Genomic DNA, 57,671 nt, shown 5'->3' on the forward strand with positions numbered 1-57,671 from the left:
GGTGAAATCCATAAAGCAAATGATGGTATTCCTACAGCAGTAATAGGAGTATGTGCACGTTATATTCATAGTACAGATGCTGTTTTTGATATCCGTGATTATTATGCCGCTCGTCAATTATTAAAAGCATCAATTACGAATTTAAATGAAGAACAAATACAACGATTACAATATCAGTAATATAGGAGTGAAAAACATGATACAACTTGAAACAGAACAACAATTTGAAGAATTAAAGCAAGGAAATACAGTTTTTGAATTTACAGCAGGATGGTGTCCTGATTGTAAGATAATAGAACCAGAATTGCCACAATTAGAAGAGAAATATCAATCTTTTAAATTTGTATCAGTAGATAGAGATCAATTTTTAGATATTTGTATAGAAAATGGTATTATGGGTATCCCAAGTTTCTTAGTTTATAGAGACGGAGAATTACTAGGAAGTTATATTGGTAAAGAAAGAAAATCCATTGAACAAATAGATCAATTTTTAGCACAATATATTTAATTGAATAGTTGAAAAATATATTTAAAAACTTGTTTTTTTCTGTTACTATCCTTTGATTTATTGTAAACTATTAAAAGGTGCGAAATAGGAGTGATATGAATGAATGTCTTTCAAATGAGAGATAAAATTAAACAGCGTTTGAATCATTTAGATGTAAATTATAAATTCGATCGTGAAGACGAAACATTAAGAATTTATAGAAAAGACAATCATAAAGGTGTCACAATTAAATTAAACGCTATTGTCGCAAAATATGAAGAAAAAGAAGAAAAAATTGTAGATGAAATTATATATTATATAGATGAAGCAATTGCTCAAATGGCTGATCAAGGTATAGAACAACTTGATGAAATTAAAATTATGCCGGTGATTCGTGCTACAAGTTTTGATAAAAAGACTAAAGAAGGCCATGCATTCATTTATGAAAATCATACTGCTGAAACTAATATCTATTACGCATTAGATTTAGGAAAGTCATATAGACTTATTGATGCAAGTATGTTAGAAACATTGAAAATGACAGAACAACAGATTAAAGAAATGTCACTTTTTAATGTAAGAAAGCTTGACAATAAATATAGTACCGATGAAGTGAAAGGTAATATATTCTATTTTATTAATTCTAATGATGGTTATGATGCAAGTCGCATACTTAATACATCATTTTTAAATGATATACAAGATCATTGTGAAGGCGAAATGTTAGTAGCAGTGCCTCATCAAGATGTTTTAGTCATTGCTGATATACGCAACAAAACAGGCTATGATGTGATGGCTCATTTAACTATGGAGTTTTTCACAAAAGGACTTGTCCCTATTACTTCTTTATCTTTTGGATACGACAAAGGTCATCTTGAACCAATATTCATATTAGGGAAAAACAATAAACGAAAAAGAGACCCTAACGTCATACAAAGATTAGAAGCTAATCGTAAAAAATTTAATGATAAAAATAAATAATAATAAAAATAAATAATGATAAAGGAGATATATACAATGAATTTATTCTTTAATCCAAATGGTGTAGGAGATGTTGCATTCTTACAAATCGACCCTACAGAAGGCGAATTCAATTATAAAAAGAATAACGACGTAGTAGAAATAACTAACGAAGATAACGAAGTAGTTGGGTATAATTTCTTTAATATATCTACTCATATACAATTAGAAGGTAATGGACACATTAAATTAACTGAAGAAATCGTTAATCAATTACAACAAATGATTAAAAATAATGGTTTCACATATGAATTGAATGCTGATTTATCTCCAAAATTTGTTGTAGGTTATGTAGAAACAAAAGAAAAACATCCTGACGCTGATAAATTAAGTGTACTCAATGTCAATGTAGGTAATGATACATTACAAATAGTTTGTGGCGCACCAAATGTCGAACAAGGACAAAAAGTAGTTGTAGCAAAAGTGGGCGCAGTAATGCCAAGTGGTATGGTAATCAAAGATGCAGAACTTAGAGGCGTTGCATCTAGCGGTATGATTTGTTCAATGAAAGAATTAGATTTACCAAATGCTCCTAAAGAAAAAGGTATTATGGTGCTAGATGATAGCTATGATATTGGACAAGCATTTTTTGAATAACAAAGGAAGGTCGTGAAAGTATGAGCTGGTTTGATAAATTATTTGGCGAAGATAATGATTCAAATGAAGATATATTAAGAAATAAAAATAAAAGACGCCAGGCAACTCAATCGAATGATTCTAATCATGACTCATTACTGCCACAAAATAATGATATCTATCATCGACCAAAAGGTAAATTCCGATTTCCTATTAATGGTTTTGAATCAGAAAATGTGGGGTCTGAATATACATCTGTGAATGATGGGGAACAATCTTATGTGAAAAATGATGATAATGAAACTTTAACTTCTCAAGAAAGTAAGAGACATCGTCGTAGAAGGAATCATGCCAATGACGATGAGTATGTGAACTCGTCTCGACAATCTAATTCAAATAAAACTAGAAGAAAACAAGTAACAAATCCTTATGTCACTAAATCAACTCACCGCCAAATTTCTCCTACTTCATTAGGAGATAACAAATCTAATAATGGTGCTACATCTTCAAAATCACAACCAAGAATGAAATTACAATCCGAACGTTTTAAATCAAATTATAAAACGCAACCGGAGTATACATATCACAAAAGTGATTTTAAAGCTTCAGAAGTACCATCAGCCATTTTTGGTACGATGAAAAGACGACCAATTGAAAACGGCATGATACCTCCTAAAGACAATGAAGAAGAAACTAATAATAAAATGAGTTCAAATGTTAATCATTCTAGTGACAACGATGGATACACTGCCGAAAGATCCCAAAGCAACTTTAGAAGTAATCAACAATCGAATGATGTAAAAGAAACTAGTACAAATAGTAATTCAAAACATGATGAGAATATAAATCAACAAACATCGTCAGTGGGAGATGAAAAAGCAATTAACTCAACTCCTAACCATTCAACTAAAGATAATACTATTAATATTAACAATATCTATGCATCTCAAATTGTTGAAGAAATTCGAAGAGAACGTGAACGAAAAGTGCTTCAAAAGCGTCGATTTAAAAAAGCATTGCAAGAAAAAAGACAACAAAATAAAGAGACCAATGAAGATAGTATACAAAAAGCAATTGATGAAATGTATGCCAAACAAGCACAACAATATGTTGGTGAAAGTTCATTAGATATGGAATCTCAAGACGATAGCAATGCTATGATTGACGAGCATGACAACAATGAAACAATAAATCAAACAGATGCAATTGAAAATTCAGACCTAGATCAACAAGAAACATCTCATTACAATTATGAAGAAATCGATTTATCTGATATTAAACCAAGACATCAAGTAAATGATGACGATGTTACTGTGACTGATGTAACAGAACAAGATGAAGGCTCAGAAACAACTGATACTAACTATGTTTCATCTCAATCCATATATGATGATCGAACAACTACCGTCCAGAAAGACTCTGAATCTAGTCAAAGTGACTCTACAATTAGTTCAGAAAATGCAAAACATCATTACAGTGATAAAACATCAATATCAGAAAATGAAGATAATAATATAGATGATGCAGATTATCGAGAATTAGATGATAGTGAGCAACCAACAACATATTCTACTTCAGAACATACATCTTCATCTCTATATGATAGTGAGACATCACAACTTAATGATCATAAGCACTTGAATAGAAGAAGTGGTCATAATGCAGTTACTCAAAGCGTCGATCATGAAACGGAATATGCTAAAAAGCGAAATCCACATATTCAAGATAGCAATTTAGGTAATAGTGATAAAACAATGTCAACATCAGAATCAGTATTAGAAAGTGATGAATCATTAAGTGATAGTTTCATCTCTAATAATAGTAATGAAACATCTGAATTTGTCGCTTCATCTTATGATAATACTCAAAACTTAAGTAGTTCAGAAAATAGCTATTCTGAATCTATAAATGATAATCAATCAGAAAGTTCTGATCAGAAGTTTGATAAAGTTAATAGTGAAAATAAAGGCGTAGAAACTAATCAGCATCTACATTCTGAACAAACTAGCAAGCCATTAAAAGGTAGTAAGCCATTTAATGTTGTTATGACGCCTTCAGATAAAAAACGTATGATAGATAAGAAAAAATCTCGCACAGTTCATGTTCCAAATCTAACGCCTGAACGTCAATCAAATTCGACACAATCAAATAATATTAAGCAAGCATCGTCAGAGCAATACAATACATCAGAACACTCTGAATCAAATCAACAATCAAACAATATAAGTGAAAGTGAAGCGCCTTCAGCTGATCGTACAAATGAACTAAATCAAACAACATATGAAAGTGACTCAAATTCAACTGCAAGTGAACATAGCCTAAGTGCAAATGACGTTGTCAATAATGAGAATGTGCAAATGGCTCAGAGCGATTATAATGTTGGAATTAATCAAAATATGGAAGATGATAGTTCGTCTATGCAACATGCTTCCAATGATGTTAATGAAAATGATTCAGATAATCGCAATGAAGACAAACGAGAGAATACTCATGCATCTACATCTAAGGTTACATCTGGAGAAGTGGATAATAATAATGAAAATATTAAAGTTCAAAAGCCCACTATAAGAAAAGGTCCAAATATTAATTTACCTAGTATGGAATTGCTTGAATCACCAGAACCACATGAAGTAAATGAAGAGTGGATTGATGATAAAAAGCAAGAATTAAATGATGCATTATATTATTTCAATGTTCCTGCAGAAGTTCAAAATGTTACTGAAGGTCCAAGTGTGACCCGTTTTGAATTATCAGTTGAAAAAGGTGTTAAAGTATCAAGAATTACTGCTTTACAAGACGATATTAAAATGGCGTTAGCAGCCAAAGATATACGTATCGAAGCGCCGATACCAGGTACAAGTTTAGTAGGTATCGAGGTACCTAATCAAAACCCTGCCAAAGTCAATTTGAGATCAATTGTAGATTCAGATCAATTTAAAAATGCTGAATCTAAATTGACAGTTGCAATGGGTTATCGCATCAACAATGAACCATTACTTATGGACATTGCTAAAACACCTCATGCTTTAATTGCAGGTGCAACAGGTTCAGGTAAATCAGTGTGTATTAATAGTATTTTAATGTCGCTATTGTATAAAAATCATCCGGAAGAATTAAGATTATTATTAATTGATCCAAAAATGGTTGAATTAGCACCATATAATGATTTGCCACATCTTGTGTCACCAGTAATTACAGATGTTAAAGCAGCCACACAAAGTTTAAAATGGGCTGTTGAAGAAATGGAACGTCGATATAAATTATTTGCTCAATATCACGTTAGAAATATTACAGCATTCAATAAGAAAGCTTCTTATGAACAAAGAATGCCAAAAATTGTTATAGTAATAGATGAATTAGCCGATTTAATGATGATGGCGCCACAAGAAGTAGAACAATCCATCGCGAGAATAGCTCAAAAAGCGCGTGCATGTGGTATTCATATGCTTGTTGCCACACAAAGACCATCAGTTAATGTTATTACCGGTTTAATTAAAGCTAATATCCCAACTAGAATTGCATTTATGGTATCATCAAGTGTAGATTCTAGAACTATTCTTGATAGCGGAGGAGCAGAACGACTATTAGGATATGGCGACATGTTATATCTTGGTGGCGGTATGAATAAACCTATCCGTGTTCAAGGTACATTTGTTTCAGATGAAGAAATTGACGACGTTGTAGATTTCATTAAACAGCAACGTGAATCTGATTATTTATTTGAAGAAAAAGAATTATTAAAGAAAACACAAACTCAAGCACAAGATGATTTATTTGATGATGTGTGTGAGTTCATGATTAATGAAGGACATATTTCTACTTCGTTAGTACAAAGACATTTCCAAATTGGGTATAATAGAGCAGCGAGAATCATAGATCAATTAGAACAACTAGGTTATATATCTGGAGCGAACGGTTCTAAACCTAGAGATGTTTATATTACTGAGGCGGATTTGAATCAAGATTAAAAATTAGTAAGGAGTTTTATAATGACACACTATCATTTTGTCGGAATTAAGGGTTCTGGCATGAGTTCATTGGCACAAATCATGCATGATCTTGGGCATGAAGTGCAAGGCTCAGATATTGAAACTTATGTTTTTACAGAAGTTGCTCTAAGAAATAAAGGTATAACTATCTTACCGTTTGATAGTAACAATATTAAAGAAGATATGGTAATTATACAGGGTAATGCTTTCCCTGATACACATGAAGAGATAGTCAAAGCACATCAACTTAAATTAGATGTGATTAGATATCATGATTTTCTTGGCCATGTAATTAACCAATATACTTCGGTAGCAGTTACTGGTGCACATGGTAAAACATCAACAACTGGATTGTTATCTCATGTGATGAATGGAGATAAAAAGACTTCATTCCTTATAGGTGACGGTACAGGAATGGGTTTACCTGGCAGTGACTATTTTGCATTCGAAGCTTGCGAATATCGACGTCACTTTTTAAGTTATGATCCTGACTATGCAATTATGACAAATATTGACTTTGACCATCCTGATTATTTCAGAGATGTTGATGACGTTTTTGATGCATTCCAAGAAATGGCTCAAAATGTTAAAAAAGCTATCATTGCATGGGGCGACGATGAATATCTTAGAAAATTAGAAGCGGATGTACCCATTTATTACTATGGTTTAAAAGAAACTGATGACGTATATGCTAAAAATATACAAATCACTGAACAAGGTACACAATTTGATGTTTATATTAATGGAGAATTTTATGATCAATTCCTATCACCACAATATGGTGACCATAATATTCTAAATACATTAGCTGTTGTAACTATTAGTTATTTAGAAAAAATGAACGTTGATAATATAAAAGAAGCATTAGAAACATTTGGTGGTGTAAAACGTCGATTTAATGAAACAAAAGTATCAAATCAAGTATTAGTAGACGATTATGCTCACCATCCAAGAGAAATTAATGCTACAATTGAAACAGCTAGAAAAAAATATCCACAAAAAGAAGTTATTGCTGTATTCCAACCACATACATTCTCAAGAACTCAAGCATTCTTAGAAGAATTTGCAACAAGTTTAAGCGCAGCTGACCATGTTTTCTTATGTGAAATTTTTGGTTCAATTAGAGAAAACACTGGTGAATTGACGATTCAAGACTTGATTGATCGTATTGATGGATCAGCATTAATTGATGAAAATAGTATAGATGTATTAGAGAAATTTGATAATGCTGTAATATTATTTATGGGCGCTGGAGATATACAAAAAATCCAAAAAGCGTACTTAAATAAATTAGGTATAAAAAAAGATTTCTAATATGTTTATAATGATTTCTCAAGGGTATTAAATATTAATGAATTTTATAATTAGGTATTTAGGAGGCGTTTTTAATGGATTGGATTTTACCAATTGCTGGAATTATCGCTGCGATAGCGTTCTTAATTTTATGTATCGGTATCGTTGTAGTGTTAATTTCTGTTAAGAAAAATTTAGATCACGTGGCTAAAACACTTGATGGTGTTGAAGGTCAAGTACAAGGTATTACAAGAGAATCTACTGATTTACTTCATAAAGTTAACCGTTTAACTGAAGATATTCAAGGTAAAGTTGATCGTTTGAATTCTGTAGTTGATGCTGTTAAAGGTATTGGTGACTCAGTTCAAACATTAAATGGTTCAGTTGACCGTGTAACTAATTCTATTACACACAACGTATCTCAAAATGAAGATAAAATTTCTCAAGTAGTACAATGGTCAAATGTGGCAATGGAAATTGCTGACAAATGGCAAAATAGACACTACCGTCGAGGAAGTGCAAATTACAAAGCAAACACAGTAGCAAATGATACAGATCATAGCTATACTACACGTGTTGACAAATAATTAATAAGAATGAACTAAATGCACTTAAATGAGGTTGTTACTTGTTTAAGTGCATTTGTTATAGGGAGGAATAAATCATGGAACACTATAATCGTGATGATTTTGAAAGAAATAATACTGGAAATGATTTATACAGCCGTCATACTCGTATAAATAATCAAACACCACAACGTAAAGATTTTGTTGTAAGCTTTATTACCGGTGCTTTAGTAGGTTCAGCTTTAGGGTTATATTACAAATTGAAAGTTTTCGAAAAAGCTGATCAAGCAATTGCTAAAGAAAAAGAACTACGTGAAAAAGCATTAAATTACAAATCTCAAGCAGAACAACGTTTTGAATCTGTTAAAAACCAAGTTGAAAACTTCAGAAATAAATCAAAAGATGGTATCTCATCTGATGAATTATCAGCACAAAAAGTCGCAATCCAAAGAGAAGTAAGCGACAATAATTTAGCAGATCAATCACCAGAAGCTAGAGATATTCAAGAAGCAAAATTAGAAGCAGAAGGAAATTCTGGATCAGATGCTTCAGCTACAGAATTAGCAGCACAACAAAACGCAATTCAAGCTGAAACAAATAAAGATAGTTTAGCAGATCAGTCACCACAAGCACGTGAAATACAACAAGCCAAACAAGAAGCGCAAAATGAAGAGCAACAATCTAATACAACGCCATCAGCTACAGAATTAGCAGCACAACAAAATGCAATTCAAGCTGAAACAAATAAAGATAGATTAGCAGATCAGTCACCACAAGCACGTGAAATACAACAAGCCAAACAAGAAGCGCAAAATAAAGAACAACAATCTAATACAACGCCATCAGCTACAGAATTAGCAGCACAACAAAATGCAATTCAAGCTGAAACAAATAAAGATAGCTTAGCAGACCAATCACCACAAGCACGTAAAATTCAAGAAGCTAAGGAAGAAAGTCAGAATGAGGAACAACAATCTCATATAAATAGTAATCAACACGTATCATCTGAAGAAGTTGTAATGGCAAAATCTGCTATTAAAGAAGAATCTTCACTATCTGATCCATCAAAAGAAAAAGCTAGCAAATCAACACAATCTAATGCAGATAAATTAGCAAGTGCAGCTAAAACGAAGAAAACAAAATTAGATAATGATGCTAATGTATCAGCTAATACTAAAGCTTTAACAAAAGAACAGGGTGTAGCCAAAAATAATAAACAATCTACACCAAATTTAGTAACTAAAACTGAAGAACAATCAACAAAAAATAATGATGGTTCATTTGCTAATAGACTAGCAAGTGCAGCTAAAACTAAAAAAAGTAAATTAACTAAAGGTTCTAAAGAATCTCAATTAACTAAAGCATTACTTGAAGAAGCACCAATTGCAAAATCAACGATGACTAAAGTACCTAATTTAGTTACTAAAACAACAACAAAATCTAACCAAAAAAATAAATCAGCACAATCATCATCTAAACAATCTAGTACTAAGCAACCAACAAAAAAACAAAGTAAAGCACAGTTTGATAAAGGTGTCGTAACAAGACAAAATAATAATCAATCAACTAAAAAATCTAATAGTCAAGCTAAAGCAACAACAAAATCAACTAAAAAAAATTGTAATCAAACAACAGCACAAACAAAATCAACTAAGAAAACAACAAAATCATCTAATCAAAATAAAGCACAACAAGATAAAACAAAATCTACTCAACAAAAAGTAGAAAAAACAACTAGTAAAATCGAAAAACGTACTTTTAATGACTAATTAGTTTGTATTTAATATAAGTTAATATTATGATATTAATATAAGCACTCATTGGTTAGTATTTGATTTTAGTGGTTAAAATTAAATGTATAACATATTAGAGTGGAACCCATCATTCATTTACAGTAGGATGTATGACGTTCTGCTCTTTTTCTTTTTTAAAATATGTGTTCATAAATGGAAATATGGTAATACTATCATATTTTTAGAAAATTTAATCAATTCCGACAATTATAACTTGAACAATAAAATGTTAATTGTTAGAATGATTCGTAAATACATTTATTTTATCGCTTTAAAGTGATACATATAATGTGCAACTAATAGTATAGAGGTGGAATGACTATGGGTAATAAATTAGATAGCTACAGACAAGAAATTGTCTCATTAAACGATCAGATTTTAGAGTTATTATCTCGACGTGGTGAACTAGCTCAAAAAATTGGAGAAGAAAAAATTAAACAGGGTACACGTGTATATGACCCTCAACGTGAAAAGGAAATGATTAACGATCTTTTAGATAAGAATAATGGTCCGTTTAATGATAATGTGATTAAACAATTATTTAAAGAAATTTTTAAAGCCTCTACAGATTTACAAAAATCAGAGAATGAAAAACATTTATACGTATCTAGAAAATTAAAACCTGAAGATACAATTGTTCATTTTGATAATGGAGGTAAATTTGGAGAAGGTTATAAATCATTTGTTTTTGGTCCATGTTCAGTAGAATCGCAAGAACAAGTAGATACAGTTGCTGCTGATTTACAAGCAAAAGGTGAGAAATTTATACGTGGTGGAGCGTTTAAACCACGTACGTCCCCATATGATTTCCAAGGTTTAGGTGTTGAAGGTCTTAAAATCTTAAAAAATGTTAAAGATAAATATAATTTAAATGTCATTAGTGAAATCGTAAATCCAAATGATTTTGAAGTTGCAGATGAATATCTTGATGTTTTCCAAATTGGTGCACGTAATATGCAAAACTTTGAACTTTTAAAAGAGGCTGGTCGTACAAATAAACCAATTCTGTTAAAACGTGGATTATCAGCAACAATTGAAGAATTCACATATGCTGCAGAATATATCGCATCTCAAGGTAATAGAAATATTATCTTATGTGAGCGTGGAATTAGAACATATGAAAAAGCAACTAGAAACACATTAGATATTTCTGCTGTACCAATATTAAAACAAGGTACACACTTACCTGTGATGGTCGATGTAACACACAGTACTGGTAGAAAAGACATTATGTTACCGACTGCAAAAGCTGCACTTGCTGTAGGAGCAGATGGCGTTATGGCAGAAGTACATCCAGATCCTTCAGTAGCATTAAGTGATGCAGGACAACAAATGGATTTAAAAGAATTTAATGAATTTTATAATGAATTAAAATCACTAGCAGACTTATATAACCAAAAGAAATTAAAATAATCGATAATGAAATTAAAGCTACTTCATTGAACAAAAGGTATTTTGTAATGAAGTAGCTATTTTTGGTTTGAATTTAATTTATTTGTACAAAATATATCTTTTAATATGCATCATTAGAAATTTTGTTTTAAAGTGAATATAATTTAAATCTACAATTTTTCTGACAGAAATGTGAACAACAAAACAAATTTATTTCACTGCATCTTTAAATATGGTAAACTTTGAAAATAATATGAAAACACGGTATAATAGCGTATAAAACGCTTGCAAGGAGGAAATTATGACAGTAACAATTTATGATGTGGCAAGAGAAGCCAGAGTGTCGATGGCAACTGTTTCTCGTGTTGTTAATGGTAACCAAAACGTAAAGCCTGAAACTCGAAATAAAGTGAATGAAGTAATTAAAAAATTAAACTATCGTCCAAATGCAGTTGCACGTGGGCTTGCTAGTAAACGTACTACGACAGTAGGTGTGATTATTCCTGATATTTCAAATGTTTATTATTCACAACTTGCACGTGGTTTAGAAGATATTGCTACAATGTATAAATATCATTCAATCATTTCAAATTCAGATAATGATCCTGAAAAAGAAAAAGAAATTTTTAACAATCTTTTAAGTAAACAAGTAGATGGTATTATATTCTTAGGAGGTACAATTTCAGAAGAAATCAAAGAATTAATCAACCAATCATCAGTACCAGTCGTTGTATCAGGTACGAATGGTAAAGATGATCATGTTGCTTCTGTTAACATTGATTTTGAAAAAGCTGCTCAAGAAGTAACACAACATTTAATTGACCAAGGTGCTAAGAAATTTGCATTAGTTGGTGGTGATTATTCTAAGAAAGCCCAAGAAGATGTTTTAGATGGTTTAAATACAGTGCTATCTGATAATAATCTAATATTAGAAGATGCGCTTCATTTAACAGGGGCTGAAAGTTACAAAGAAGGCATGAAAGTTTTTGATGAAATGAAAGATAACTTACCTGATGCTGTATTATCAATCAGTGATGAACAAGCGATCGGTGTGTTACACGGCGCATTAGATTCAGGTATAAAAGTTCCTGAAGATTTACAAATCGTTAGTTTTAATAATACGCGTTTAGTAGAAATGGTTAGACCACAACTTTCAAGTGTAATACAACCATTATATGATATTGGTGCTGTTGGAATGAGATTATTAACTAAGTATATGAATGAAGAGGAAATTGAAGAACCTAATGTGATTTTACCTCATAGAATTGAATATCGTGGTACTACAAAATAATTAAATAATATACGTACTATGTAATAAACACCCCATAAATTAGACTGATAACTAATTTATGGGGTGAAATTATTTGGATGTAAAATCATACCAACTTGCTATTAAATCTGCTACACGTGCATTTTTTTCTGAAATTTCATCAGTTCTAGGTATATACGTATAATCATTCAAACGGTCTTCCCATCTTTTTGGAAGTGTCACTGAGCTATAATGTTTCCATTTATTAATCCAAGTTAATGGTAAATAACCTTTTTGAATAGGCTCATTAATTAAACTTAAATATAAATGACTCCAGGCACGAGGCACAACTCTCCATAAATTATAACCTCCGCCACCAAACATAATTATTTTATTATGAGTATATTTTTCAGCAAGTGCTTTAATTATATAAGGTAGTTGATATAAAGAATTTAAAGTACAACTTATATGTGTTAGCGGATCTCTGTAATGAATATCCACTCCATTGACGCTTAAAATGATATCAGGTTTAAATGCTGCAATGACAGGTTCAACTGTAGATTTAAATGAGCGCAAGAATGATTCATCTTCTGTATAAGGTTCTAATGGTACATTGACTGAATAACCATAACCGATATCTTCACCACGTTCAGTATAATGTCCAGAACCAGGAAATAAAAACTTACCAGTTTCATGGATAGAATAGGTTAATACATCATTGCTCGTATAAAAACTCCACTGAGTACCATCTCCATGATGTCCGTCTGTATCAATAATCATTACTCTTTGATTATAATGATTAACTAAATATTGAGCAGTTATAGCTACATCATTATAAATACAAAAGCCATTTGCACGACCTGGTAAAGCATGATGCAAGCCACCACCTAAATGACAACCATTTGTATAAGTACCGTCCATAATCTTATCTGCTAAGTTTAAAGCACCACCTACAATACGAGAACAATGACGATGCATATGTCTAAATGGAACTGTATCATCATTAAAACCATATTTTTTAGCTTCTTCAGAACTTAAGATGCCATGTGATGCATGTTTAATCGCTTGTATATAATCATAACGATGTATCAAAGCGAGTTCATCTTCTGTAGCAATTCGAGGTGTTAAAATATTTTCATTAGATAAAAACTGTGCATCTATTAAAAGTTCAGTTGTTAATTTTAAACGCATTTGATTAAAAGGATGCTCATTATTAAATCTATATTTTAAAATTTCATCTGAGTATACATAACCTGTTTTATTTTTATTACTCATAAGCTCATTCCTTTCAATCTGCTAATAAAAGAAGCGGTTTTGAAATCTAATATCGTCGAAAGCATGTTGTTGATCTAAACTAATTCTTTTACCAATTCTAGCCATTAAACAATTTGCTGGATGACTTGTAATTTCTGGATCATCTGTAGCAAAGACTTCTAAACCGCCTTTTTGCATTAATTTTTGCATTAACCGTTTATATTCAAATACATCTAGTTGGGCATGTTTTAAGTCCCAATGCCAATAATATTCAGTTGTTAAGACAATATAATCTTCAAATTCATCAGCTGATAAACTGATTTGAATTAATCTCCCACCTAAATGTAAATGACGGTAACCTTTGCTTAACTCGATTGCACCAAGCTCAATTAAATAGGGGAGTTGGCCAGTAGACCATCTTTCTAATTCATCTGGATAATGATACGTAACATAACCTATAATATGTTTGTCTCTCCGAATAATATAAACTCTACCTTCAGGTAACGTAGTAATTTCTAATAAAGCTTCAAATTGTTCATTGTAGGATCTAAATGCATTTAATCCATCGTCGAAAGTAAGCGTTTTCAAAAAAGAATATGAAACAGGGCCTTCTATTATAAAATGCTGATCTTCTAAGTATATATTCTCTTTAATATAAGATTTTATATGTTGCATATCTTCACCTCCTAATTAAAACCTCCTTGTTCTTTATACTTATTATACTTTTCTTGATGTAAAATGACAAAAATGATGTCAATTATAATTAAATGTTTTGAATAATGTGACAATTATATGTATAATTCACTATAAAGAAAGCGATTTCATAAATCGAAGGGGGATTTTCTTATGAAAGTTGAAGTATATAAAAGTGAACCTGGAAATTATAATTTGCAAGATTATGAACAAACGTATAATAACTTTGATTGGAAAGATGTTGAAAAGGCATTCTCTTGGAATAAGACAGGAAAAATCAACATGGCGTATGAATGTATAGATAGACATGTTGATGAGGGTAAGGGAGAAAAGATAGCATTAAACTATAAAGACGAACGTCGTCATGAATCATACACATTTGAAGAGATGAAAAAATACTCAAATAAAGCAGCCAATGTTTTAAAAAATAAAGCTAATGTTCAAAAAGGGGATAGAGTATTTATTTTCATGTCAAGAACACCAGAATTGTATTTCGCTTTCTTAGGTATTTTAAAAATTGGTGCAATTGTTGGACCACTATTTGAAGCATTTATGGAAAAAGCTGTGGCAGACAGACTTGAAAATAGTGATGCTAAAGTCATTGTTACAAATAAAGCATTAATACCACGAATTCCAAAAGATAAATTACCTAACTTGGAAACAATTGTTGTAGTAGATGACGATGTGGATGAGGCATATGTTGACTTTAATACTGAATTTAAAAAAGCTAGTGATGAGTTTGATATTGAATGGTTAAATGAAGATGATGGCTTAATTTTACATTATACATCTGGCTCTACCGGTCAACCTAAAGGTGTGCTACATGTTCAAAAAGCAATGTTAGTTCACTATATTTCTGGAAAATATGTATTAGATTTACAAGAAGATGATGTTTATTGGTGTACAGCAGATCCAGGTTGGGTAACTGGAACGTCATATGGTGTCTTTGCTCCATGGTTAAATGGTGTTACAAACTGTATTGTTGGTGGTCGATTCTCTCCAGAACAATGGTACAAAATGATTCAAGACTTTAAAGTAACAGTTTGGTACACTGCACCAACGGCTTTACGTATGTTAATGAGTGCTGGTGACGATATTGTAGAAAAATATGATTTGTCATCATTACGTTCAATCTTGTCTGTTGGTGAACCACTCAATCCAGAAGTTATTAAATGGTCTAAAGACGTTTTCCATAAACGTGTCTTAGATACTTGGTGGATGACTGAAACTGGTGGACATATGATTGTTAACTATCCTGCCATGGACATTAATTTAGGTTCAATGGGTAAACCATTACCTGGCATCGAAGCAGCTATAGTAGATGATGAAGGTAAAGAATTGCCACCTAATAGAATGGGTAACTTAGCAATCAAAAAAGGATGGCCATCTATGATGCATTCTATCTGGAAAAATCCAGAAAAATATGATTCTTACTTTATCGGAGATTGGTACGTTTCAGGGGATTCTGCATATAAAGATGAAGACGGGTATTATTGGTTCCAAGGACGTGTAGATGATGTGATTATGACTGCTGGTGAACGTGTAGGCCCATTTGAAGTTGAATCTAAGTTAGTAGAACATGAAGCAGTGGCTGAAGCAGGTGTCATCGGTAAACCAGATCCTATACGTGGTGAAATTATTAAAGCATTCGTAGCACTGAGACAAGGTTATGAACCAACTGATGAATTAAAAAATGATATTCGCCAATTTGTAAAAGAAGGACTGTCTGCACACTCTGCACCTCGAGAAATTGAGTTTAAAGATAAACTACCTAAAACTCGTTCAGGTAAAATTATGAGACGTGTATTAAAAGCTTGGGAATTAGATTTAGATGCTGGTGACTTAAGTACAATGGAAGATTAAAAATTGACATTTGAAAAATGAATTTACAAAACTCTATTTTCATACATTAACGTCAATAAGTAGCGAAAAGGACCTAATTATTTTTAGGTCCTTTTTATGTGTAGAATTTAATGGTATTTTTGAAAACGCTATCAAATATTCGACATCAATAAATAAGTCGGTTATTATTAAAGATGTAAGAGCAACTGAATCATGTACATAACTGATTCTTACACTTATTTTTATAATTTTATAAATATTTATAAGGGGTTGAAATAAGTTGGCACATTTATCAGATTTAGAAATTGCAAACCAATCAAAATTAAGACCTATTAGTGAAATTGCTAATGAGGCAGGAATTTCAGATGAAGCTTTAGAACAATATGGACATTATAAAGCTAAAATTGATATAAACCAAATTAAACCTAAAGACAATAAAGGTAAAGTAGTATTAGTAACTGCTATGAGTCCAACTCCAGCTGGAGAGGGTAAATCAACAGTAACAGTAGGATTATCAGATGCTTTCCATGAACTAAAGAAAAGTGTCATGGTAGCTTTACGTGAACCTGCTTTAGGACCTACTTTTGGTATTAAAGGTGGCGCAACAGGCGGCGGTTATGCACAAGTATTACCAATGGAAGATATTAACTTACATTTTAATGGTGATTTCCATGCTATTACTACTGCAAATAATGCTTTATCTGCTTTCATAGATAACCATATACACCAAGGTAATGACTTAGGCATAGATCAACGTAGAATTGAATGGAAACGTGTTCTAGACATGAATGATCGTGCACTACGTCATGTAAACGTTGGTTTAGGTGGTCCAACTAACGGTGTGCCACGTGAAGATGGATTTAATATTACTGTTGCCTCAGAAATTATGGCTATTTTATGTTTAAGTCGTAATATTAAAGATTTAAGAGAAAAAATAAGTAAAATAACAATTGGATATACACGCGATCGTAAACCAGTTACCGTTGCAGATTTAAAAGTTGAAGGCGCATTAGCTATGATTTTAAAAGATGCAATTAAACCTAACTTAGTACAGACAATTGAAGGTACACCTGCATTAGTTCATGGTGGCCCATTCGCTAACATTGCACATGGTTGTAATTCTATTTTAGCTACAGAAACAGCGAGAGACTTAGCTGATATTGTTGTCACAGAAGCAGGCTTTGGTTCAGATTTAGGTGCTGAGAAATTTATGGATATCAAAGCCCGTGAAGCTGGTTTCGAACCTTCAGCTGTCGTCTTAGTGGCAACAGTTCGTGCTTTAAAAATGCATGGCGGAGTCACTAAGGATAACTTGAAAGAAGAAAATGTAGATGCAGTTAAAGCTGGTATTGTTAACTTAGAACGACACGTTAATAATATTAAAAAATTTGGTGTAGAACCAATTATTGCAATTAATGCATTCATTCATGATACAGATGCTGAAGTAGAATTTGTTAAATCATGGGCAAAAGAAAATGGCGTAAGAATTGCTCTAACTGAAGTTTGGGAAAAAGGTGGCAAAGGCGGAGTTGACCTCGCTAATGAAGTTCTAGAAGTTCTAGATCAACCACAAAATTTCAAACCACTTTATGAATTAGAACAACCACTAGAAGATAAAATTGAAACAATTGTTAAAGAAATTTATGGCGGTTCAAAAGTAACATTCACTAGTAAAGCTCAAAAACAATTAAAACAATTTAAAGATAATGGTTGGGATCATTACCCAATTTGTATGGCTAAAACACAATACTCATTTAGTGATGATCAAACAGCATTAGGAGCACCAAGTGATTTCGAAATCACAATCCGTGAATTAGAAGCTAAAACTGGTGCAGGATTTATCGTTGCATTGACAGGTGCAATTATGACAATGCCAGGTTTACCTAAAAAACCTGCTGCATTAAACATGGACGTAACTGATGATGGACATGCAATAGGATTATTCTAAAATATATAGTTAACCCCTTGATAATTTATTGAATATTATCAAGGGGTTATTTTTAATTTGATGATTTTTTAGGTTTAGTTAATAAATGAGTTTTAATATTATATTGTTTTGCTTTTTGATATTCTGCCTTTGTAATTTTTTCTTCTACTAGCATACGTTTTAGAACATAATGTTGTCTTTGTATGCTATATTCAATTTCATTTGCAGGTTTTAAGTTACCATTTTCGTCATAGGGTGTATAACCATATGGACTTTGTAATAACCCAATAAGATAAGCGGATTGAGCGATATTTAAATGTTCCGCTGAAACACCGAATAAACTATAAGATGCAGATGAAATACCAGTGATATTAGCACCGTTATAATCTCGTCCAAATGGAACAATATTTAAATAGGTGTAGATAATTTCCTTTTTGCTTAATATATCTTCAAGTCGTTGAGCTAGTATAATTTCATTAGCCTTACGACTATATGTTTTTTCATTAGTTAACACTTGATTTTTAACTAATTGTTGTGTAATGGTGCTGCCACCAGAACTATGTTCTTTCTGAGATAAATCTTGAAACATTGCTCTTAAAATGGCTTTTGGAAGAATGCCGTTATGCTGGAAAAATAAAGTATCTTCTGAAGACGTTAGCGCTTTAATAACATCTGGATTCACATGTTTAGGACCTACTATTAATGGATTAAGTGAATGATCATATTCATATAAGATGTCCTTGTTTTTATAATTAATTAAATCATCTCCAGCAAAGTGAATGACTTTATGTTTTAATGCATTATCACTTATTGATGATGCTTCTTTAGTTAGTTGGTGAAAATAAACTAGGGCAGCTAATAAGATAATAAGTGTAAACACTACACCGATTATAAAAACTGAAACAATGATGTGTTTAATTCGTTTATATAATTTTTCAAATCGAAACAAATTATCATGTTGCCGATGTTGTTTCATATTATCCATAGCAAACCTCCTTATTTTAGCTTATTATATCATACTCGGTAAGTTGACTTTTAAAATAATGTTAACTATAATTAGATTCAAATACATAGGTTTCAGATGAAGGACAAGTAGCTTTGTAGAGAATTTCAGAGAGTTAGTGGTTGCTGTGAACTAATATTTTCTATTTTGTGAATACACCTTTTTATTACAAGTCTGACGTTTGATTAATGAACGTATCATTAAGAGAGATATTAGGTTAAAGAATATCCAACAATTTTGGACACTTAGATAACTAAACGTTTGAGTATTATACCAAATGAATTAGTTTTAGAATTGTGGATGATTCACTTATGAAGCCTAAATTTAAGTATGGTGGTACCGTGCAAATGCGCCCTTACATTGATGAGATGTAGGGGCATTTTTTTGTTTAATTGTATATCTAATACACTTTTGATTATAGTAACTTTGAAAGTTATTGATATTTAGATATTCAGTAAAATATGATATGAACCATTTAAACTTAAAAGGCTTATCTTTCAATCACACTTACATCTAAACTTATGATAATAAAAGAATATTTTTAGGAGGAATTGAATAATGTCAAATGCATTAATTGAAGATTTAAAATGGCGTGGACTTATATATCAACAAACTGATGAAGCGGGAATTGAAGAATTATTAAATAAAGAACAAGTAGCTTTATATTGTGGTGCAGACCCAACAGCAGATAGTTTACACATTGGTCATTTGCTTCCATTTCTAACTTTAAGACGTTTCCAAGAACATGGTCATCGTCCGATTGTATTAATCGGTGGCGGTACAGGTATGATTGGTGATCCATCTGGTAAATCAGAAGAACGTGTATTACAAACCGAAGAACAAGTAGAAGCTAATGTACAAGGTATTAGTCAACAAATGCATAAACTATTTGAGTTCGGTACAGATAAAGGTGCAACTTTAGTTAACAATAAAGATTGGTTGGGGCAAATCTCGTTAATTAGCTTTTTACGTGACTATGGTAAACATGTTGGTGTTAACTATATGCTAGGAAAAGATTCTATTCAAACAAGATTAGAACATGGTATTTCTTATACAGAGTTCACATATACTATTTTACAAGCAATTGACTTTGGTCATTTGAACCGTGAATTAAATTGTAAAATCCAAGTAGGTGGTTCAGATCAATGGGGTAATATTACAAGTGGTATCGAATTAATGAGACGTATGTATGGACAAACTGAAGCATATGGTTTAACTATTCCTCTAGTAACTAAATCTGATGGTAAGAAATTTGGTAAATCAGAATCTGGTGCTGTTTGGTTAGATGCAGAAAAGACAAGCCCTTACGAGTTTTATCAATTTTGGATAAACCAATCAGATGAAGATGTAATAAAATTCTTAAAATACTTTACTTTCTTAAGCAAAGAAGAGATTGATCAATTAGAACAATCTAAAGAGGAAGCACCACATAAACGTGAAGCACAAAAAGCATTAGCTGAAAATGTAACTCGTTTTATCCATGGTGAGGCTGCTTTAAACGATGCCATTAGAATTTCACAAGCATTATTTAGTGGAGATTTAAAATCATTATCAGCTAAAGAATTAAAAGAAGGTTTCAAAGATGTACCTCAAGTTGAATTATCTAAAGAAACTACAAATATTATTGAAGCATTAATTGAAACAGGAATTGCTACTTCAAAACGTCAAGCGCGTGAAGATGTTAATAATGGCGCAATTTATATTAATGGTGAACGTCAACAAGATGTAAATTATGAACTTTCAGATCAAGACAAAATCGAAGACGAATTTACTATTATTCGTAGAGGTAAAAAGAAATACTTTATGGTTAATTACAAATAACTTATTTAAGATCATGAATCAATTACCTAAAGATCTAAATTGGTGTGTGGGAGGTTAAAACTTGAATAAAGAAGAAGTCATCATGATAGGGTTGAGAAACATGTTTAATAAAATTGCTTGGCTAAATAAAGATGAAATGCAAGAAGCTCTAAAAGAATACAAATCAAGTGAAGTTCATTGTATTGAAGCCATACATGACTTAAAAAACCCTAATGTTAAAAGTTTAACTGAACAATTATTTATGACAAGAGGTGCCATAAGTAAATTGACAAAACGTCTTCAAACAAAATCGTTGATTGAAAGTTATCGAAGCGATAGTAATAAAAAAGAAATATATTTTCGACTTACACCAAAAGGTCAACAAGTTTATAACACACATCAGCAACTACATGCTAAGTTTGAAGCAAGAGATCGAGTGGTATTCGACAATTTATCACAAGAAGAATTTGATAGTATATATCAATTTATTGAAAGATATAATAACCATTTAGATGATGAAATTAAGAAAAATGAATTACAACTTTAAATAAATTTAGAAAGTTATAGTTTCGAGAATGAGGCATTATTGATGCCTCATTTTTATTTTTCAAATTTTTATTGTTGACAAGGAAACAAAATAGGTGTAAATTTGTTGACGTAGAAACAAAAAGGAGTCAACTTATGTCAGAATATAAAGCACAAAGTCAACAAATTCCAAAAGAAACGATGTATGCAGCATGGGCTATTGCTATAGGTGCTATCGCTCCAATGTTAGATTCAACGATGATCAACATTGGTATCAAACAATTAAACCAAACATTTCATACTAGTATTGATATTGTTCAATGGGGAATTACAGGATATATTCTAGCTTTAGCTATTGCTATTCCATTCTCTGGTTGGTTAATGAATCAATTCAATAGTAAAAATGTATTTATAATAGCAATGTCATTATTCGGTTTAACTTCATTAATGGTTGGACTTAGTAATTCAGTTAACGTATTTATTCTATTTAGAATTGTTCAAGGTTTTAGCGCAGGTGTTATCACTTCTCTTATGTTTACTTTATTAGTTAAGACTGCAGGTCAAGAACATATAGGTAAGGTAATGGCTATTGTAAGCACCCCAATGATCTTTGGACCTATATTAGGACCTACGTTAGGTGGTTTTATTATTCACTTTGCATCTTGGAGATGGATGTTTTTTATTAATATATTAGTAACTGTTATTTCGGTACCACTTATGATGAAATACGTACCATCTTTTAAACCATTTAACAAAGATAAATCGTTAGACGCTATTGGAATTGCTATGTTAGGAATTATTAGTACAAGTTTAATATATGGTATCACCGAAGCAGGAGATAAAGGTACATTTTTGGATCCTTTAGCAGTTTTTTTATAACTGTAGGTGTGATATTTATTGTTGGTTATGTCATTTATAATTTAAGAAATCAATTTAATACGATATTACCTATTAACTTATTTAAAAGTAAAACTTACTCAGCTTCAATGTTAGGATTACTTTTGGCTAATATAGGTATTATGGGACCAATGGTTATACTGCCGTTATTCTTTCAATCTTTTAAACATTATTCTGCAATCGAAGCAGCTTTAGCATTAATACCTCAAGGGGTAGGGATGTTGATCACACGTCCATATATAGGTAAATATATTGATAGAATAGGTGCAAAATACGTTATTATGATAAGTATTGTGATTGCTATTATCGGCACTTTACCATTAGCTTTTGTAGATCAACATACATCTATCTGGTGGATATCTCTAATATTATTTATTCGAGGATGTAGCGTGGGTGGTATAAATCTTGGATTGATGGCAGATGCATATAAAGGTGTGTCAGAATCACAATTATCAGAGGCTGGTGTTGGCATCAATATGATAGAGAATGTTGGTGCTAGTTTTGGAACAGCCATTATCGCTACTGTAGTCGCTTCTAACATTTCAAAATCTGCTATGCATGATGTTATCAGTAAGCAATTAACAGGATTTCATGAAGGATTTGTGGTTTCTGTGATAGCTATTTTATTTATATTAATTCCAGCGTTATTTTTAACTAAAAATAAACAAGGTATTGATGAATCTTAATTTCATCAATACCTTGTTTTACTATTATTGTGCAAATTGACTTTGTCTTTCTGAAGATGACTGTGTAGATGTTTGTGTTTGTTTTTTTAATTTAACATCAATACTTTTAGTTTTACCATCTCGGATAACTGTTAATTTAATATGCTCTCCGGGTTTCTTATGTTCATATAAATAAGTTCTTAGATCAGTATCTTCTTTAACAGTTTTATTATCAACTTTTGTTATAATATCACCTTTTTTAAGGTTACTATCATGACTCACTTTAGCAACATAAACACCAGATTGACTATCGGTATTCATTTCTTTTCTGTATGATTCAGGGATATCTTGTAAATTGATTAATCCTATACCAATAGATGGACGTTCGATTTTCCCATGCTTAACTAATTGCTCAATTGTAACTTTTACTTCATTACTAGGAATAGCAAATCCAATTCCTTCGACTTGTTCAGATGCAATTTTCATTGAGTTGATACCAACTAAATTACCATTAATATCTACAAGTGCACCACCAGAATTACCTGGGTTGATCGCTGCATCAGTTTGAAGTACATTTACTTTTGTATTGCCACCAGTCGTATTAGCATCAATTGTGCGTTCATTTGCAGAAATAATACCAGATGTGACTGAATTTGCAAATTCTAAACCGAGTGGGTTACCCATTGCAAACACGCTATCTCCTGTTTGAACTTTTGATGAATTTGCAAAATCGATTGATTTGATACCTTTAGTATTATCTATTTTTAATACAGCAATGTCTGTAACAGCATCTTTGCCGACCAGTTTAGCTTTAACTTGTTTTGAATTGTGTAATTGTACTTTTATCTCAGATGCACCATCAATAACATGGTTATTTGTTACGATATAAGCAGAACCGTCACTAATTTGATAAATAACACCTGAACCTATACCAGCTTCTTCTGGTTTAGAAGTTTTTCCTTTTAATAAATCATCAAGGTTATTTGATTTTTGCATATTAATAACTCCAACAATAGCTGGAGAAACATCTTTAATCATCTCATGGACAGAATCATATTTATCACTTTTTCCATCTAATTGATTACCGCCTTTACTATTTGACGCTTCATTAACCGTTGCACCATCATGATTTAATACAGTTTGATTAAGTATCTTACCAATTCCAAGAACGAGTAAGGCACCAATAATACCTGCAATTAATGCAACTAAAATGGTTTTAAACCACGGAAACTTAGGTTTATTATATCGAGATGGTTGTTGTTGAGAATCATAAGATTGATTCGATTGTGTATAATCTGACATATTTGACCTCCAATTTTAATAATCTCTACTCTTAATTATGTAATTTTTTTCACAAAAACGCTAGTCTTCTGCTATCAGACTTTAGACTTATTTAGAAGTTATCTTGTTCATATTGCAGGTAAATGATAAAATCTATATGTTAAATAGAAAACTATATAAGTAGGTGTAACGATGTATAAAGTGATAAGTAGTATTTTATATTTTATTTTAGTTAAATTAGGCAAATCACTATTTGTTATTGGTAAAGAAAACATTCCCAAAGACAATAATTATGTTGTGACTTGTACACATGAAAGTTATAACGAGGTTATAATGTTAGGTATGGCAATTTATCCAAATCAAATTAACTATATGGCTAAGAAAGAATTATTTAGTAATAAATGGGGCGGGAAATTCCTGAGCTCATTAAATGCGTTTCCTGTTGATAGAGAAAACCCAGGTCCAAGTACATTGAAACGACCAATTAAATTACTAAAAGAAAATAAAACTGTAGGCATATTCCCAACAGGTCATAGAACATCAATGGAAGGTGCACCATTAAAAAGAGGTGCAGCTACAATAGCTATGTTAGGTAAAGCACCTATTTTACCAGCTGCATATGTAGGACCTAAAGCATTACATGGATTAGTGACTGGGCAAGCTTTACTTAAATTTGGAGAGCCAATTGATACAAGTGATATTCCTAAAGAGTTAAAGAGAAATGAAAAAGTAGAATATTTAACTAAAGAAATTGAACGTAGAACAACTGCGCTTCAAAAAGAATTAAATGAAATAGCTAAAAATTTATAGTAAAACAATAAAGGTTGGATAATGATTCAAGTACGAATAAATCATTATCCAACCTTTTAATTTTCAGTGATATTAATAAAATAAATAAGTACTAACAATTGTAAAACTAAACTTATTGTTTAATTTTCTCGAATTTATCTTCACTGTCTGGTTTATCATCAGGCGAGTCAATCGTATATATTGCCTTTTTACCCACTTTTAAATATCCTGTTTCTCCGCCTAAATTTGCTTTAGCTAAATTTTTATGGTCTTTATCATCTTTAATAGACCCTTCAAGTGACATACCGTCAATAGTGACTTTGAGTGATTCACCTTTAATCGTAATGATATCTCCATCACTATTTTGCCATTTTCCTTCAGCTTGTTTAGTAGGGCTACTAGAACATGCTACTAATAATATACTTAAAATTGAAATTAAAACTAAAAACTTTTTCACGTTGCACCATCCTCCTTAAATATTGACTTTATTTTATCAAACAAACAAAATGTTGTGTATAATACATTTTGTATAATTTATTTTAAATGAATTAATATAAAGTTAAATATTAAGCTATTTATAGATGTATTTAATATCTTTTTTTCGAATTAAAAAGAAAGATTTCAAAAAATCACTAATTAAATATCTTGAAAAGTTCATAATTAGAGCGTATTAGCAATTTTAATTATCTTCTTATTCTGATACAATATTTAAGGATAATAATTGATGTGACGGCATTTAAGAACGCTTTCATTAAATATTAACTATAAATAACGTTGAATTATATAGTTTTGGATATCAAATACATAATTGTTGTAATTCAATCGAAAAGGGGAGAATTGAATGTATAAATTTTTTCAGAACTTAGGTCGTTCATTAATGCTTCCTGTTGCTGTCTTACCTGCTGCAGCGATTATAGTAGGGATTGGTAACGCACTTAATGCATTACATGTTTTACCTCAAGTAGCTCTATTTTTTGTAGCAGTGGGTACAACTATTTTAGGGCAATTGGGAATACTATTTGCCATTGGTGTAGCAATTGGTATGGCTAAGAAAAATGATGTTGCCGTTGCACTTGCCGCAGCATTAGGTTTCTTTGTTGTTACACAAGTACTATCACCTAAAAATTTAGCACCTATTTTACATATGAAACAAAGTTCCATAGATTTATCATTTGAAAAAATGGATAATGCTAATGTTTTTGTAGGTATTATTATTGGTTTAATTGCAGCATATACCTATAATAAATTTAGTGACACTGAATTACCAGTTGCATTATCGTTCTTTAGTGGGAAACGTTTAGTTCCAATACTAACAGCCTTTTTCTGTACTTTCTTAGCAATTATATTATTATTTGTTTGGCCAGTTGTATATGGTGCAATCATGACATTTGGAACATGGATTGTAGGTATGGGGCCATTTGGAGCCTTTATATATGGTGTAGCGAATCGACTATTAATTCCAACTGGTCTACATCATGCATTAAACACTGTATTTTGGTTTGATACAATTGGCATTAATGATATCGGTAAATTCCAAACTGGTAAAGATGCTGTTCATGGTATAACAGGTCGATATCAAGCTGGTTTCTTCCCAATTATGATGTTTGGTATGCCAGCAGCGGCATTAGCGATGTATCATACTGCTAAAACTTCACAACAAAAGCAAGTTTATGGCTGGTTTTTAGGAAGTGCTATTGCTGCATTCTTCGTTGGTGTCACTGAACCTATTGAATTTGCGTTTATGTTTGTAGCACCTGTATTATATGTTATTCATGCTTTCTTAACAGGTCTATCACTATTTATTGCAGCACTTTTCCATTGGACAGCAGGATTCTCATTTAGCGCTGGTCTTATAGATTATCTATTATCATTAATTAATCCAGTATCTAATCATCCACTCATGTTACTAGTACAAGGTGTTGTATTCTTTATCTTATACTACGTCATCTTTAGATTTGTTATTCAAGTATTTAACTTAAATACTATTGGTCGTGGAGATAATGAATTAGCTGATCCAACAGACGAAGATGCTATTGAAAAAGAAAATGATAATGGTAAACCAACTAAAACAAGTAAATATACTAAGTCAGCTTCACAAATACTGGAAGGTTTAGGTGGTAGCCAAAATATTACTACCTTAACTAATTGCGCAACAAGACTAAGACTCGAACTTAAAGACAATTCAAACATTGATGAACAAAAAATCAAGAACGCTGGAGCTGTTGGTGTAACTAAAAGTGGTCAACATTCTACGCAAGTGATTATAGGTACACATGTTCAACAAGTAGCAGATGAAATTGAAAAACAAATGGAACAATAATATTAAAGTAGAGCAAATTCATTTTTGAATTTGCTCTATTTATTTTCACCATGTATATTATATAGTATCAGAATTTTCTGAAAGGGAGTAAGATAGATGAAGTCAGTTTTATTTGATGTTGATGGTGTATTTTTAAGTGAAGAAAGATGTTTTGATGTTTCGGCATTAACAGTATATGAATTGCTAATGGATAATAATTATTTAGGTTTGGATAATAACAATAATTTAAACCATCTTGATGATGACATAATTTCAAATGTAAGGTCTAACATCTTTGTGAATGATAAAGTATTGCATCAATTAAAATCATTAGGTCTTAATTCTAATTGGGATATGCTCTATATTGTATTTTGTCTACATTTTATTAAAATCTTAAAGCTACTGCCATTAGACAAGATTGAAAATGTATTACAAACAAAGTCTATAAAACCATCGCAATTACAATTAATAGGTCAGTCTATAACCAAAGATTATCAAATTGATTATAATTTACCACTTACTTTTTTAAATTCGGTTGATAGTGGGAAAGAGAATATTTTTGCATCTTTAAAGGAATTTGCTAAAAGTGAGCTTAGTGTGAGTAATGTATCACTATTTGAATTTAAAAGTTCATTATGGTATTTAACGCAATCTATATATCAAGAATGGTATTTAGGATCAACCCTATTCGAGACTGTTGAAGGTCAATTAGCATATAAAAGTGATAAGAATGGCTTTATACATCAAGAAATTGTCATTCGTCCAGTTGAAGAATTGCAAAGTTTGTTTAATGATTTGAAAAATGAAGGCTATCTTATTGCAATAGCAACAGGTCGACCTAGAACTGAAACGCTTGTGCCTTTTGAATCATTAGAATTGTTACCGTACTTCGACAATAATAATATTGTGACAGCAAGTGAAGTGATGAAGGCAGAGAATTTATATCCTAATTATAAGCCATTAGGTAAACCTAATCCTTTTAGTTATATTGCTACATTAAATGGTAATAAAGAAGAAGAATATTATAAATATGCTTCGGTACAGAATGATATTGTAAATAAAGAAGATGTTTTTATAGTAGGGGATTCTTTAGCAGATTTATTAAGTGCTAAGAAAATTGGTGCTACTTTTATAGGAACATTAACAGGATTAAAAGGTAAGCAAGCTAAATCAGAATTAGAGTCATATGAAGCGGATTATATTATTAATCATGTTGGTGAATTAAGACAAATTTTATTATAAAAATAAGCTACAGAATACATGAGTGATGTACTGGATACAACATTCATATATTTCTGTAGCTTTAATTATTTTAAGGTTTAAATCGTTAGCTTAGTACTTATAATTTTATTAAATGGTACGACTTGATTTAACTCTTCAATAATTTGTTGAGGTGCTTGTTGATCAATAGAGAGAATCATTAATGCCTGTCCACCTTCATCAGTTCTTCCTAAAGTCATTGACGCAATATTTATACCTTTAGAACCTAATAAGTTTCCAGTTTTACCTACAATACCAGGCTGGTCATTATGACATGTAACAATTTGATATTGATTAGGTTTAAAATCTAATGAGAAGTTATTAATTCTAACAATTCTAGGACCGAAACCGGCTAATACTGTACCACCGATTTTAATTGAATCTTTATCATTAGATAATGATAATTCAATATAATTACTGAAACCAGAATCATTTTTATTCTTTTCAATATTGTATGATACATCTTGTTTATTTAATAAAGCAAGGGCATTTATAATATTAACTTCATCTGCAAAATCTTCTTTTAATATATGAGTAACTATAGTTCTTGTAATTAGACTAGTATCTGCTTTTGCAACATCACCGTCATAAGTCATTGTAATTTTACTTGGTGCACCACTTAATAATTGTATTCCAAATTCTCCAAGTGTTGTAGCTAAAGATAAATAATCTTTAACGTTTTGATCTACGTTATTCAAATCCATCTTAGGTGCATTAACGGCATTTTTGACAGTACCATTTGTAAGAATATCTTTCATTTCATTAGAAACTGATATAGCTACTTTTTCTTGAGCTTCTACCGTTGAAGCTCCTAAATGAGGTGTCACTATAATATTATCGTGTTCAATTAGTGGTGAATCTGTAGGCGGTTCATGTTCAAAAACATCAATTGCTGCCCAAGAAATAAGTGACTGATCTAATGCATTTACAAGTGCTTGTTCATCAATAATACCGCCTCTTGCAACATTTATAATTTGTAAGTTTGGCTTAGCTTTTTTGAAAAATGCCTCTCCTACAATACCTTTCGTTTTAGGTGTAAGTGGCGTATGGACTGTGACAAAGTCGGCATTTTCAGCAATTTCGTCAACTGTTGCTAATTTAATGTCTAATGTTTTTGCTTTATCTTCGGTTAAATAAGGGTCAAAAGCTAAGATATTCATACCAAAACTTTGCGCACGTTTGGCTACACCTAAACCAATACGACCTGCACCAATAACACCTAATGTTTTGTTATATAATTCAGTACCACGAAAAGCTTTACGGTTCCATTCACCTGATTTTAAAGATTGATGCGCTTGAGGAATATTTCGAGCCATAGCTAAAATCATTGCGATTGAATGTTCGGTTGCAGATATTGTATTACCGTCTGGTGCATTGATTACTAAAATCCCTTTTAAAGTAGCTGAGTCGATGTCGATATTATCTACGCCCACGCCAGCTCTTGCAATTACTTTTAAGTTTGAAGCGGCTAGAATGATTTTATTCGTAACTTGTGTTTGACTGTGTACAATTAATCCTTCATATTCGGGAATAATATTGATTAAGTCATCTTCTGATAAATCGGTTTTTATATCAACTTCAAATTGTTCATCTTCCAATAAACTCTTTATACCCTCATTTGAAATAGGGTCGGACACTAAAATTTTATGACTCATGATGAATCACCTCCATGAATTTAGATATACCTGTTCCGATATAATTAGTTTTTCTTGCTTCAGTAAGGATTAGTTCTAAAGCTGATACGACGGATAATATATCAAATGGAGAAATCTTACCCATATGTCCTATTCTTAGGATTTTCCCTTTTAAATGTCCTTGTCCTCCGGCAATTGTAATATTAAATCGGGATTTAAGTTGGTTTTTAATTAATGATAGTTCATCTTTTGTATTAGGAATGAAAGCTGTGACAGTAGGGGAAGCTACATCATCATCATCAACTAATAATTTAAGGTTTAAGGCTGTTAAAGCAGCACGGAGAGCATCTCTTATAAGATAGTGTCTTTCAATAACATGGTTGAAGCCCTCATGTTTAACCAAATCAACATATGCATTAACGCCTCTAAATAGCGCAACATTAGGTGTAAAAGGCGTTGAGTGATTATTTGCTGAATCAATATATTTATTTAAATCAAGATAGAATCTAGGTGTAGTTACTTCGTTAAATCTTTGCTTTGCTCTATCATTATAAGCTACAAATGCCAATCCAGGAGGTAGCATAATAGCTTTCTGACTACCTGAAACTAAGACATCTATATTGTCTTTGACTAAATCTACTTCAACAGCTCCAATACAGCTAACGCCATCCACTACAAAAAAGATATCTTTATCATATGTTTTAAGTGATTTTCCTAGTTTATGGATAGGGTGTAAAACGCCAGTTGATGTTTCACAAAATTGAGAGAACACAGCTGTTATTTTTACATTTAGTGATTTGATATAGTCTATAAACTGGTCAACATTAACTGATTTTCCCCAAGTAACCTCAAAGACGTGCACATTGCTATAATACGTTTCAGCTATTTGTTTGAACCGATTACCAAATGCACCTGAAACTATAATGACAATATGATCGTCAGGGTTAGCGATATTTAACATACTTGCTTCAAGTACGCTTGTACCACTTGAAGTTAATATTAAAATATCGTTTTGTGCGCCAAATATCGGTTTTAAGCCGCTAAATGCTTCTTCAGCAATCGTCTCAAAATCGGGAGAACGATGACCTACCATAGGTAATTGAATTTGAGCCATAATTTCATCAGGTACAGGGGTTGGTCCAGGTGTAAGTAAAAGGGGTTGATAATAATGCATAAAATATTCCTCCAACTGTAAGATTTAATTATTTTAACAAATATTCTGAAAATTTAAAAGATAAAATTAAAAGCTACCAGTCCGATTATTATTAATCACAAAAGAACTGATAGCTAGAATGTATTATTTAATTGTTGGTTTAATATGTACAGCAACGTTATTGCGAATTGAGTTAGAGATCATACAGTTATTGTCAGCAATTTTTAACAATTTAGGTAATCGATTTTCAAGACTTTCTCTATTATGTGGTGCAACTTCGATTTCAGGATAATGCGTAATGGAATCCATTCTGAATTTAGCATTTTCAAATATAGCAGTGCCTATAGATGATTGTGTTATAGAAATATCATCGTAACCTGCTCTTTCAAGTGTAGCTGCTAATGAAATAATGTAACATGAAGAGGCAGCACTAACTAATAATTCGTCTGGATTCGTACCGACACCATTTCCGCCAAGTGTACTAGGTATAGATATTTGCTCATTAATAATATCTCCTGTAACGTTGCCAACTTCATTTCTACCACCATGCCATTTTGTTTGAACTTTAAAATCATGTTGAACCATTTAAATTGACCTCCTGTGTCATTATGGTAACTTAAGTTTAGAATATATCTAAACAAATTAAAAGAAAGGTGACTCTCATGACAATTGAACGACCAAACCAATCATTCAAATTAATCGCGCATAGAGGATTACCTAAAGATTATCCAGAAAATACATTGATTGGGTATCAACATGCGTTAGATTTACCGATTGATATGTTAGAAATTGATTTGCATTATACTAAAGATAACAAACTAGTTGTAATTCATGATGATACAATTGATCGTACTTCTAATGGAAAGGGAAAAGTAAAAGATTATACACTAGATGAGTTAAGACAATTTGATTTCGGATCAAATCATGATGGTCAACCGAATCATGTACAGATTCCCACATTTGATGAAGTGCTACAATTACATTCAAATAGTTCTAAAACATTACTTATTGAAATTAAAAAGCCAAGTCAATACCCAGGTATTGAAACAATGATTGTAGACAAACTTAAAGAATATAAAGTTCCAACTAAAAAAGTGATTTTACAATCATTTGATTTTAATAGTGTGAAAAAACTTTCAGATATGAAAATAGAATATGAATTAGGAGTATTAATTAGTAAGAAAAAATATTGGTATAAGTTACCTAACTTTAAAGAAATCGCTCAAGTAGCCAATTATGTAAATCCTAACTTTAGTCTCGTAAATAAACATTTTATGGACAAAGCACATAGCGAATATTTAAAGGTTATGCCTTATACAGTTAATGAGACGAAAGATGCAAATCATCTTATCAACTTAAAAGTGGATGGCATTATAACAGATATACCAGATAAATTGTAAATAGAAGAGGAGAAACAAACGTAACGTTAGTTTCTCCTTTTTTAAAGATTAAAAGATATAAAAAAACACCCAATCTCCAAATGGAAATTGGGTGGAAAATATAAACCAATTATCTTGAGTAGTACTCAACGATTAATTGTTCATTTATTTCAGCTGGTAACTCGCTACGTTCAGGGAAACGAACGAAAGTTCCTTTTAAGTTGTCAGCATCAAAGTTTAAATATTCAGGTACGAAGTTGTTGATTTCAACAGACTCAGTAATGATATCTAATTTTTGTGATTTTTCACGAACGCTGATTTCTTGACCAGGTTTTAATGAATATGATGGGATGTCTACGCGACGGCCATCAACTTCAATGTGACCATGGTTAACTAATTGACGTGCTTGACGACGAGTACGTGCTAAACCTAATGAATAAACTACTGCGTCTAAACGACTTGCAAGTAAAATCATGAAGTTTTCACCGTGTACACCGTATTGTTTAGCAGCGATGTCAAAAGTGTTACGGAATTGACGTTCTGTCATTCCATATAAATAACGTAATTTTTGTTTTTCACGTAATTGTAAACCATATTCTGATAATTTTTTACGTTGGTTTGGACCATGTTGTCCTGGTGCGTAAGGACGTTTTTCTAATTCTTTACCTGTACCGCTTAATGAAATACCTAAGCGACGAGATTTTTTCCAGTTTGAACCTCTGAATCGAGCCATAATAAGACTCCTCCTTTTTCTTTTTTGTTGTTATGAATAAACAAAAAAGAGTGTTATATGCTTATTAAGATATGTTGTTTTATGTGTCTTCACCTTATAGCGACAGTTACACGACACGTCCACATTGGGAACAACATAGCGCTCAATAATATACAACTGCTATTTTCGTTAATTCACACAAATTTCATTGTACCAGTTTATATAGAAGAGTCAATACTTTTATACTAAATTAGTTATATTTGATTTTCTATAATCGAAACGATTTTTTCCAATCCTATTCTATCTTGATCATTAAATCTATTTTTTATTGGCGCATCAATATCTAAAACGCCTATAATTTTACCATCCTTATGAATTGGTACAACAATTTCTGAATTACTATTTGCATCACAAGCAATGTGACCTGGAAATTGATGGACATCTTTCACAACTTGTGTTTCATTAGTAGAGACTGCAGTTCCGCATACACCTTTTCCGATTTGAATGTGGACACAAGCAGGATGACCTTGAAAAGGACCTAAGATAAGTTCGTTTTCCTCTATTAAATAGAAGCCGACCCAATTAATTTTATCCATATTGTCATTAATAAGCGCAGAGGCATTACTTAATATAGCAATTAAATTAGTTTCATCTTCTATTAGACTAGAGAGCTGTTTTTGTAATAAGTCATAATTTGTATTTTTAATGTCTATCATAACCTGTCCCCTTAAATAATATTTTACAATAGTATAAGGTGTTTAAAATATTCTATCAATAAATACATTTTCTGATTTAATGAAACGATAAATTACGTTATAATAATGAATGATAACATAGGAGGAGAAGTACATATGGTGTTATATATCATTTTAGCAATAATTGTTATTATACTGATTGCTGTAGGTATAATGTTTTATTTGCGCTCGAACAAACGACAGCTCATTGAAAAGGCTGAAGAACGTAAAGTTGAAATTGAAACTCTACCTTTTGACCAAAACATTAAAAAATTATCAAGCTTAAACTTGAAAGGTGAAACTAAAACTAAATACGACGCAATGAAAAAAGACAACTTAGAAAATACTAATAATTACTTAGCTCCTGTTGAGGAAAAAATTCACAATGCTGAGGAGTTATTAGATAAGTTTAATTTTTCAGGTGCTCAAGCTGAAATCGATGATGCTCACGAATTAATGGATCAATATGAAGCTAGTTATAATAACCAAGTTTCACAAGTAGATGAGATTTTAGCACTACATAAAGATAATGAATCGTTATATGAAAAGTGCAAAGTTGATCATCGTGAAATGAAAAGGGATATTTTAGCTAATCGTCATCAATATGGTGAAGCTGCAAATCCATTGGAAACAGAAATTGAAAATTTTGAACCTAAATTATCTCAATATGAAGTATTAAAAGCTGATGGCAATTATGTGCAAGCACACAATCATATTTCAGCATTACATGAAGAGATGCAAAGTTTAAAAGAATATATGGAAGAAATTCCAGAATTAATCCGTGAAGCACAAAAAGAATTACCTGGTCAATTCCAAGACTTGAAATATGGTTGCAGAGATCTAAAAGTAGAAGGATACGATTTAGACCATGTCAAAGTTGATGGAACAGTTCAAAGCTTGAAAACAGAATTAAGTTTTGTTGAACCTATGATTAGTAGATTAGAATTAAACGAAGCAAATGATAAACTTGAATATATCAATGATAAATTAGATGAAATGTATGATTTAATTGAACATGAAGTTAAGGCTAAAAATGAAGTAGAAGAAACTAAAGATGTTATCACTGATGATTTATTTAAAGCCAAAGACATGAATTATACATTGAAAACAGAAATTGAATATGTTCGTGAAAATTATTATATTAATGAATCAGATGTTCAAAGCGTAAGACAATTTGAAAATGAAATTCAAAATCTTATCTCTGTATATGATGAAATTCTTAAAGAAATGTCTAAATCTGCAGTTCGCTATAGTGAAGTACAAGATAATTTACAATATCTAGAAGATCACGTGAGCGTTATTAATGAAAAACAAGATAAACTACAAAATCATTTAATTCAATTACGTGAAGATGAAGCAGAAGCTGAAGATAATTTAATTCGCGTACAATCTAAAAAAGAAGAAGTTTATCGCCGATTACTTGCTTCTAACTTGCCAAGTGTTCCGGAAAGATTCATTATTATGAAAAATGAAATAGATTATGAAGTTCGTGAAGTAGATGAACAATTTAGTGATAGACCAATACATGTAAAACAATTAAAAGACAAAGTTGCTAAAATTGTTATTCAGATGAACACATTTGAAGATGAAGCTAATGATGTATTAGTTAATGCAGTTTACGCTGAAAAACTAATCCAATACGGTAATAGATATCGTAAAGATTACCAAAGCATTGATAAAAGCTTAAACGAAGCGGAACGTTTATTTAAAAACAACCGTTACAAACGTTCAATCGAAATTTCAGAACAAGCACTTGAAAGTGTAGAACCAGGAATTACTAAGCATATTGAAGAACAAGTAATTAAAGAATAATTGATATTAATTAATAGAGACATGATTTCCATATAATTGGAAGTCATGTCTTTTATTTTTATAAAAAAATAGTATAATGCTTGAGTATGCTTATTTAGAATATTAAATGGTAAAATACCTCAATAATACATAATAATTATTAATATAAATAAACGAGATAAAACGCTATAAAAAATAGAAATGATTATCCTAAATGTTTAGATTAAACTTAAAAATTTTCAAGAAAGAGAAGTGTTATCAATGATTTATTTAGATAATGCAGCTACTACAAAAGTTGATTCAAGTGTAATGAATTCTTTTGTGAAAGTTAATGAATCACTTTATTTCAATCCCAATAGTCCTCATCAAGCAGGTCTTCAAGCTGAAAAACTATTACAACAAGCAAAAGAGCAAATCAATCAAGCACTTAAATTAAATCATTTATATGATATTATTTTCACAAGTGGTGCAACTGAATCGAACAATATGGCTTTGAAAGGTATAGCTTATCGTAAAAAAGATACTGCTAATGAAATTATCACGTCAGTATTAGAGCATCCTTCTGTATTAGAAGTTGTAAGATATTTAGCTGAAAAAGAAGGATTCATATTAAAATATGTCAATGTTAAACCTAATGGACAAATAGATATTGAACATTTCAAAGCATTGATGAATGATCGTGTAGGGCTTGTAACATGTATGTATGTGAATAATATTATGGGACAAATTCAACCTATTAAACAAATTGTAAACATATTAAAAGAATATCCGAAAGCTCATTTTCACGTTGATGCCGTACAAGCACTAGGAAAAATCCCGTTAAATATAGACGGAATTGATAGTTTAAGTTTAAGTGGGCACAAATTTAACGGACTTAAAGGGCAAGGTTTATTAATTACTAGAACAGCTCATAATCTCGAACCAATTATTCATGGCGGTGGACAAGAATTTGGTGTTCGTAGCGGCACAGTCAATTTACCGATGGCGGTATCAATGGTTAAAGCAATCAATCAAGCTGTTCAACAAACTGAACAATTAAACCAAACATTATCTTCTTATCAACAACAAATAAGAGAAATGGTTGAAACTTATCCTGGTGTGAAAATAAACTCTCCAGAAGATGCAGCGCCACAAATCATTAATATAGGTTTCCCTGGTGTAAAAGGCGAAGTATTAGTTAATGCATTTTCTAAACAAGATATAATGGTTTCTACTACGAGTGCATGTTCCTCTAAAAGAGGAAAACTGAATGAAGTATTATTAGCTATGGGAATACCGGAAAAACAAATCGAAGGCAGTATCCGATTATCAATGGGTCAAACTACCACACAAGCTGATATTGATACATTTAAAGAAAAATTTGAACTAATATATAAAGAAATCAAGGAGTTGTTGAAATAATGAAATACGACCATTTAATCGTAAGATATGGTGAGTTAACGCTTAAAGGTTCTAACCGTAAAAAGTTTGTTAACCAATTAAAAACCAATGTGACTAGAGCGTTAAAACCTCTAGAAGGATTTCATATCAAAGGTAAAAGAGACCGTATGTATATTGAATTATCAGATGAAGCTGATATTGATGAAATCATTGACCGTTTATCAAAAGTATATGGTATCAAATCAATCAGTCCAGTATTAAAAACAGAAAAAAATGATCAAGCAATTGCTGAAGTAGCTGTTCGTTTAGCACAATCATTTGAAAAAGGTTCTACATTTAAAATTGACGTCAAAAGATCTGATAAATCGTACCACAAAGACACTTATGAATTACAACGTGAAATTGGTGGCGAAGTATTAAAAAATGTTGAAGGTTTAACAGTAGATGTTAAACGTCCACAACATGAAATTCGAGTAGAAGTTCGATTAGATGCGATTTATTTATATGTAGATGTTATACAAGGATCAGGTGGTTTACCTGTAGGTACTGGTGGTAAGACGTTATTGATGCTATCAGGAGGTATAGATTCACCTGTTGCTGGTATGGAAGTTATGAAACGTGGCGTAACTATTGAAGCCATTCATTTCCATAGTCCACCATTCACAAGTGAAAAGGCTAAGGAAAAAGTCATTGAATTAACACGTATTTTATCAGAACGTGTGGGTCCAATTAAGTTGCATATTGTACCTTTTACTGAATTACAGAAGCAAATTAATAAATCAGTTCATCCAAGATATACAATGACATCTACAAGACGTTTGATGATGAGAGTGGCTGATCAATTAGTTCATAAAATTGGTGCGTTGGGTATTGTAAACGGTGAAAACTTAGGTCAAGTGGCTAGTCAAACATTAAATAGTATGTATGCCATAAACCATGTTACGTCAACACCGGTGTTACGACCATTGTTAACACTTGATAAAGAAGACATTGTTAAAAAAGCAAAAGACATTGGTACGTTTGAGGTGTCTATACAACCATATGAAGATTGTTGTACGATTTTCACACCTAAAAATCCTGTTACAGAACCTGATTTTGATAAAGTTGTAGAATATGAAAGTGTATTTAATTTCGATGATATGGTTGACGAAGCAGTTGAAAATATTGAAATGATAACTATAGATAAAAATTATAAATCTGAAAAAGATAAAACAACTGATGCTTTAATTGAAGGTTTGTTTTAATAGATTAGCGTAAAGGGGTCATGTCATGGGATGGGATGTATACGTTATATTAATCATAGTTTTATTTGGCTTTTTAGCTGCATTTATTGATTCGGTTGTAGGCGGTGGAGGTTTAATTTCAACCCCTGCACTATTAGCAATAGGGCTACCACCTGCAGTTGCATTAGGTACAAATAAATTAGCTAGTTCTTTTGGAACACTAACGAGTACAATAAAATTCGTTAGGTCAGGCAATGTAGATTTAAAGATTGTAGCGAAATTATTTCCTTTTGTACTTGTGGCTTCAGTTGGCGGGGCATATTTAGCAACAATGCTTCCTGCACAATTGCTAAAACCATTAATCATAGTCGCTTTGTCATTGGTATTTATATATACGCTTGTTAAAAAGGACTGGGGATCAGTACGTACCTTTACTTCTTTTACACCTATAAAAGCAACTATGTTTGTTATTGCTTATCTCATCATTGGTTTTTATGATGGATTTATTGGTGGTGGCACAGGCTCTTTTATGTTATTTGTATTACTTATGTTTGGTTTTGATTTTTTAAGTGCTGCAGGTAATGCTAAAGTACTTAATTTTGCATCGAACATAGGTGCACTTATATTATTTATGTCATTAGGACAAGTAAATTATTTTTATGGAATGATTATGGCGATAAGTATGATAGTAGGTTCATATGTTGGAGCCCAATTTGCAATAAGTAAAGGCGTAGGTTACGTAAAAGTGTTATTTATAATCGTTACAGCAGTTTTAATTGTTAAAAATGCATATGATTATATTATACATCTGCTTACAAATTAAATAACTATAATAAAGCAAATCAAGGATGGTATTAATGCACATTGTATTAAAATATCTTTTGATTTGCTTTTTTATTTTCAATAAAATAAGTGGGGATAAGATATTCATGATTAACACACGTAATGACACGGATAAATTTTAAAAATATAAAAGTTTAAAATTGAATTTAGTCTTACTGTTATCGTATGATATAAATGTATGAAAATTATTTATAGGAGGTCATAACAATGACTGAAATTACTTTTAGTAACAATCCAGTAACATTATCAGGACAACAAGTGAATGTAGGAGATATTGCACCTGATTTTACAGTATTAGATAATGATTTAAATCAAAAATCATTAGATGACTATGCTAATAAGAAAAAATTAATTAGTGTTGTACCATCAATTGATACAGGTGTATGTGACCAACAAACTCGTAAATTCAACGAAGAAGCTTCACAAGAAGATGGTGTTGTATTAACAATTTCAGTTGACCTACCATTTGCACAAAAAAGATGGTGCGCTTCTAATGGTTTAGAAAATGTTGTTACATTAAGCGACCATAGAGACTTATCATTTGGTGAGAACTTTGGTGTAGTAATGGAAGGAATGAGATTATTAGCTCGTTCTGTATTCGTACTAGATCAAGATAATAAAGTGGTTTATAAAGAAATTGTGAGTGAAGGAACAAACTTCCCAGATTTTGATAAAGCTTTAGAAGCATATAAAAATTTATAAGAATTAAATTTTAGATACCGATTTGAATAGTAAGTGCCCATCTTTTTAAAAGTGATAAAATGATAAAATATTGATTTTCACTATCGAAATGATGGGCACTTTTTATAGAGAGGGAATTAAAATGACTGAAGAAAATACGATTATGGAAAAGTTATTCCAGCACTTAGATGAAAAAGCTAAAACTTTAAATCAAGAAAATGGGCAAAGTTTTATAGAAAATCTAGGTTTAGCTATGGAAGACGTTTATACAAGCCAACGAGAAATGTTGGAACAAGCAACATTGCAAGATCGAAGAAAAGCTTTCCAATTTGCATATTTAAGTTTAATGCAAGAGGAAAATATTCAAGCGAACCATCAAATCACACCAGATTCTATTGGACTTATTTTAGGATTCTTGGTACAACGATTTACGCAAAATAAAGAAGAGATGCATGTTGTCGATATTGCTAGTGGTGCTGGACATTTAAGTGCGGCTGTTAAAGAAGTATTAACCGATAAAACAATTATGCATCATCTTATAGAAGTGGATCCTGTATTATCAAGAGTTAGTGTGCATTTAGCAAATTATCTTGAAATCCCGTTTGATGTTTACCCACAAGACGCTATTATGCCATTACCACTAGAAGAAGCAGATATCATTATTGGTGACTTACCAATTGGGTATTATCCAGTTGACGAACGTAGAAAAGAAATGAAATTAGGTTTCGAAGAGGGACATAGTTACTCACACTATTTACTTATTGAACAAGCTGTAAATGCATTAAAAGGGGCAGGATATGCATTTTTAGTTGTTCCAAGTGAATTATTTTCAGGAGAACATGTGAAACAGTTAGAAAAATTCATTACTACAGAAACAGAGATGCAAGCATTTCTTAATTTACCATCAACATTATTTAAAAATGAGAAAGCTCGTAAATCTATATTGATTTTACAAAAGAAAGAAACTGGTGTTACAAAACCAGTTGAAGTATTTTTAGCTAATATACCTGATTTCAAAAATCCACAACAATTCCAAGGTTTTATGTCTGAATTAAATCAGTGGATGGACACAAATCATACAAAAAAATAATCTGTAACAGTATAGAATTCAAACTGTGTTAATGATAAAATAAACTATGAAAAATATAATTAAACAAACGATGGAGGACAAAATATTATGTCAAAATTAATTTTGGCGATTAATGCTGGTAGCTCTTCTTTGAAGTTCCAGCTTATTAGAATGCCTGAAGAAAAAACAGTTACCAAAGGCGTTGTTGAAAGAATTGGTATGAAAGATTCAATTTTTACAATCTTAGTTGAAGGGGAAAAACTAACCGAAGTCAAAGATATCAAAGACCATGAAGAAGCGGTAGATATTATGTTGGCGAAATTCAAAGAACATAATATTATTCAAGATATCTATGAAATTCAAGGAACAGGACATCGAGTTGTACACGGTGGCGAAACATTTCCTTCATCAGCTGTAGTAACTGACGAAGTTGAAGAACAAATTGAGGCATTGAGTGAGCTAGCACCATTGCATAACCCAGCTAACTTGATGGGTATTAGAGCATTTAGAAAGCTTTTACCAGAAATACCACATGTAGCGGTTTTCGATACATCATTCCACCAAACTATGCCTGAACAGGCTTATTTATATAGTTTACCTTATCGTTATTATGAAGATTACGGAATTCGTAAATATGGTTTCCATGGTACTAGTCATAAATATGTTTCACGTCGTGCAGCAGAAATCTTAGGTAAACCAATTGAAGATTTACGCATTATTTCATGTCATATTGGTAATGGTGCATCAGTTGCTGCGATAGATGGAGGAGAATCAATTGATACTTCAATGGGATTCACTCCATTAGCAGGAGTAACTATGGGTACACGTTCAGGTAACCTTGACCCAGCGTTAATTCCATATATTATGGAGAAAACTGGTAAAAATGCTGATGAAGTGTTAAATATTCTTAATAAAGAGTCTGGATTATTAGGATTAACAGGTACTTCAAGTGACTTACGTGATTTAACAGAAGAAGCTAAACATGGACGTCATAGATCACGTGTTGCATTAGATTTATTCGCTTCAAAAATCCATAAATATATCGGTTCTTATGCAGCAAGAATGCATGGCGTAGATGTAATTGTGTTTACTGCTGGTATAGGTGAAAACTCACATATCATTCGTGGTAAAGTGTTAGAAGGACTAGAGTTTATGGGCGTTTATTGGGATCCTAAGAAAAATGAAAATCTTCATGGTGAAGAAGGCGAAATCAATTACCCACATTCACCTGTTAAAGTACTCGTTGTACCAACAGATGAAGAAGTTATGATTTCAAGAGACGTAGTTAAATATGGTGGCTTATCTGTAGAAGAAGAATCATCAGAAAATGCTGAGTCAAAATAAAAAATTAAGTGTAACTAAAAATACCACTATCTAAAGTTAGATAGTGGTATTTTTTCTAACTAATGTTCTTTTTCAGCGTATTTAACTATAAAACAAATAAAAAACTCACCTTAATTAAAAGGTGAGTCTATATAACCTAAACTAATATTAATTAGAATATCTTTCACGTAATTGTGGAGTTGCAACTTGTGGTTGGAAGTCATTTGGAATTTCTTCTGTTCTTACAACTAAAACATCACAAGGTGCGTGTCTAACGATAGCTTCAGAAACAGAACCAACGATGAATCGTTCAACTGCATTAAGACCTGAAGTACCACTCATAATTAAGTCAGCACCAACTTCTGGTGCAATTTTTTTAGGGATAATCGCTTTAGGTGAACCAAATTCTAAACGCGTTTCAACGTTTGTAACACCAGCATTTGCTGCAACTTCTTTGTAACCTTTTAATAATTCTTCAGAGAAGTGTTTAGATTTTTCAGTAAATTGAGCATCATATACCTCATAAGAAGAATATGTTCTAGAGTCAATAACATTAACAATTGTAAGTTTTGCGTCGTTACGTTTAGCAACCCCAACTGCTTTGTTAAAGGCCCATTCTGCTTCGTGTGAACCGTCGACTGCGATTAAAATATTTTTGTAAGTAATCATAGTCAGTACCCCTTTCGTCTTTATCTTAATTTTATTTTAACATACTTTTCAGAATTTTTAACTCGAAAAATTAACAATTTTGTGTATTTTTGTAGGCGCTTTCATTTGAGTTTTAGTAGTGTTTAGGGTTAATATGATAGTCGAGGTGTGAGGAATGAAAATAGGTATTCCTAAAGAGATAAAAAATAATGAAAACAGAGTGAGTCTATCACCAAGTGGTGTACATGCATTGGTTGAACAAGGACACACTGTATTAGTTGAAACAAATGCTGGAATGGGCTCTTACTTTGAAGACATAGATTACAAAGAAGCAGGGGCTGACATCGTTTCAGAGGCTTCTCAAGTTTGGGATGTTGATATGGTTGTTAAAGTAAAAGAACCATTAGAAGAAGAATATCAATATTTCAAAGAAGGACTCATTTTATTCACTTATCTACACTTGGCTAATGAAGAAAAATTAACAAAAGCGCTTGTAGATAACAAAGTGATTGGTATTGCGTATGAAACAGTACAATTACCTGATCGCTCATTACCTTTATTAAGTCCAATGAGTGAAGTTGCTGGAAGAATGGCAACTCAAATTGGCGCTGAATTTTTACAAAAATTTAATGGTGGTATGGGAATTTTACTTGGTGGCTTACCAGGTGTTCCTAAAGGAAAAGTAACAATTATCGGTGGCGGTCAAGCTGGCACAAATGCTGCTAAAATAGCATTAGGTTTAGGTGCAGATGTCACTGTTTTAGATGTGAATCCTAAAAGATTACAAGAATTAGACGATCAATTTAATGGTAGAATTCATACTATTATGTCTAATCCTTTAAATATTGAAACATATGTTAAGGAAAGTGATTTAGTGATTGGTGCAGTATTAATTCCAGGAGCTAAAGCACCTAATCTTGTAACTGAAGATATGATTAAAGAAATGAAAAATGGTTCAGTGATCGTTGATATTGCAATCGACCAAGGCGGAATTTTTGAAACAACTGATAAAATCTCAACTCACGATGATCCGACTTATATTAAACATGGTGTTGTTCACTATGCTGTTGCCAATATGCCAGGGGCAGTACCTCGAACATCAACTTTAGCACTTAATAATGCAACATTACCGTTTGCTCAAACATTAGCTAATAAAGGCTATAAAGAAGCATTTAAATCAAATCATGCATTATCATTAGGTTTAAACACATATAAAGGTCATGTTACACATCAAGGTGTAGCAGAAGCGTTTGATATGCCTTATACTTCTGTAGAAGATGCATTAAAATCATAATTTATAATTAAATAAAAATGATATATAAATAATCCCTCAAATGGAGAATCATTTGAGGGATTATTATTGTTATTGTGAACAATAATTATTTTGTGTAATGCGTTAAAATTTCACAACCATTTTCAGTAACTAAAATATCATCTTCGATACGCACACCGGCTACACCCGGAACATAAATACCAGGTTCAATAGTAATCACCATACCCGCTTCTAAAATATTATCATTAGTACTAGAAACATCTTGATATTCATGTTCTTCAAGTCCTAAACCATGTCCAAGACGATGAGGGAAGTACTGTCCATAACCTGCATTATCAATAATATCTCTAGCGATTTTATCTATATCTTTTAATTTAACGCCTGGACGAATTGCAGCTATCGCAGATTCCTCTGCATCTAATACAATGTTGTATATATCTAAAGCTTCTTTAGAAGGTGTTCCAAATTGTACCGTTCTAGTCATATCACTACAATAATGCTCATAAATAACGCCTAAATCGAAAAGAACAAGTTCATTATTTTGCAGTTTACGATTACCAGGTACACCATGAGGAGATGCGGCATGATCACCAAATAAAACCATAGTATCGAAACTCATTTCATTTACGCCATATTTCTTAATTTCGTTTTCAATATGGTTAACGACTTCTCTTTCGCTAATGCCTTCTTTTAAATAAGCAACGCCTATTTCAATACATTTGTCCGCAAGATTAACAGCATGTTTTATTTTCTTAATTTCATCAATAGATTTAATATTTCTTAAATCTTTAATAACTTGATCTATATCGCCATAATGCTCTATTTGAAATGCATTCGTCAATTCACGTTGACGTTTTACTGTTAAATGTTCACTTTCTATAAGTATTTGTTTAAATGATTGTTGGTATAAATCAAACGGATTTTCTGTATCTAAATATCCTATAATTTTTCCTTCATAAGGTGACTGTTTAACTTCTTCAACTTCCATTTTAGGGCAAAATAAAACAGTTTCACCATTTGATTGAATTAACAGTGCAAATAATCTTTCATGTGGTTCACTACGGTAACCAGTAAAGTAATATATATTTAAGGGTGTAGTAATCCATGCAGCATCTACATTTTCTTTTTGTAAATAATTGACGATATCATTAATTTTTGACATGAAATTGACCTCCTATACAAGATTAAGTTAATTTTATTCCAAATAATCATATATTTCAAAGTTTCATATTATTAAATACCAAACGTGTTATAAAAATGGTGAGCTAGGGTATAATAAATACATAATTATTTAGGAGGGCTATAATAATGAAACTATCATTTCATGGTCAATCAACAATTTATTTTGAAGGCAACGGTAAGAAAGTAATCGTAGATCCATTTATATCAGGTAATGATAAATGTGATTTAGATGAACAAAGATTAGCAGTTGATTATATTATTTTAACGCATGGTCACGAAGATCATTTTGGCGATGTTGTAGAATTAGCTAATAGAAATCACGCTACAGTGATAGGTAGTGCAGAAATAGCTGGATATTTATCTACTTATTATGGTGTCGAAAATGTACGTGGAATGAACATTGGCGGTAAAGCTGAATTAGATTTCGGTAGCGTTAAATATGTTCAAGCATTCCATAGTTCTAGTTATACACATGAAAATGGTATTCCAGTATATCTTGGTATGCCAATGGGTATTGTTATTGAAGCAGAAGGTAAAACAATTTATCATACTGGTGACACAGGATTATTCAGCGATATGGAATTAATAGCTAAACGTCATCCAGTTGATGTATGTTTCGTTCCAATCGGTGACAACTTTACTATGGGTATAGATGATGCAGCATATGCAGTTAATGAATTTATTAAACCAAGTATCTCAGTTCCTGTACACTACAATACTTTCCCATTAATTGAACAAGATCCTCAACAATTTAAAGACGCTGTAAATGTTGGTGAAGTTCAAATATTAGAACCTGGTCAAGAAGTTCAATTTTAATTATAGATATAAAAACATCCTTGGTATGAGTGCCAAGGATGTTTTATAGTATGACGTTATTAATTACGCATTTATATTGAAATAAATATTAGCTAATCAATACATGTTATTTAACGATAAGTACTGGGACAGTTGCACGTTTAGCAACTTTGTGACTTACGCTACCAAGTACAAATTTTTTCTTTTCTTCTGCTTTGCGGTTACTAACGACAACAATGTCATACTTACCACTGTTAGCATGTTTTACTAGTTCTTCTTTTGCATTACCACGTACAATGATTTGATCATAATCAATACCATAATCTTCTAAAATGTGACGTGTTTTTTCTAAACGTTTGCTACGTTCTTCAGTGATTTTATCCAAATGCACACCAGCTTTAATTGACGCTTGAGCATCTTGTTCATTGATGGCATTTAAAATAGTTACAACAGTATCATCACCTGCAAGTTTAGAAACAGCTTCTAAAGCTTTTTCATTTTTAATATGAGTATCTACACCTAATAATATATTTTTATACATAAGTCTATCCCTCCTTATCTCCATTCTAATAAAAATAGGGGAATATTTCCATTTAAATTAAAAGTAATTTTAATAAAATTATCTTTTCACAAAAGATGTTAATTTATAATAGAAGTTTTATAAATTCGAAAGTGCGCTTCAATGATTTTTTCTCGTTAAAAAGTTATAATAAGCATAACATTGTTCTAAGAAGAGGTAACGTTATGACTAAACATGAACAAATTTTAAAACACATTGAATCGCTAGCAATCGGTTCGAAAATCTCAGTAAGAAAAATAGCGAAAGATTTAACTGTTTCAGAGGGTACAGCTTATAGAGCTATTAAAGATGCGGGCCAACTTGGATTAGTAACAACAATAGATAGAGTTGGTACAGTTAGAATTGAAAAGCGAAATCGTGATGAAATTGATAATTTAACTTTTAATGAAATTGCTAATATTATTGAAGGTCAAATTATTGCAGGTAAAAACGGTATTAATAAAACAGTCTCAAATTTTGCAATTGGTGCTATGGAGTTAAAGGACATATTAAGATATATTGGCCCACAAACATTACTCATTATTGGAAACCGTGAACAAGTTCAGCTTGAAGTGATGAAAAGAGGAACAGCAATATTAATTACTGGCGGATTTTATCCAAGTAAAGAAGTGATAAAATATGCTGACGAACATGATTTACCTATTCTTTCTTCTAGCTACGATACATTTTTAGTTGCAAATATTATTAACCGTGCGATGTTTAATCAAAAAATTCGTAAAGAAATCTTAGTAGTTGAAGATATTGTTAAGCCTATTAATGAGCTTTCAGTTTTAATGAACTCTATGACTTTACAAGACTATAAACAAATTGCAAATGAAACAGGACATACACGTTTTCCAGTTGTGAATAATGATTATAAACTAGTTGGTATTGTCACTAGTAGAGAAATGATAAATATGAATGAAAATGATTTAATTGAAGACGTTATGACTAAAAATCCAATTAGTGTTAAGTTATCAAATACTGTGGCTAGTTGTGCACACTTATTAATTTGGGAAGGTATTGAACTCTTACCAGTTACAGATAATAATAAAAAAGCAGTTGGTGTTATAAATAGGCAAGATGTTTTAAAATCTATGCAATTATTAGGACGACAACCTCAAATTGGTGAGACGATTAACGATCAAATTGCGAAACATATTACAATTAACCATGACAGTATTCAGACGGATGTGTCGCCGCTATTAACTAATCATTATGGCACACTAAGTAAAGCCGTATTTGTCGGTATTATAGAAGAAACTTTACGTCATGAAATGAGAAAGTATAAAAAAGGCAATGTCATGATTGAAAGTTTGAATATTATTTATTTAAAAACTGTGCCAATTGAAACTGGTATCGATGTTGAGTACGAAATGCTAGATGTGGGAAGATATTTTGCTAAATTAGAAGTTACAATGTTTTGTCAAAATGAAAAAGTTGCTAATGCATCAGTCATTTGTCAAATGTTTGAAGGATATTAATCAATGATATAAAAGAGGGGTCAATATAAATGGAAATACTAATGAATGATATTATGAAAGAAATAGAATCAACAGACAAAGTTATCATACACAGACATGTGAGACCAGATCCAGACGCATACGGTTCTCAATTAGGTTTGAAATATTATTTAAAACTTAAATTTCCTGATAAAGAAATTTATGCAGTAGGTGAAGCAGAAGAGTCACTTAATTTTATTGGAACATTTGATCAAGTTGAAGATGAAACTTATCAAGATGCACTTGTAATTGTTTGTGATACAGCCAATGCGCCTCGTATTGATGATCAACGATATGCATTAGGTGCGAGAGTGTTAAAAATTGATCATCACCCTGCTGTTGATCAATATGGAGAAATTAATTTAGTAAATACTAATGCGTCTTCTACAAGTGAGATTATTTATGATATGATCCTGCACTTTAATGACGAAAGCATCATCAATGCGGACGTTGCACGTGTGCTTTATTTAGGTATTGTAGGGGATACAGGAAGATTCTTATTTAATAATACGACACAACACACAATGGAAATTGCTGGAAGACTAATTGGATTCCCATTTGATCATAATGCTGAGCTTAATAAAATGTCTGAAAAAGACCCTAGATTAATGCCATTCCAAGGTTATGTTTTACAAAACTTTGAGTTATTTGAAGATGGCTATTGTCAAGTGCGTATAACTAAAGATGTTTTAGAACAGTTTAATATTAAATCTAATGAAGCGTCACAGTTCGTCAATACCATTGCTGATATCCGTGGTCTTAAAATCTGGATGTTCGGTGTAGATGAAGGAGATCAAATTCGTTGTCGTCTACGTTCTAAAGGACAATTTGTCATAAATGATGTTGCCAGTGATTTTGGCGGTGGAGGCCATCCTAATGCTTCTGGCGTTTCTGTTTATAGTTGGGAAGAATTTGATTTGCTAGCCAAAGCTTTACGTCAAAAATTATAAGTACAATCACTTAAAGAAAGGAGTCATACAAACATGGTTGCATATTTAAATATTCATACGGCCTATGATTTATTAAACTCCAGTTTGAAAATTACAGACGCAGTTGAAAAGGCCAAAAGAGAAGGTGTAGATACACTTGCAATTACAGATACAAATGTTTTGTATGGCTATCCTAAGTTTTATGATGCTTGTATCGAAGCGGGTATTCATCCTGTATTTGGGATGACTGTATTATTAACTGATGGTTTATATCAAATAGAAACAGTATTATTAGCTCAAAATAATGATGGTTTAAAAGATTTATATCAATTATCTTCAGCGATAAAAATGAAAGAGAAAGTAGATATTTCAATTGATTGGTTAAAACGATACGAAGCAAATTTAATTATTATTTTTAAAAATGCAGAAGAACAACATCAACAATTAATTGAGTCTTTTGATTTTAAGCAACATGTTTACATAAATCAAAATTCAGTCCAAATAAACAATAGAGAGTGTGTATGGTTAAATACTGCACGTTATTTAAATAAAGAAGATGCAGATACAATAACTGCATTACAAGCAATTAAAGATAATAGTAAGCTTGATTTAGTAGGGGAACAGGAAGATTTTGACGAGCATTTTTACACTTCGGAAGAAATACATAATCTTGGTTTAGATACATCCATTTTTAGAAAAACTGATGAAATAGCTCAATTATGTACTGCAGAACTCAATTATCACCAATCACTACTACCGCAATTTGAAACACCTAATGGTGAAACTTCAAAAAAATATCTATGGATGAAGTTAGAAGAACAACTAAAAAATTGGAATCTTAATCATCCTCATTATATAGACAGATTAAAACACGAATATGCCATTATTACGAATATGGGATTTGAAGATTACTTCCTTATTGTAAGTGACTTAATTCATTATGCTAAAACACATAATGTAATGGTTGGACCTGGTCGTGGTTCATCTGCTGGTTCACTAGTAAGTTATTTATTAGGAATTACTACAATTGACCCAATAAAATTCAATTTACTTTTTGAAAGATTTTTAAATCCTGAACGTGTAACAATGCCTGATATTGATATTGACTTTGAAGATACAAGACGTGAAAAAGTTATTCAATACGTCCAAGAAAAATATGGTCAACTTCATGTTTCTGGAATAGTGACATTTGGACATTTATTAGCTAGAGCTGTGGCTAGAGATGTAGGCCGTATTATGGGATTTGATGAAATAACATTAAATGAAATTTCTAAACTCATTCCACATAAATTAGGGATAACTTTAGATGAAGCATATCAAAATGACGATTTTAAACAATTCGTTCATAGAAATTATCGACATGAACGTTGGTTTGATTTGTGTAAAAAATTAGAAGGACTCCCACGTCATACCTCAACTCATGCAGCAGGTATTATTATTAATGATCACGCACTTTATGAATATGCGCCATTGACATTAGGGGATACTGGATTGCTTACACAATGGACAATGACTGAGGCAGAACGTATTGGTCTATTGAAAATCGACTTTTTAGGACTTAGAAATCTATCAATTATACATCAAATTGTGAACCAAGTGAAAAAAGATTTGAACATTGATATAGATATTGAACAAATTCCATTTAATGATAATAAAGTGTTTGAATTATTATCCCAAGGTGATACGACAGGTATTTTCCAATTAGAATCTGATGGTGTTAGAAGTGTATTGAAAAAATTGAAGCCCGAACATTTCGAAGACATTGTTGCCGTCACATCATTATATAGACCTGGGCCGATGGAAGAGATCCCTACATACATTACACGCAGACATGATCCTTCTAAAGTTCAGTATCTACATGAAGATTTAGCACCCATTTTAAAAAATACTTATGGCGTAATCATTTATCAAGAACAAATAATGCAAATAGCAAGTAAGTTCGCAAACTTCAGTTATGGCGAAGCAGATATTTTAAGACGTGCTATGAGTAAGAAAAATAGAGCAGTGCTAGAAAGTGAAAGACAACACTTTGTTGACGGTGCGTTACAAAATGGGTATGACGAATATATGAGTAAACAAATATTCGATTTAATATTGAAATTTGCTGACTATGGTTTTCCAAGAGCACATGCCGTTAGTTACTCTAAAATTGCATATATTATGAGTTATCTAAAAGTTCATTATCCAAATTACTTTTACGCTAATATATTGAGTAATGTTATTGGTAGTGAGAAAAAAACGTCAGCAATGATTGATGAAGCGAAGCATCAAAATATTAAGATATTGCCTCCTAATATCAATGAAAGTCATTGGTTCTATAAAGCAACATCTGACGGAATTTATTTATCGTTAGGTGCTATTAAAGGTGTTGGATATCAAAGCGTTAAACTTATTGTTGACGAACGATATCAAAACGGTGAATTTAAAGATTTCTTTGATTTTGCCAGAAGATTACCTAAACGAGTCAAAACTAGGAAATTATTAGAGTCATTGATTTTAGTAGGTGCGTTTGACACATTTGGTAAAAACCGTGCTACGTTATTACAGTCCATTGACCAAGTTATTGATCAAGTTACTGATATTGAACAAGATGATATGTTATTTGATTTCTTCACGCCTAAACAAGATTATGAAGAAAAAGATGAATTACCAGACAAACTAATCAGCGAATATGAGAAAGAATATTTAGGTTTTTATATTTCGAAACATCCAGTAGAAAAAGAATTTAATAAAAAGCAATATTTAACTATTTACAGATTGAATAACGCTCAAAATTACCATCCTATATTAGTGCAATTTGATCAAATTAAGCGTATCAGAACAAAAAATGGGCAAAATATGGCTTTTGTGACATTAAATGATGGTCTACATTTGATGGATGGAGTTATCTTCCCAGATCAATTTAAAAAATATGAACTTGAGTTGTCAGAAGAACACATTTATGTCATACAAGGGAAATTTGATAAAAGAAATGGTAAGAATCAGCTTATTATTAATGACATATACAGTGAAGAAGCGTTTGAGACACATAAACTCACACATTCAAATCAAATTATCGTAAGACATATTGAACAAGCAAAAGGATTTGAACAATATATTGACCAAGAAAAGACAAAACAAACTATTGAAGTACAAGCATATGATGATGAATCTAAGCGAATGTCACGTATAGGATTTATTAATAAAAATTCTGAAAATATGAGGGAACTAATACAGTTATTCAAACCTAGTGATATCCGATTTATATAACTTTTAACTACTATTAAATTATGATATAGTAAACTGATGATTTATATTTTAATCATCAGTTTATTTTGTAATTGTTTTTTGTACTATTTGTTTGTAATTGTCATTATCTTATACATAAAATAATGATAAAATATGAATGATCAGCAGAAAAAATAATTATAAAAGTAACGAAGAAATGTTGATTCAAAGTTTAGCTAGTTGCTAAATTTTTGACATTTTTAAATACATTTTAAAAGTACATTGTTAATGCAATCTGTTTACAGTTAAAAATGATTGATAATTGTTTACTCAGTTAATTCTAAAAAAATAAATAGGGGTTGAATAGCATGTCTTTAAGAGATGAAGCATTAGAAATGCATAAAAAGAATCAAGGTAAATTAGAAGTAACACCTAATGTCAAAGTTACAAACAAAGATGAATTAAGTTTAGCTTATTCACCTGGTGTAGCCGAACCTTGTAAAGAAATACATGAAGATAAAAGAAAAGTTTATGACTATACTATAAAAGGTAATACAGTTGCTGTAGTAACAGATGGTACTGCTGTTTTAGGATTAGGGAATATCGGTCCGGAAGCAAGTATTCCAGTTATGGAAGGTAAAGCAGTATTATTCAAAAGTTTTGCTGGTGTTAATGGTGTTCCAATTGCGCTTAATACAACAGATACTGATGAGATTATTAATACTGTAAAATTACTTCAACCTAACTATGGAGGAATCAATTTAGAGGATATTTCAGCGCCGCGTTGTTTTGAAATTGAGGAAAGATTAAAAAAAGAAACTAATATTCCTGTTTTTCACGACGATCAACACGGTACAGCTATTGTAACTACAGCAGGCTTAATTAATGCCTTAAGAATTGTAGATAAAGATTTAGCCGACATTAAAGTTGTCCTCAACGGAGCTGGTGCAGCAGGTATTGCAATTGTAAAACTGTTATATTCATACGGTGTGAGAAATATGGTTATGTGTGATTCTAGAGGTGCCATATTTGAAGGCAGAAGTTATGGTATGAATGATACTAAAGAATATGTAGCTAAGTGGACTAATAAAGACAAAATAGAAGGCGAATTGAGTGAAGTTATTCAAGATGCAGATGTCTTCATTGGTGTTTCTATTGCAGATTTATTATCTAAAGAAATGGTAGAAAGTATGGCTAAAGATCCAATAATCTTTGCAATGGCTAACCCTAACCCAGAAATCAATCCTAATGATGCTAAAGAAGCTGGAGCTAAAGTAGTTGGAACAGGTCGCTCAGATTATCCTAACCAAATCAATAACGTATTAGCATTCCCTGGTATTTTTAGAGGTGCTTTAGATACTGAGGCAACACATATTAATGAAGAAATGAAAAAAGCTGCCGTAGAAGCTATTGCAGACTTAATTCAAAGTGATGAATTAGAGCCAAATTATTGTATTCCTGGTCCATTTGATAAACGTGTAGCGCCATCTGTAGCTAGAGAAGTTGCTAAAGCGGCTATGGAATCAGGTGTTGCTAGAATTGAAGTTGACCCACAAGATGTGTATGATAAAACAATGAAATTAACAGACTTAAAATAATTATAGTTGTAATGAGAGTGGGAGATTAATAAACATGTCATACTAAAAAAATAGTTGTATATGTTTTAAGAAAAATGTAAAACGGTATCGTTTTAACTAGGTTAAAGATGATAATATACCTAATCATATTCAAAAGTAGTTTTATATTTTTCTCTCTCACTTTTGTTATAATTTATTCATTTTATACATAACAATATAATCTACATGAAAAAATTAAGCCTAATAAGGGTCAAAGGTTTTTGGAGGTTTCCCTATGTTTAAAGATTTTTTTAATCGAACAAAGAAAAAGAAATATTTAACGGTTCAAGACTCAAAACAAAATGACGTACCAGCAGGAATCATGACTAAATGTCCAAAATGTAAAAAAATTATGTATACCAAAGAATTAGATGAAAACCTAAATGTATGCTTTAATTGTGACCATCATATTTCTTTATCTGCATATAAACGCATTGAAGCGATTTCTGATGAAGGTACATTTAATGAATTTGATAAAGGGATGACTTCTGCAAATCCATTAGATTTCCCTGGATACATTGAAAAAATTGAAAAAGATCAGAAAAAAACTGACTTAAATGAAGCTGTAGTAACAGGTACTGCCGAATTAGATGGTGTTAAGTATGGTGTGGCAGTTATGGATGCTCGTTTTAGAATGGGAAGTATGGGGTCAGTTGTTGGTGAGAAGATTTGTCGAATTATTGATTATTGCACAGAACAATGTTTACCATTTATTTTATTCTCTGCCAGTGGCGGTGCCCGTATGCAAGAGGGTATTATTTCTTTAATGCAAATGGGTAAAACAAGTGTTTCACTAAAGAAACATTCAGATGCAGGTTTACTTTATATTTCTTATATCACTAATCCTACTACAGGTGGTGTATCTGCTAGTTTTGCATCAGTTGGTGATATCAATCTAAGTGAACCAAAAGCACTAATAGGCTTTGCAGGACGTCGAGTAATTGAACAAACAATTAATGAAAAATTACCTGAAGATTTCCAAACAGCAGAATTTTTATTAGAGCATGGTCAACTAGATAAAGTGATACATCGAAAAGATATGAGAACTACACTTGCTAATATTTTAAATCTACATCAAGAGGTGAGAAGCTAATGCTTGATTTTGAAAAGCCACTTTTTGAAATAAGAAAGAAAATTGATTCATTAAAAGAATCTCAAGAAAAAAACGATGTTGATTTGCAAGAAGAAATCGATATGTTAGAAGCTTCTTTAGAACGCGAAACTAAAAAAGTGTATACAAATTTGAAACCGTGGGATAGAGTTCAAATTGCAAGATTGCAAGAAAGACCTACGTCATTAGATTATATACCAAAGATTTTTGATTCATTTATAGAATTACATGGCGATCGTAATTTTAGAGATGACCCAGCAATGATTGGTGGTATTGGTTATTTAAATGGTAAAGCTGTTACTGTAGTTGGACAGCAAAGAGGTAAAGATACCAAAGATAATATTTATCGTAATTTTGGTATGGCACATCCAGAAGGCTATCGAAAAGCATTACGCTTGATAAAACAAGCAGAAAAATTCAACAGACCTATTTTTACATTTATTGATACTAAAGGAGCGTATCCTGGTAAAGCAGCAGAAGAAAGAGGACAAAGTGAATCAATTGCTACCAATTTGATTGAGATGGCCTCACTCAAAGTGCCTGTCATTGCAATAGTCATCGGTGAAGGTGGTAGTGGTGGTGCGCTAGGTATCGGTATTGCTAATAGAGTATTAATGCTTGAAAATAGTACATACTCTGTTATATCTCCTGAAGGAGCTGCTGCATTATTATGGAAAGATAGCAATTTAGCCAAAATAGCTGCAGAAACAATGAAAATTACGGCGAATGATTTACACCAACTTAATGTTATAGATGACGTAATTAAAGAACCTTTAGGCGGTGCGCACAAAGAAGTTGAAGCACAAGCTCAAACTATTAAAGAGGCTTTTGTGGCACATTTAGATGAATTAGAAAAACTTAATAAAGATGAATTAGCAGAAGATCGTTTTAATAAATTTAGAAATATTGGATCTTATGTAGAATAAATATTAGATAGAGTGATAGTTAAAATGAAGACTATTGCTCTATTTTTATTATTGTTAATATAAAATTCATAATTAAAAACGTTTACATCTACATAAGTACTTTCTTTTGATGGAAGAAGTAAAAAATTTATGGTAATTTAGAGTTGAAGATAAAACTAGATATAGGAAGGTATGTCGTCATGAAGAAAATTGCAGTTTTGACTAGCGGTGGAGATTCACCGGGGATGAATGCTGCTGTTAGAGCAGTTGTACGTACAGCAATTTACAATAATATTGAAGTTTATGGTGTATATCATGGTTATCAAGGTTTAGTTGAAGACGATATTCATAAACTTGAATTAGGCTCAGTTGGAGATACAATTCAACGTGGTGGGACATTCTTATTCTCAGCAAGATGTCCAGAATTCAAAGAAGAAGATGTACGTAAAGTAGCAATCGAGAATCTACGTAAAAGAGAAATTGAAGGTTTAGTAGTAATCGGTGGAGACGGAAGTTACCGTGGTGCTCAACGCATTAGCGAAGAGTGTAAAGAAATACAAACAATCGGTATTCCTGGAACGATTGATAATGATATTAACGGTACTGACTTTACTATTGGATTTGATACTGCGCTTAATACAATTATTGATTCAGTCGATAAAATTAGAGATACAGCTTCAAGTCATGCTAGAACATTTATCGTTGAAGTAATGGGACGTGATTGTGGTGACTTAGCACTTTGGGCTGGCTTATCTGTTGGTGCAGAAACAATTGTTGTACCAGAAGTTAATACAGAAATTAAAGAAGTGGCTGAGAAGATTGAACAAGGAATTAAACGAGGTAAAAAACATTCAATCGTTATGGTTGCTGAAGGTTGTATGAGCGGACAAGAATGTGCTGAAGAATTAAGTAAATATATAAATATTGATACTAGAGTGTCAGTATTGGGTCACATTCAACGTGGCGGTAGCCCATCTGGTGCTGATCGTGTATTAGCATCACGATTAGGTGGACATGCGGTTGAATTATTAATGAGTGGTGAAACAGCTAAAGGTGTTGGTATTAAACATAACCAATTAACTGCGACACCATTTGATGAAATCTTTGGTCATTCTGATCATAAATTTGATAAACAAATTTACCAACTAGCTAAAGAGTTATCTATATAAATTTCAGGAGGATTATAAAATGAGAAAAACTAAAATTGTATGTACTATTGGACCAGCATCTGAATCAGAAGAAATGATTGAAAAATTAATTAACGCTGGTATGAACGTGGCACGTTTAAACTTTTCACATGGTAGTCATGAAGAACATAAAGGTAGAATTGATACAATTCGTAAAGTTGCTAAACGTTTAAATAAAACTGTAGCTATTCTTTTAGATACTAAAGGACCAGAAATTCGTACTCATAACATGAAA

Annotated in this window: 48 protein-coding genes and 1 pseudogene (2 of these 49 cut by a window edge); 36 read left to right on the forward strand and 13 right to left on the reverse strand. The window is 31.6% G+C overall.

Annotation, left to right across the window (positions count from 1 at the left end; translation table 11 throughout):
• The 10 genes from N524_RS0103330 to ccpA all read left to right on the forward strand — a co-directional run.
• Positions 1–180, forward strand: partial view of a M42 family metallopeptidase gene (locus N524_RS0103330; protein ID WP_029055646.1) — the final stretch only. The gene continues 897 nt to the left of window position 1, outside the view; only the last 180 of its 1,077 coding nucleotides appear in the window; its start codon lies off the left edge, out of view; its stop codon occupies positions 178–180.
• 16 nt (positions 181–196) lie between these two features.
• Positions 197–508: a thioredoxin family protein gene (locus N524_RS0103335; protein WP_017638263.1), complete on the forward strand. Its 312-nt coding sequence runs from the start codon at positions 197–199 to the stop codon at positions 506–508.
• A gap of 99 nt (positions 509–607) precedes the next feature.
• Positions 608–1,468, forward strand: a complete 861-nt coding sequence (locus N524_RS0103340; RefSeq protein WP_029055647.1) for a DUF1444 domain-containing protein — start codon at positions 608–610, stop codon at positions 1,466–1,468.
• A 36-nt stretch (positions 1,469–1,504) separates the two neighbouring features.
• Positions 1,505–2,104, forward strand: a complete 600-nt coding sequence (gene ytpR, locus N524_RS0103345; protein WP_017638261.1) for a YtpR family tRNA-binding protein — start codon at positions 1,505–1,507, stop codon at positions 2,102–2,104.
• Positions 2,105–2,124: 20 nt separating this feature from the next.
• Positions 2,125–6,051 carry a DNA translocase FtsK gene (locus N524_RS0103350; protein WP_029055648.1) on the forward strand — a complete coding sequence of 1,309 codons (3,927 nt, stop codon included), beginning with the start codon at positions 2,125–2,127 and terminating at the stop codon, positions 6,049–6,051.
• 21 nt (positions 6,052–6,072) lie between these two features.
• Positions 6,073–7,386, forward strand: coding sequence for a UDP-N-acetylmuramate--L-alanine ligase (murC, locus tag N524_RS0103355; RefSeq protein ID WP_017638259.1), 1,314 nt, complete (start codon positions 6,073–6,075; stop codon positions 7,384–7,386).
• A 74-nt stretch (positions 7,387–7,460) separates the two neighbouring features.
• Complete coding sequence (locus N524_RS0103360; protein ID WP_002467416.1) at positions 7,461–7,952, forward strand: DUF948 domain-containing protein; 492 nt, start codon at positions 7,461–7,463, stop codon at positions 7,950–7,952.
• 77 nt (positions 7,953–8,029) lie between these two features.
• Positions 8,030–9,700, forward strand: coding sequence for a smooth muscle caldesmon (locus tag N524_RS0103365; RefSeq protein WP_029055649.1), 1,671 nt, complete (start codon positions 8,030–8,032; stop codon positions 9,698–9,700).
• Positions 9,701–10,045: 345 nt separating this feature from the next.
• Positions 10,046–11,137: a bifunctional 3-deoxy-7-phosphoheptulonate synthase/chorismate mutase gene (locus N524_RS0103370; RefSeq protein ID WP_029055650.1), complete on the forward strand. Its 1,092-nt coding sequence runs from the start codon at positions 10,046–10,048 to the stop codon at positions 11,135–11,137.
• A gap of 280 nt (positions 11,138–11,417) precedes the next feature.
• Entirely contained in the window at positions 11,418–12,407 is a 990-nt protein-coding gene (gene ccpA / locus N524_RS0103375; protein ID WP_017638256.1) for a catabolite control protein A, read from the forward strand.
• A gap of 69 nt (positions 12,408–12,476) precedes the next feature.
• On the opposite strand, the gene N524_RS0103380 is transcribed toward ccpA, so the two are convergent.
• Both N524_RS0103380 and N524_RS0103385 read right to left on the reverse strand, forming a co-directional pair.
• Positions 12,477–13,640, reverse strand: a complete 1,164-nt coding sequence (locus tag N524_RS0103380; RefSeq protein WP_029055651.1) for an acetoin utilization protein AcuC — start codon at positions 13,638–13,640, stop codon at positions 12,477–12,479.
• 21 nt (positions 13,641–13,661) lie between these two features.
• Entirely contained in the window at positions 13,662–14,294 is a 633-nt protein-coding gene (locus tag N524_RS0103385) for a GNAT family N-acetyltransferase (RefSeq protein WP_017638254.1), read from the reverse strand.
• 171 nt (positions 14,295–14,465) lie between these two features.
• On the opposite strand from N524_RS0103385, the gene acsA reads away from it, so the two are divergent.
• Both acsA and N524_RS0103395 read left to right on the forward strand, forming a co-directional pair.
• Entirely contained in the window at positions 14,466–16,175 is a 1,710-nt protein-coding gene (gene acsA, locus N524_RS0103390) for an acetate--CoA ligase (protein ID WP_029055652.1), read from the forward strand.
• Between the two features lie 259 nt (positions 16,176–16,434).
• Positions 16,435–18,102 (forward strand): formate--tetrahydrofolate ligase, encoded by a 1,668-nt coding sequence (locus tag N524_RS0103395; RefSeq protein ID WP_029055653.1) that lies wholly within the window; start codon positions 16,435–16,437, stop codon positions 18,100–18,102.
• Between the two features lie 52 nt (positions 18,103–18,154).
• Here N524_RS0103395 and N524_RS0103400 read toward each other — a convergent pair whose 3' ends face one another.
• Entirely contained in the window at positions 18,155–19,066 is a 912-nt protein-coding gene (locus N524_RS0103400) for a transglycosylase domain-containing protein (protein ID WP_029055654.1), read from the reverse strand.
• Positions 19,067–19,642: 576 nt separating this feature from the next.
• Between N524_RS0103400 and tyrS the strand changes: the two genes are divergently transcribed.
• The 3 genes and pseudogenes from tyrS to N524_RS12730 all read left to right on the forward strand — a co-directional run bounded on the left by tyrS (position 19,643) and on the right by N524_RS12730 (position 22,992).
• Positions 19,643–20,905: a tyrosine--tRNA ligase gene (gene tyrS / locus N524_RS0103405; protein ID WP_017638250.1), complete on the forward strand. Its 1,263-nt coding sequence runs from the start codon at positions 19,643–19,645 to the stop codon at positions 20,903–20,905.
• 61 nt (positions 20,906–20,966) lie between these two features.
• On the forward strand, positions 20,967–21,431 hold the full coding sequence (locus N524_RS0103410) for a MarR family transcriptional regulator (protein ID WP_017638249.1): 465 nt from the start codon (positions 20,967–20,969) through the stop codon (positions 21,429–21,431).
• 134 nt (positions 21,432–21,565) lie between these two features.
• A pseudogene (locus tag N524_RS12730) lies at positions 21,566–22,992 on the forward strand (MDR family MFS transporter).
• Positions 22,993–23,016: 24 nt separating this feature from the next.
• Here N524_RS12730 and N524_RS0103420 read toward each other — a convergent pair.
• Positions 23,017–24,273, reverse strand: a complete 1,257-nt coding sequence (locus N524_RS0103420) for a S1C family serine protease (protein WP_017638247.1) — start codon at positions 24,271–24,273, stop codon at positions 23,017–23,019.
• Between the two features lie 171 nt (positions 24,274–24,444).
• Between N524_RS0103420 and N524_RS0103425 the strand changes: the two genes are divergently transcribed.
• Positions 24,445–25,062 (forward strand): lysophospholipid acyltransferase family protein, encoded by a 618-nt coding sequence (locus N524_RS0103425; protein WP_017638246.1) that lies wholly within the window; start codon positions 24,445–24,447, stop codon positions 25,060–25,062.
• Between the two features lie 112 nt (positions 25,063–25,174).
• On the opposite strand, the gene N524_RS0103430 is transcribed toward N524_RS0103425, so the two are convergent.
• Positions 25,175–25,498 (reverse strand): hypothetical protein, encoded by a 324-nt coding sequence (locus tag N524_RS0103430; protein WP_017638245.1) that lies wholly within the window; start codon positions 25,496–25,498, stop codon positions 25,175–25,177.
• Positions 25,499–25,882: 384 nt separating this feature from the next.
• Here N524_RS0103430 and nagE point away from each other — a divergent pair, with 384 nt between their 5' ends.
• Both nagE and N524_RS0103440 read left to right on the forward strand, forming a co-directional pair.
• A complete protein-coding gene (gene nagE / locus N524_RS0103435) occupies positions 25,883–27,361 on the forward strand; it encodes an N-acetylglucosamine-specific PTS transporter subunit IIBC (RefSeq protein ID WP_029055655.1) in 1,479 nt (492 codons plus the stop codon).
• A gap of 96 nt (positions 27,362–27,457) precedes the next feature.
• A complete protein-coding gene (locus N524_RS0103440; RefSeq protein ID WP_029055656.1) occupies positions 27,458–28,582 on the forward strand; it encodes an HAD family hydrolase in 1,125 nt (374 codons plus the stop codon).
• A 77-nt stretch (positions 28,583–28,659) separates the two neighbouring features.
• Here the strand turns inward: N524_RS0103440 and serA are convergent, their stop codons facing one another.
• From serA to N524_RS0103455, 3 genes are all read right to left on the reverse strand, one after another.
• Positions 28,660–30,255, reverse strand: coding sequence for a phosphoglycerate dehydrogenase (gene serA / locus N524_RS0103445; RefSeq protein ID WP_029055657.1), 1,596 nt, complete (start codon positions 30,253–30,255; stop codon positions 28,660–28,662).
• On the reverse strand, positions 30,245–31,408 hold the full coding sequence (locus N524_RS0103450) for a pyridoxal-phosphate-dependent aminotransferase family protein (protein ID WP_029055658.1): 1,164 nt from the start codon (positions 31,406–31,408) through the stop codon (positions 30,245–30,247). The genes serA and N524_RS0103450 overlap by 11 nt, the downstream gene beginning before the upstream one ends.
• Positions 31,409–31,531: 123 nt before the next feature.
• Entirely contained in the window at positions 31,532–31,972 is a 441-nt protein-coding gene (locus N524_RS0103455) for an OsmC family protein (protein WP_029055659.1), read from the reverse strand.
• 77 nt (positions 31,973–32,049) lie between these two features.
• On the opposite strand from N524_RS0103455, the gene N524_RS0103460 reads away from it, so the two are divergent.
• On the forward strand, positions 32,050–32,787 hold the full coding sequence (locus N524_RS0103460; RefSeq protein WP_029055660.1) for a glycerophosphodiester phosphodiesterase: 738 nt from the start codon (positions 32,050–32,052) through the stop codon (positions 32,785–32,787).
• 109 nt (positions 32,788–32,896) lie between these two features.
• Here the strand turns inward: N524_RS0103460 and rpsD are convergent, their stop codons facing one another.
• Both rpsD and N524_RS0103470 read right to left on the reverse strand, forming a co-directional pair.
• Positions 32,897–33,499, reverse strand: coding sequence for a 30S ribosomal protein S4 (gene rpsD, locus N524_RS0103465; RefSeq protein WP_017638238.1), 603 nt, complete (start codon positions 33,497–33,499; stop codon positions 32,897–32,899).
• A 233-nt stretch (positions 33,500–33,732) separates the two neighbouring features.
• Positions 33,733–34,194: a GAF domain-containing protein gene (locus N524_RS0103470; protein ID WP_029055661.1), complete on the reverse strand. Its 462-nt coding sequence runs from the start codon at positions 34,192–34,194 to the stop codon at positions 33,733–33,735.
• A gap of 135 nt (positions 34,195–34,329) precedes the next feature.
• On the opposite strand from N524_RS0103470, the gene ezrA reads away from it, so the two are divergent.
• The 7 genes from ezrA (at position 34,330) to N524_RS0103505 (ending at position 42,543) form a co-directional block, all read left to right on the forward strand.
• Entirely contained in the window at positions 34,330–36,024 is a 1,695-nt protein-coding gene (gene ezrA / locus N524_RS0103475) for a septation ring formation regulator EzrA (RefSeq protein ID WP_017638236.1), read from the forward strand.
• A 240-nt stretch (positions 36,025–36,264) separates the two neighbouring features.
• Positions 36,265–37,404, forward strand: a complete 1,140-nt coding sequence (locus N524_RS0103480; protein WP_029055662.1) for a cysteine desulfurase family protein — start codon at positions 36,265–36,267, stop codon at positions 37,402–37,404.
• Positions 37,404–38,627 carry a tRNA uracil 4-sulfurtransferase ThiI gene (gene thiI / locus N524_RS0103485; RefSeq protein ID WP_029055663.1) on the forward strand — a complete coding sequence of 408 codons (1,224 nt, stop codon included), beginning with the start codon at positions 37,404–37,406 and terminating at the stop codon, positions 38,625–38,627. The genes N524_RS0103480 and thiI overlap by 1 nt, the downstream gene beginning before the upstream one ends.
• Before the next feature lie 25 nt (positions 38,628–38,652).
• Positions 38,653–39,429: a TSUP family transporter gene (locus N524_RS0103490; RefSeq protein ID WP_017638233.1), complete on the forward strand. Its 777-nt coding sequence runs from the start codon at positions 38,653–38,655 to the stop codon at positions 39,427–39,429.
• Between the two features lie 227 nt (positions 39,430–39,656).
• Positions 39,657–40,151: a thiol peroxidase gene (tpx, locus tag N524_RS0103495; RefSeq protein ID WP_029055664.1), complete on the forward strand. Its 495-nt coding sequence runs from the start codon at positions 39,657–39,659 to the stop codon at positions 40,149–40,151.
• 121 nt (positions 40,152–40,272) lie between these two features.
• The gene (locus N524_RS0103500) at positions 40,273–41,220 is read left to right on the forward strand and encodes a class I SAM-dependent methyltransferase (RefSeq protein ID WP_029055665.1); all 948 of its coding nucleotides are present in this window, start codon (positions 40,273–40,275) and stop codon (positions 41,218–41,220) included.
• 87 nt (positions 41,221–41,307) lie between these two features.
• Positions 41,308–42,543: an acetate kinase gene (locus N524_RS0103505; RefSeq protein WP_017638230.1), complete on the forward strand. Its 1,236-nt coding sequence runs from the start codon at positions 41,308–41,310 to the stop codon at positions 42,541–42,543.
• 147 nt (positions 42,544–42,690) lie between these two features.
• Here the strand turns inward: N524_RS0103505 and N524_RS0103510 are convergent, their stop codons facing one another.
• Positions 42,691–43,191 (reverse strand): universal stress protein, encoded by a 501-nt coding sequence (locus N524_RS0103510; protein WP_017638229.1) that lies wholly within the window; start codon positions 43,189–43,191, stop codon positions 42,691–42,693.
• 154 nt (positions 43,192–43,345) lie between these two features.
• Between N524_RS0103510 and ald the strand changes: the two genes are divergently transcribed.
• Positions 43,346–44,464: an alanine dehydrogenase gene (gene ald, locus N524_RS0103515; RefSeq protein WP_029055666.1), complete on the forward strand. Its 1,119-nt coding sequence runs from the start codon at positions 43,346–43,348 to the stop codon at positions 44,462–44,464.
• A gap of 85 nt (positions 44,465–44,549) precedes the next feature.
• Here ald and N524_RS0103520 read toward each other — a convergent pair whose 3' ends face one another.
• Positions 44,550–45,605: a M24 family metallopeptidase gene (locus tag N524_RS0103520; RefSeq protein ID WP_029055667.1), complete on the reverse strand. Its 1,056-nt coding sequence runs from the start codon at positions 45,603–45,605 to the stop codon at positions 44,550–44,552.
• A gap of 146 nt (positions 45,606–45,751) precedes the next feature.
• Between N524_RS0103520 and N524_RS0103525 the strand changes: the two genes are divergently transcribed.
• Positions 45,752–46,441: a metal-dependent hydrolase gene (locus N524_RS0103525; RefSeq protein ID WP_017638226.1), complete on the forward strand. Its 690-nt coding sequence runs from the start codon at positions 45,752–45,754 to the stop codon at positions 46,439–46,441.
• Positions 46,442–46,547: 106 nt separating this feature from the next.
• Here the strand turns inward: N524_RS0103525 and N524_RS0103530 are convergent, their stop codons facing one another.
• On the reverse strand, positions 46,548–46,961 hold the full coding sequence (locus N524_RS0103530; protein ID WP_017638225.1) for a universal stress protein: 414 nt from the start codon (positions 46,959–46,961) through the stop codon (positions 46,548–46,550).
• Between the two features lie 203 nt (positions 46,962–47,164).
• On the opposite strand from N524_RS0103530, the gene N524_RS0103535 reads away from it, so the two are divergent.
• The 8 genes from N524_RS0103535 to pyk all read left to right on the forward strand — a co-directional run.
• Positions 47,165–48,463, forward strand: a complete 1,299-nt coding sequence (locus N524_RS0103535) for a DRTGG domain-containing protein (protein WP_029055668.1) — start codon at positions 47,165–47,167, stop codon at positions 48,461–48,463.
• 29 nt (positions 48,464–48,492) lie between these two features.
• Positions 48,493–49,431, forward strand: coding sequence for a DHH family phosphoesterase (locus N524_RS0103540; RefSeq protein ID WP_017638223.1), 939 nt, complete (start codon positions 48,493–48,495; stop codon positions 49,429–49,431).
• 33 nt (positions 49,432–49,464) lie between these two features.
• Positions 49,465–52,659 carry a DNA polymerase III subunit alpha gene (locus N524_RS0103545; RefSeq protein WP_029055669.1) on the forward strand — a complete coding sequence of 1,065 codons (3,195 nt, stop codon included), beginning with the start codon at positions 49,465–49,467 and terminating at the stop codon, positions 52,657–52,659.
• A gap of 326 nt (positions 52,660–52,985) precedes the next feature.
• On the forward strand, positions 52,986–54,215 hold the full coding sequence (locus tag N524_RS0103550; protein WP_029055670.1) for an NAD(P)-dependent malic enzyme: 1,230 nt from the start codon (positions 52,986–52,988) through the stop codon (positions 54,213–54,215).
• Between the two features lie 253 nt (positions 54,216–54,468).
• Positions 54,469–55,326, forward strand: coding sequence for an acetyl-CoA carboxylase, carboxyltransferase subunit beta (accD, locus tag N524_RS0103555; protein ID WP_017638220.1), 858 nt, complete (start codon positions 54,469–54,471; stop codon positions 55,324–55,326).
• Entirely contained in the window at positions 55,326–56,270 is a 945-nt protein-coding gene (locus tag N524_RS0103560; RefSeq protein WP_029055671.1) for an acetyl-CoA carboxylase carboxyltransferase subunit alpha, read from the forward strand. The genes accD and N524_RS0103560 overlap by 1 nt, the downstream gene beginning before the upstream one ends.
• Positions 56,271–56,449: 179 nt before the next feature.
• The gene (pfkA, locus tag N524_RS0103565) at positions 56,450–57,418 is read left to right on the forward strand and encodes a 6-phosphofructokinase (protein WP_017638218.1); all 969 of its coding nucleotides are present in this window, start codon (positions 56,450–56,452) and stop codon (positions 57,416–57,418) included.
• 19 nt (positions 57,419–57,437) lie between these two features.
• Positions 57,438–57,671, forward strand: the start of a protein-coding gene (gene pyk, locus N524_RS0103570; protein ID WP_017638217.1) for a pyruvate kinase. The gene runs 1,524 nt beyond the window's last position; 234 of the gene's 1,758 nt are visible here — the first part of the coding sequence; it begins with the start codon at positions 57,438–57,440; its stop codon lies beyond the right edge, outside the window.

The sequence above is a fragment of the Staphylococcus sp. URHA0057 genome (assembly GCF_000620265.1).
GTDB lineage: Bacteria > Bacillota > Bacilli > Staphylococcales > Staphylococcaceae > Staphylococcus > Staphylococcus pasteuri.

Coding starts and splice junctions, on each gene's coding strand:
- N524_RS0103335 (WP_017638263.1), top strand. CDS start 197: ATGATACAACTTGAAACAGAACAACAATTTGAAGAATTAAAGCAAGGA.
- N524_RS0103340 (WP_029055647.1), top strand. CDS start 608: ATGAATGTCTTTCAAATGAGAGATAAAATTAAACAGCGTTTGAATCAT.
- ytpR (WP_017638261.1), top strand. CDS start 1,505: ATGAATTTATTCTTTAATCCAAATGGTGTAGGAGATGTTGCATTCTTA.
- N524_RS0103350 (WP_029055648.1), top strand. CDS start 2,125: ATGAGCTGGTTTGATAAATTATTTGGCGAAGATAATGATTCAAATGAA.
- murC (WP_017638259.1), top strand. CDS start 6,073: ATGACACACTATCATTTTGTCGGAATTAAGGGTTCTGGCATGAGTTCA.
- N524_RS0103360 (WP_002467416.1), top strand. CDS start 7,461: ATGGATTGGATTTTACCAATTGCTGGAATTATCGCTGCGATAGCGTTC.
- N524_RS0103365 (WP_029055649.1), top strand. CDS start 8,030: ATGGAACACTATAATCGTGATGATTTTGAAAGAAATAATACTGGAAAT.
- N524_RS0103370 (WP_029055650.1), top strand. CDS start 10,046: ATGGGTAATAAATTAGATAGCTACAGACAAGAAATTGTCTCATTAAAC.
- ccpA (WP_017638256.1), top strand. CDS start 11,418: ATGACAGTAACAATTTATGATGTGGCAAGAGAAGCCAGAGTGTCGATG.
- N524_RS0103380 (WP_029055651.1), bottom strand. CDS start 13,640: ATGAGTAATAAAAATAAAACAGGTTATGTATACTCAGATGAAATTTTA.
- N524_RS0103385 (WP_017638254.1), bottom strand. CDS start 14,294: ATGCAACATATAAAATCTTATATTAAAGAGAATATATACTTAGAAGAT.
- acsA (WP_029055652.1), top strand. CDS start 14,466: ATGAAAGTTGAAGTATATAAAAGTGAACCTGGAAATTATAATTTGCAA.
- N524_RS0103400 (WP_029055654.1), bottom strand. CDS start 19,066: ATGGATAATATGAAACAACATCGGCAACATGATAATTTGTTTCGATTT.
- tyrS (WP_017638250.1), top strand. CDS start 19,643: ATGTCAAATGCATTAATTGAAGATTTAAAATGGCGTGGACTTATATAT.
- N524_RS0103420 (WP_017638247.1), bottom strand. CDS start 24,273: ATGTCAGATTATACACAATCGAATCAATCTTATGATTCTCAACAACAA.
- N524_RS0103425 (WP_017638246.1), top strand. CDS start 24,445: ATGTATAAAGTGATAAGTAGTATTTTATATTTTATTTTAGTTAAATTA.
- nagE (WP_029055655.1), top strand. CDS start 25,883: ATGTATAAATTTTTTCAGAACTTAGGTCGTTCATTAATGCTTCCTGTT.
- N524_RS0103440 (WP_029055656.1), top strand. CDS start 27,458: ATGAAGTCAGTTTTATTTGATGTTGATGGTGTATTTTTAAGTGAAGAA.
- serA (WP_029055657.1), bottom strand. CDS start 30,255: ATGAGTCATAAAATTTTAGTGTCCGACCCTATTTCAAATGAGGGTATA.
- N524_RS0103450 (WP_029055658.1), bottom strand. CDS start 31,408: ATGCATTATTATCAACCCCTTTTACTTACACCTGGACCAACCCCTGTA.
- N524_RS0103455 (WP_029055659.1), bottom strand. CDS start 31,972: ATGGTTCAACATGATTTTAAAGTTCAAACAAAATGGCATGGTGGTAGA.
- N524_RS0103460 (WP_029055660.1), top strand. CDS start 32,050: ATGACAATTGAACGACCAAACCAATCATTCAAATTAATCGCGCATAGA.
- rpsD (WP_017638238.1), bottom strand. CDS start 33,499: ATGGCTCGATTCAGAGGTTCAAACTGGAAAAAATCTCGTCGCTTAGGT.
- N524_RS0103470 (WP_029055661.1), bottom strand. CDS start 34,194: ATGATAGACATTAAAAATACAAATTATGACTTATTACAAAAACAGCTC.
- ezrA (WP_017638236.1), top strand. CDS start 34,330: ATGGTGTTATATATCATTTTAGCAATAATTGTTATTATACTGATTGCT.
- N524_RS0103480 (WP_029055662.1), top strand. CDS start 36,265: ATGATTTATTTAGATAATGCAGCTACTACAAAAGTTGATTCAAGTGTA.
- thiI (WP_029055663.1), top strand. CDS start 37,404: ATGAAATACGACCATTTAATCGTAAGATATGGTGAGTTAACGCTTAAA.
- N524_RS0103490 (WP_017638233.1), top strand. CDS start 38,653: ATGGGATGGGATGTATACGTTATATTAATCATAGTTTTATTTGGCTTT.
- tpx (WP_029055664.1), top strand. CDS start 39,657: ATGACTGAAATTACTTTTAGTAACAATCCAGTAACATTATCAGGACAA.
- N524_RS0103500 (WP_029055665.1), top strand. CDS start 40,273: ATGACTGAAGAAAATACGATTATGGAAAAGTTATTCCAGCACTTAGAT.
- N524_RS0103505 (WP_017638230.1), top strand. CDS start 41,308: ATGTCAAAATTAATTTTGGCGATTAATGCTGGTAGCTCTTCTTTGAAG.
- N524_RS0103510 (WP_017638229.1), bottom strand. CDS start 43,191: ATGATTACTTACAAAAATATTTTAATCGCAGTCGACGGTTCACACGAA.
- ald (WP_029055666.1), top strand. CDS start 43,346: ATGAAAATAGGTATTCCTAAAGAGATAAAAAATAATGAAAACAGAGTG.
- N524_RS0103520 (WP_029055667.1), bottom strand. CDS start 45,605: ATGTCAAAAATTAATGATATCGTCAATTATTTACAAAAAGAAAATGTA.
- N524_RS0103525 (WP_017638226.1), top strand. CDS start 45,752: ATGAAACTATCATTTCATGGTCAATCAACAATTTATTTTGAAGGCAAC.
- N524_RS0103530 (WP_017638225.1), bottom strand. CDS start 46,961: ATGTATAAAAATATATTATTAGGTGTAGATACTCATATTAAAAATGAA.
- N524_RS0103535 (WP_029055668.1), top strand. CDS start 47,165: ATGACTAAACATGAACAAATTTTAAAACACATTGAATCGCTAGCAATC.
- N524_RS0103540 (WP_017638223.1), top strand. CDS start 48,493: ATGGAAATACTAATGAATGATATTATGAAAGAAATAGAATCAACAGAC.
- N524_RS0103545 (WP_029055669.1), top strand. CDS start 49,465: ATGGTTGCATATTTAAATATTCATACGGCCTATGATTTATTAAACTCC.
- N524_RS0103550 (WP_029055670.1), top strand. CDS start 52,986: ATGTCTTTAAGAGATGAAGCATTAGAAATGCATAAAAAGAATCAAGGT.
- accD (WP_017638220.1), top strand. CDS start 54,469: ATGTTTAAAGATTTTTTTAATCGAACAAAGAAAAAGAAATATTTAACG.
- N524_RS0103560 (WP_029055671.1), top strand. CDS start 55,326: ATGCTTGATTTTGAAAAGCCACTTTTTGAAATAAGAAAGAAAATTGAT.
- pfkA (WP_017638218.1), top strand. CDS start 56,450: ATGAAGAAAATTGCAGTTTTGACTAGCGGTGGAGATTCACCGGGGATG.